General features: G+C 71.7%; 38 protein-coding genes and 2 pseudogenes (1 of these 40 running past the window's edge). 19 read left to right on the top strand and 21 right to left on the bottom strand.

Annotated elements, in window-relative coordinates; genetic code table 11:
- The 3 genes from ACIRPT_RS18605 to ACIRPT_RS18615 form a co-directional block, all read left to right on the top strand.
- Nucleotides 1–1,447 carry the 3' portion of a trypsin-like peptidase domain-containing protein gene (locus ACIRPT_RS18605; protein WP_403828246.1) on the top strand. It extends 848 nt beyond the left edge of the window, so 1,447 of the gene's 2,295 nt are visible here — the last part of the coding sequence; its start codon lies beyond the left edge, outside the window; it ends in the stop codon at nt 1,445–1,447.
- A gap of 429 nt (nt 1,448–1,876) precedes the next feature.
- Nucleotides 1,877–2,965, top strand: a complete 1,089-nt coding sequence (locus tag ACIRPT_RS18610) for an AAA family ATPase (protein WP_403828248.1) — start codon at nt 1,877–1,879, stop codon at nt 2,963–2,965.
- A gap of 5 nt (nt 2,966–2,970) precedes the next feature.
- Nucleotides 2,971–6,309: an SAV_2336 N-terminal domain-related protein gene (locus ACIRPT_RS18615; RefSeq protein ID WP_403828250.1), complete on the top strand. Its 3,339-nt coding sequence runs from the start codon at nt 2,971–2,973 to the stop codon at nt 6,307–6,309.
- A 156-nt stretch (nt 6,310–6,465) separates the two neighbouring features.
- On the opposite strand, the pseudogene ACIRPT_RS18620 reads toward ACIRPT_RS18615, so the two are convergent.
- A pseudogene (locus ACIRPT_RS18620) lies at nt 6,466–7,675 on the bottom strand (RNA-guided endonuclease InsQ/TnpB family protein); the annotation flags it as partial.
- A gap of 179 nt (nt 7,676–7,854) precedes the next feature.
- On the opposite strand from ACIRPT_RS18620, the gene ACIRPT_RS18625 reads away from it, so the two are divergent.
- The 3 genes from ACIRPT_RS18625 to fxsT all read left to right on the top strand — a co-directional run bounded on the left by ACIRPT_RS18625 (nt 7,855) and on the right by fxsT (nt 12,716).
- Entirely contained in the window at nt 7,855–8,082 is a 228-nt protein-coding gene (locus ACIRPT_RS18625) for a YxD-tail cyclophane-containing RiPP peptide (protein WP_403828252.1), read from the top strand.
- A 249-nt stretch (nt 8,083–8,331) separates the two neighbouring features.
- Nucleotides 8,332–9,567 carry an FxsB family cyclophane-forming radical SAM/SPASM peptide maturase gene (locus ACIRPT_RS18630; protein WP_403828254.1) on the top strand — a complete coding sequence of 412 codons (1,236 nt, stop codon included), beginning with the start codon at nt 8,332–8,334 and terminating at the stop codon, nt 9,565–9,567.
- Nucleotides 9,568–9,695: 128 nt separating this feature from the next.
- The gene (gene fxsT, locus ACIRPT_RS18635; RefSeq protein WP_403828256.1) at nt 9,696–12,716 is read left to right on the top strand and encodes an FxSxx-COOH system tetratricopeptide repeat protein; all 3,021 of its coding nucleotides are present in this window, start codon (nt 9,696–9,698) and stop codon (nt 12,714–12,716) included.
- Between the two features lie 115 nt (nt 12,717–12,831).
- On the opposite strand, the gene ACIRPT_RS18640 is transcribed toward fxsT, so the two are convergent.
- The 4 genes from ACIRPT_RS18640 to ACIRPT_RS18655 form a co-directional block, all read right to left on the bottom strand.
- Nucleotides 12,832–16,617: a multifunctional oxoglutarate decarboxylase/oxoglutarate dehydrogenase thiamine pyrophosphate-binding subunit/dihydrolipoyllysine-residue succinyltransferase subunit gene (locus ACIRPT_RS18640; RefSeq protein WP_403828258.1), complete on the bottom strand. Its 3,786-nt coding sequence runs from the start codon at nt 16,615–16,617 to the stop codon at nt 12,832–12,834.
- 282 nt (nt 16,618–16,899) lie between these two features.
- Entirely contained in the window at nt 16,900–18,030 is a 1,131-nt protein-coding gene (locus ACIRPT_RS18645; protein ID WP_403828260.1) for a sensor histidine kinase, read from the bottom strand.
- A complete protein-coding gene (locus ACIRPT_RS18650) occupies nt 18,027–18,767 on the bottom strand; it encodes a response regulator transcription factor (protein WP_403501473.1) in 741 nt (246 codons plus the stop codon). The genes ACIRPT_RS18645 and ACIRPT_RS18650 overlap by 4 nt, the downstream gene beginning before the upstream one ends.
- 74 nt (nt 18,768–18,841) lie before the next feature.
- Nucleotides 18,842–19,591: a spermidine synthase gene (locus ACIRPT_RS18655; protein WP_403828263.1), complete on the bottom strand. Its 750-nt coding sequence runs from the start codon at nt 19,589–19,591 to the stop codon at nt 18,842–18,844.
- Nucleotides 19,592–19,785: 194 nt separating this feature from the next.
- On the opposite strand from ACIRPT_RS18655, the gene ACIRPT_RS18660 reads away from it, so the two are divergent.
- Nucleotides 19,786–20,565 carry a rhomboid-like protein gene (locus tag ACIRPT_RS18660; RefSeq protein ID WP_403501479.1) on the top strand — a complete coding sequence of 260 codons (780 nt, stop codon included), beginning with the start codon at nt 19,786–19,788 and terminating at the stop codon, nt 20,563–20,565.
- A gap of 100 nt (nt 20,566–20,665) precedes the next feature.
- Here ACIRPT_RS18660 and ACIRPT_RS18665 read toward each other — a convergent pair whose 3' ends face one another.
- Complete coding sequence (locus ACIRPT_RS18665; protein WP_403828264.1) at nt 20,666–21,169, bottom strand: YfbM family protein; 504 nt, start codon at nt 21,167–21,169, stop codon at nt 20,666–20,668.
- Nucleotides 21,170–21,337: 168 nt separating this feature from the next.
- Between ACIRPT_RS18665 and ACIRPT_RS18670 the strand changes: the two genes are divergently transcribed.
- Together ACIRPT_RS18670 and lon are read left to right on the top strand one after the other, a co-directional pair.
- On the top strand, nt 21,338–22,213 hold the full coding sequence (locus ACIRPT_RS18670) for a pentapeptide repeat-containing protein (RefSeq protein ID WP_403828265.1): 876 nt from the start codon (nt 21,338–21,340) through the stop codon (nt 22,211–22,213).
- A 112-nt stretch (nt 22,214–22,325) separates the two neighbouring features.
- Nucleotides 22,326–24,743 (top strand): endopeptidase La, encoded by a 2,418-nt coding sequence (gene lon / locus ACIRPT_RS18675; RefSeq protein ID WP_403828267.1) that lies wholly within the window; start codon nt 22,326–22,328, stop codon nt 24,741–24,743.
- Between the two features lie 88 nt (nt 24,744–24,831).
- On the opposite strand, the gene ACIRPT_RS18680 is transcribed toward lon, so the two are convergent.
- The gene (locus tag ACIRPT_RS18680) at nt 24,832–25,716 is read right to left on the bottom strand and encodes a lysozyme (RefSeq protein ID WP_403828269.1); all 885 of its coding nucleotides are present in this window, start codon (nt 25,714–25,716) and stop codon (nt 24,832–24,834) included.
- A 349-nt stretch (nt 25,717–26,065) separates the two neighbouring features.
- On the opposite strand from ACIRPT_RS18680, the gene ACIRPT_RS18685 reads away from it, so the two are divergent.
- The gene (locus ACIRPT_RS18685) at nt 26,066–26,533 is read left to right on the top strand and encodes a MarR family winged helix-turn-helix transcriptional regulator (RefSeq protein ID WP_403828637.1); all 468 of its coding nucleotides are present in this window, start codon (nt 26,066–26,068) and stop codon (nt 26,531–26,533) included.
- A gap of 48 nt (nt 26,534–26,581) precedes the next feature.
- Here the strand turns inward: ACIRPT_RS18685 and ACIRPT_RS18690 are convergent, their stop codons facing one another.
- On the bottom strand, nt 26,582–27,427 hold the full coding sequence (locus ACIRPT_RS18690; protein WP_403828271.1) for a protein phosphatase 2C domain-containing protein: 846 nt from the start codon (nt 27,425–27,427) through the stop codon (nt 26,582–26,584).
- A gap of 480 nt (nt 27,428–27,907) precedes the next feature.
- On the opposite strand from ACIRPT_RS18690, the gene ACIRPT_RS18695 reads away from it, so the two are divergent.
- The 5 genes from ACIRPT_RS18695 (at nt 27,908) to ACIRPT_RS18715 (ending at nt 33,755) form a co-directional block, all read left to right on the top strand.
- On the top strand, nt 27,908–30,823 hold the full coding sequence (locus ACIRPT_RS18695) for a nitrate- and nitrite sensing domain-containing protein (protein ID WP_403828273.1): 2,916 nt from the start codon (nt 27,908–27,910) through the stop codon (nt 30,821–30,823).
- Entirely contained in the window at nt 30,820–31,308 is a 489-nt protein-coding gene (locus tag ACIRPT_RS18700) for a roadblock/LC7 domain-containing protein (RefSeq protein WP_403501500.1), read from the top strand. The genes ACIRPT_RS18695 and ACIRPT_RS18700 overlap by 4 nt, the downstream gene beginning before the upstream one ends.
- Nucleotides 31,309–31,381: 73 nt before the next feature.
- The gene (locus ACIRPT_RS18705) at nt 31,382–31,783 is read left to right on the top strand and encodes a DUF742 domain-containing protein (protein WP_403501502.1); all 402 of its coding nucleotides are present in this window, start codon (nt 31,382–31,384) and stop codon (nt 31,781–31,783) included.
- A gap of 34 nt (nt 31,784–31,817) precedes the next feature.
- The gene (locus ACIRPT_RS18710) at nt 31,818–32,441 is read left to right on the top strand and encodes a GTP-binding protein (protein WP_403502272.1); all 624 of its coding nucleotides are present in this window, start codon (nt 31,818–31,820) and stop codon (nt 32,439–32,441) included.
- 60 nt (nt 32,442–32,501) lie between these two features.
- Nucleotides 32,502–33,755 (top strand): styrene monooxygenase/indole monooxygenase family protein, encoded by a 1,254-nt coding sequence (locus ACIRPT_RS18715; protein WP_403828275.1) that lies wholly within the window; start codon nt 32,502–32,504, stop codon nt 33,753–33,755.
- A gap of 120 nt (nt 33,756–33,875) precedes the next feature.
- Here the strand turns inward: ACIRPT_RS18715 and ACIRPT_RS18720 are convergent, their stop codons facing one another.
- The 4 genes from ACIRPT_RS18720 to ACIRPT_RS18735 form a co-directional block, all read right to left on the bottom strand.
- Nucleotides 33,876–34,889 carry a coiled-coil domain-containing protein gene (locus ACIRPT_RS18720; RefSeq protein WP_403828277.1) on the bottom strand — a complete coding sequence of 338 codons (1,014 nt, stop codon included), beginning with the start codon at nt 34,887–34,889 and terminating at the stop codon, nt 33,876–33,878.
- Nucleotides 34,890–35,005: 116 nt separating this feature from the next.
- A complete protein-coding gene (locus ACIRPT_RS18725; protein ID WP_403828279.1) occupies nt 35,006–35,284 on the bottom strand; it encodes a hypothetical protein in 279 nt (92 codons plus the stop codon).
- Nucleotides 35,285–35,418: 134 nt separating this feature from the next.
- The gene (locus ACIRPT_RS18730; protein WP_403828281.1) at nt 35,419–36,159 is read right to left on the bottom strand and encodes a TetR/AcrR family transcriptional regulator; all 741 of its coding nucleotides are present in this window, start codon (nt 36,157–36,159) and stop codon (nt 35,419–35,421) included.
- Between the two features lie 73 nt (nt 36,160–36,232).
- Complete coding sequence (locus ACIRPT_RS18735; protein ID WP_403828283.1) at nt 36,233–37,180, bottom strand: diiron oxygenase; 948 nt, start codon at nt 37,178–37,180, stop codon at nt 36,233–36,235.
- 280 nt (nt 37,181–37,460) lie between these two features.
- Between ACIRPT_RS18735 and ACIRPT_RS18740 the strand changes: the two genes are divergently transcribed.
- The gene (locus ACIRPT_RS18740) at nt 37,461–38,570 is read left to right on the top strand and encodes a ferritin-like domain-containing protein (RefSeq protein WP_403828285.1); all 1,110 of its coding nucleotides are present in this window, start codon (nt 37,461–37,463) and stop codon (nt 38,568–38,570) included.
- A 61-nt stretch (nt 38,571–38,631) separates the two neighbouring features.
- Here the strand turns inward: ACIRPT_RS18740 and ACIRPT_RS18745 are convergent, their stop codons facing one another.
- From ACIRPT_RS18745 to ACIRPT_RS18755, 3 genes are read right to left on the bottom strand one after another with little or no spacing between them, the layout of a single operon-like run.
- Nucleotides 38,632–38,940 (bottom strand): hypothetical protein, encoded by a 309-nt coding sequence (locus tag ACIRPT_RS18745; RefSeq protein WP_403828287.1) that lies wholly within the window; start codon nt 38,938–38,940, stop codon nt 38,632–38,634.
- A 60-nt stretch (nt 38,941–39,000) separates the two neighbouring features.
- Entirely contained in the window at nt 39,001–40,128 is a 1,128-nt protein-coding gene (locus ACIRPT_RS18750; RefSeq protein ID WP_403828289.1) for a hypothetical protein, read from the bottom strand.
- 59 nt (nt 40,129–40,187) lie between these two features.
- Nucleotides 40,188–40,580, bottom strand: coding sequence for a hypothetical protein (locus ACIRPT_RS18755; RefSeq protein WP_403828291.1), 393 nt, complete (start codon nt 40,578–40,580; stop codon nt 40,188–40,190).
- Between the two features lie 230 nt (nt 40,581–40,810).
- Between ACIRPT_RS18755 and ACIRPT_RS18760 the strand changes: the two are divergent.
- Nucleotides 40,811–41,661, top strand: a pseudogene (locus ACIRPT_RS18760) (ADP-ribosylglycohydrolase family protein).
- Here ACIRPT_RS18760 and ACIRPT_RS18765 read toward each other — a convergent pair.
- The 4 genes from ACIRPT_RS18765 to ACIRPT_RS18780 are packed head-to-tail and all read right to left on the bottom strand — an operon-like array spanning nt 41,658 to nt 45,939.
- Nucleotides 41,658–42,479: an ABC transporter ATP-binding protein gene (locus ACIRPT_RS18765; RefSeq protein ID WP_403828293.1), complete on the bottom strand. Its 822-nt coding sequence runs from the start codon at nt 42,477–42,479 to the stop codon at nt 41,658–41,660. The pseudogene ACIRPT_RS18760 and the gene ACIRPT_RS18765 overlap by 4 nt on opposite strands.
- Before the next feature lie 34 nt (nt 42,480–42,513).
- Nucleotides 42,514–43,008 carry an HD domain-containing protein gene (locus tag ACIRPT_RS18770; RefSeq protein ID WP_403828295.1) on the bottom strand — a complete coding sequence of 165 codons (495 nt, stop codon included), beginning with the start codon at nt 43,006–43,008 and terminating at the stop codon, nt 42,514–42,516.
- Between the two features lie 4 nt (nt 43,009–43,012).
- Complete coding sequence (locus ACIRPT_RS18775; RefSeq protein WP_403828297.1) at nt 43,013–44,503, bottom strand: penicillin-binding transpeptidase domain-containing protein; 1,491 nt, start codon at nt 44,501–44,503, stop codon at nt 43,013–43,015.
- Nucleotides 44,500–45,939 carry an FtsW/RodA/SpoVE family cell cycle protein gene (locus ACIRPT_RS18780; protein ID WP_403828299.1) on the bottom strand — a complete coding sequence of 480 codons (1,440 nt, stop codon included), beginning with the start codon at nt 45,937–45,939 and terminating at the stop codon, nt 44,500–44,502. Before ACIRPT_RS18780 ends, ACIRPT_RS18775 begins: the two co-directional genes overlap by 4 nt.
- A 980-nt stretch (nt 45,940–46,919) precedes the next feature.
- On the opposite strand from ACIRPT_RS18780, the gene ACIRPT_RS18785 reads away from it, so the two are divergent.
- Nucleotides 46,920–48,206: a cytochrome P450 gene (locus ACIRPT_RS18785; protein ID WP_403501535.1), complete on the top strand. Its 1,287-nt coding sequence runs from the start codon at nt 46,920–46,922 to the stop codon at nt 48,204–48,206.
- A gap of 352 nt (nt 48,207–48,558) precedes the next feature.
- On the opposite strand, the gene ACIRPT_RS18790 is transcribed toward ACIRPT_RS18785, so the two are convergent.
- The gene (locus ACIRPT_RS18790) at nt 48,559–48,750 is read right to left on the bottom strand and encodes a hypothetical protein (protein WP_403501538.1); all 192 of its coding nucleotides are present in this window, start codon (nt 48,748–48,750) and stop codon (nt 48,559–48,561) included.
- A gap of 522 nt (nt 48,751–49,272) precedes the next feature.
- Between ACIRPT_RS18790 and ACIRPT_RS18795 the strand changes: the two genes are divergently transcribed.
- On the top strand, nt 49,273–49,884 hold the full coding sequence (locus ACIRPT_RS18795; RefSeq protein WP_403828301.1) for a LuxR C-terminal-related transcriptional regulator: 612 nt from the start codon (nt 49,273–49,275) through the stop codon (nt 49,882–49,884).
- Between the two features lie 384 nt (nt 49,885–50,268).
- Here the strand turns inward: ACIRPT_RS18795 and ACIRPT_RS18800 are convergent.
- Nucleotides 50,269–50,814: hypothetical protein (locus tag ACIRPT_RS18800; protein ID WP_403828303.1), on the bottom strand; the 546-nt coding region annotated here is incomplete at its 5' end.

A 50,814-nucleotide genomic window follows, 5' to 3' on the forward strand; every position in this document is an offset into this window, starting at 1 on the left:
CCACGCGCTGATGAGCGCCCACGACCGCTGGCACTGGAGCGGCCAGGACCTCGGCCGCGACGGCGGGCCCACCTGGTTCGACGCCCAGCACGCCGTCATGGCCGGACGCGGCCGCCTGTGGGGCGTCCAAGAACGCCTCCAGGCGCTCGACCTCCTCGCCCGGCTGCCCGCGCCCCGCGATCCGCTGGTCGTCGAGGAGGCGGTGGCCGACGCCCTGGACCGCGGCTGCCCCTACAACGGGTCCGGCGCCTGGACGCTGCGCACCTGGCGGGACGGCCACGGCGCGCTCTACCAGGGCAGCGATCCCTATGCCGAACTCCGCACCTTCGTGCACTATCTGCGGATCGCGGCGCAGCGGACCGCCGACCAGGCCCGCGGTCTCCCCGGCGACGAGGCCGCCGAGGTCACCGAAGAGGCGGCCAGGCTCGGGGAGTTCGTCCAGGCAAAGGCGGTGGTGCTGCGGCCCCAGGACCGCCGCCGGATCGGGCCGGTACGGCGCCCGCCGCGCTCCGTGCTCGTCGAGTTCGAGCCGCTCTTCTTCTACGACGAGGCCGGGCCCGAACTGTTCAACTGGTCGGTCAGCGAGGGCTACGGGCGCGGCCGGTGGCTGCGCGTCGACGTCCGGGAATCCGACGGCGGCGTGCCCTTCGAGCAGGCCCGGGACGAGGTGCTGCGCCGGCTCGGCGCCAGGCTGCTGCGCGCCGACGACGAAGCGGGACCGGGCGGCCGGGTCCCGCTGGAGGTCGCCGTCCCCGAGGGCCGCTGGCACACGCCGGTCGGCCAGTGGGAGGTCGCGGCCTCCACCCGGCGCACCGCCAGGGGCCGGCCGGTGGGCCCCCGGCGCCCCGTGGTGCTGCGCGATCAGGCGCGTCGCGACGAGGTCGACCCGGCCTGGCTGCGCCGCTGGCAGGGCATCGCCGCCGCCCGCGAACTGCGCGCGCTGCGCCTGCCGCCGGACCGGCCGCCCGGCGGCGGCTGGGGCTCCCCCTCGTACGAGCGGAGCCGAGAGCTTGGGGGAGGGGCCGAAGGCTGGGGGAACGGTCCGGACTCCGAGGAGGCGCTGCTGCGGTTCCTGGAGGGCGCGGACGACGGCACCCTGCCCGCGCTGTGCCACTCCGTCGCCGACGGCTTCGGGCGGACGGCCGTCGGCATCGCCCTGGACAGCGGCTTCCCGGCCGGACTGTGGGCGGCGGCCGGCCACGCCGCGCGGGAATGCGACGCCGCCTGCGAGGAGTTCCACCTCGGCGTACGCAAGCTCCTCCAGGGAGCGGGCGGGGTGGCGCGCCTGCCCGAGCTCGTCCGGGAGCTGCGCGCCGAGGCCGCCGAGCCCACGGAGACCGGCACCCACTGGGCGCGCGATCTGGTGCTCCTCTACGACGATCCCCAGAACCCGCTCCCGAAGCTGTCCGCGGACCGGCCGCAGGTGTCGCCGCCGTCAATGAGCTAGGGCGTGTCCGACGCTCCGTGGCCGGGCCCGCGGCGCGTCCGGCCCTGACCTTCGAGAGACCCGGCCCGGTGCCGGTTGCCGCCGGTGCGGCCCGCTCCGTGCGCTCCTGCGCGCGCCTCGCAGGCGCCCGCGTCCCCCCGCACGCGCCCGGCGCCTGTCTCCCCGGCAAACGCCCGCCACATGCAAGTCGCGCCCCCTGAACGGCACTTGGCGCCCGCCTGGCGAAAAACATCGGAGACCGGAAACCGCCCCGTGACCTTCCGTACGACTGGGTACTGTCATAGCGTCGTGGGAGACAAGCGAGACAAGTCTTTCGTGATGGCGTGGCGGACGTGGGGGAGCGCCGGGGGCGAATGCCGACGTCTCCCGGGTGGTCCTCCAGGACCGTCGCTCCTGCCCGATGCCTGGCCGGCGACGAGGAGTTCCGACGTGAGCGACTGGCTCATCTACCGTGGCGCGGGGGCACCGCACGACGGCATTGAGCACCTTCCGCCGCCCCCGCCCTGGCGCGATTTCGACGGCGGGCCGCCGGTGCCGCCGCCCGCCGCCCTCGACCCCGCCTCCGAACGCCGGCTCGGCGTACGGCCCGCCGAGGCCCGCCACCACCGGCCCGGCGAGACCGAGCGCGAGCTGGTCAACGCCGCCCTCTATCTGCGCAGGCCGCTGCTGGTGACCGGCGCCCCGGGCAGCGGCAAGAGCACCCTGGCGCATGCGGTCGCCTACGAACTGGGCCTGGGCCGGGTGCTCAGCTGGCCGGTCGTCAGCCGCAGCACGCTCCGCGACGGCCTGTACGCCTATGACGCGATCGGCCGCCTCCAGGACCTCCAGATCGCCCGCGCGGCACCGCACCGGTCGCAGCAGCCCTCGCCGGGCCAGGAGCCGGACCCGGGCCAGGTGCCGGACCCGGGCCAGGACCCCGCCGACGAGCCGGGCGGCGGCATCGGCCGCTACATCCGCCTCGGCCCGCTCGGCACGGCCCTGCTGCCCGCCGCCCGGCCCCGGGTGCTGCTCGTCGACGAGCTGGACAAGAGCGACATCGACCTGCCCAACGACCTCCTGAACGTCCTGGAGGAAGGGGAGTTCAGGATTCCGGAGCTGGAGCGGCTGGGCGGCTCCGCCCCCGAGGTTCCGGTGCTCAGCGACGACGGCACCCGGGTGACGGTGCGCGACGGCCGGGTGCGCTGCCGGGCCTTCCCGTTCATCGTCCTGACCAGCAACGGCGAACGGGACTTCCCGGCGCCCCTGCTGCGCCGCTGCATCCACCTCCACATCCCGCTCCCGGACAAGGAGCGGCTGGCGTCCATGGTGCGGGCCCACTTCGGCGAGGGCGCGGCCGAGCGCCACGAAGCGGTGATCGACCGCTTCCTGGAGCGCGAACCAGGCGATGTGCGCGCCGTCGACCAGCTGTTCAACGCCATCCACCTCACCCAGCAGGCCGGATGGACGGACGAGGACGAGGAGGAGACCCGACGGCGGCTGACGGCCGAGCTGATGCGACCTCTTGATCGGACGAGGTGAGCGCGGTGCCTCTCGGGGAGCCTGGCCCAGGTCCCCTCGACGGACTCGACGGACTCGGGGAACTCGTCGGGCGGCTGACGGCGGCCGGCGTGCCGGCCGACGCCCGGGGAATGGCCGACGCCCTCTGGCTCGCCCAGTGGATCACGCCGCAGGAGACGGACGCCGGCACGACCGCACCGCCCGTCCGTGACCGCAGGGATCCGGCCACTTTCTCCGTAGGGGAGGCCGGGACGCCAGAGGGCGCGCACGGGACGGCGGCGGCGGACGCCTCCGCGCCGGAGTCATCGGGCCCGCCCGAAGCGCGCCCGCGCCGCCGGGACGCCGAGCTGCTGCCCGCCCACGACGCCCGGGCCGCCGACCCCGACCACCACCGCCTCGGCGAGATCGCGGTCCCCATCGCCTCCGCCTTCCCCGGCCTGTTACCGCTCCAGCGCGCCCTGCGGCCCATCCAGCGCTACCACCCGCCGGCCGCCCCGGTCCGCCGGGAGCTGGACGCCGACGCCACCGCCGAACTCTCCGCACACGCCGAAATGGTCATCCCGGTGCTGCGCGGGGTGCACCGCCGCGCGGCCGCGCTGCGGCTCCTGATGGACGGCTCGTCCTCGATGGCCGTGTGGGAGCAGATGCTGCACGACCTGCGCCACGTCTGTGAACGCGTCGGCGCCTTCCGCGATGTCACCGTGCACTACCTCCACCCGCACGGCCCGGACGTCGGCGTCGCCGCCACCCCCGGCCCCGGAAGCCCGCTGCACCCCGCCGACCAGCTGCACGACCCCACCGGCCACCACCTCACCCTCGTCATCAGCGACTGCGCGGGACCCCTGTGGCGGGACGGCCGGATGCAGCGGCTGCTCTACCGCTGGGCCGCCGACGCCCCGCTCGCCGTCGTCCAGCCGCTGCCGCAGCGGATGTGGGCGCGCACCCTGCTGCCCGCCGTCGCCGGCACCCTCGTCCGCCGCCAGGGCCCCTACCAGGCCCTCGGCTTCCGGCCCGCCCGGCGCCGCCGCCGGCGCGCCGCGGCCGCCGCCCCGTCCGGCCGGGCCCGCGAACGCGTCGTACCGGTCCTGTCCCCGACCCCCGCCGCCCTGGGCACCTGGGCCCGGCTGGCCGCCGCGGACGCCGGTCTCTCGCTGCCCGGCGCGGCCACCGTCGTACGGTCCGATCACGGCGCCGAGCCCGCGCCCCCGCAGCCGCCCCCGCGCCCCGAACCCTCCCAAATGGTCCGGGAGTTCGACCAGCTGGCCTCGCCCGCCGCCCGGCTGCTCGCGGTCCATCTCTCCGCCGTACCGCTCGCCCTCCCGGTCATCCAGCTCGTGCAGCGCGCGATGCTCCCGCAGACCGGACCGGCGGAGCTGGCCGAGGTGCTGCTCAGCGGCCTGGTCACCCAGCTCCCGCCGGACACGGTGGCGCCTGCCGGCCCCTCGGCAGCCGGCGGGAAGGCCGCGGCCGGCGGCCCCTGGTACGACTTCGTGCCCGGTGTACGCGACGAGCTGCTGAGCCGGCTGAGCGCGGGCGAGGCGGCCCTGGTCCTCAAGCACTGCTCGCTCTACATCGAGCGCACCTTCGGCCGCAGCGCCCGTAACTTCCCGGCCGTCGCGGTCGCCATGCTCTCCGGCAGCGGCCGCGAGCCGGAGACCGGCCAGCGCGCCGTCCCCGAGCCGTTCGCGCGGGTCTCCGAGCGGGTCCTGCGCCGCTTCGAGCCGACGCTGCGGCCGCCCGACCGGCGGCCGTACGAGCCCGGCGGCCCGGCGGCCGAGGGCGCCGCCCTCCTGGAACGCTACGAACACGCCGGGACGGTACGCGACCTGGTCGAGGCCGTCCGGCTGCTGCGCGCCGCGGCCGGCCGCCAGCCGGTGGCGGGCACCGACCTCGCCCGCGCCCTGCTGCACGCCTGGGCGACCTGGCGCCAGCCCGACGCCCTGGAGGAGGCGGAGCGGGCGGCCGGGGCCGCGGCGGAGGACGGCGGCGCGGAGGCCGAGCGGACCCGGGCGCTGATCGTGCTCGGCCGGGTACGGCATGCCCGCGCCGGCGAGCGGCGCGCCGCGGGCGCCGCCGCCGAGGAGCGCGCCGCCCTGGAGGACGCCGCCCGCCATCTGCACACCGCCTGCGGGCTGATGAGCCTGCTGGACCCCCGCGTACTGGAGAGCATGGTGCTCCGCACCGAGGTGCTGCGCCGGCTGGCCGCCCTGCCCGCCGCGGACGCCGAGGACGGCCCGCCGGACGCGGGCCCCCTGGACGAGGCGGAACGGTCCCTCACCACGCTCCTCGACCAGTGGCCCAGCGGCCGCCAGGTCCCCGGTGAGGTCTATGCCGCCCGCGGCGGCGTGCTGCTCGACCGGGCCCTTCCGCAAGCTCTCCACTCTGTTCGAGCAGGGGAGACCCCGATCGCCGGGCCGGGACCGGCCGGCGCCCTCGCGGTGCGCGCCGCGGACGACCTCGACACCGCCATCGTCCTGCTGCGCCGCCGCGGCAGCGCCGCCGACCGGCTGGTCTGCGAAACGCTGCTGGACCTCGCCGCGGCCCGCTCGCTGTCCGGCGGCGCGGGCCTGCCGTCCGTGCTGTCCACCCTGGAGCGCGCCCGCGCCATCGCCCACGAGCTGGCCGACCCGGCCCTGGAGGCCGACAGCCTGCGCCGGATCGCCGCCGCGCAGAGCGCCGCCCACACCCGTACGGGCTCCCTGGCCGCCCTCGACGACGCCATCACCGCACTCGCCGCCGCGCTCCGCCTCACCGTCCCCGACTCGCCCGAACACAGCGCGCTGCTCGCCGAACGGGGCGCCGCGCTGCTCGCCCGCGCCCGGCTGGAGCCGGCCGCCGGTCCGGGCAGACGCCTGGCCAACGACGCCGTGCATGTGCTGCGCGAGGCGCTGGCCCGGGTCGCGCCGCAGGACCCGGCGCTCGCCGGCCACCGCCTGCTGTTCGGCCGCGCCCTGCGGCTGCGCCACGAACGCCAGCCCTCGCTCGCCGATCTGCACGAGGCCGACTGGATCCTGGAACTGGCCGCGCGCGGCACCGACATTCCGTACGTGGCGGCCGAGGCCTGGCTGGAAGTGGGCGACATCCAGCTGCTGCTGGACCGCCGCTTCGGTTCCCGGGAACGCCACGACCGGGCCGCCGCCTGCTACCGCCGCGCCGCCACCGCCGCCCTGGCGGCCGGCAGCGCCCTGCTGGCCGCCCGCGCCCACCACCGGCGCGGCGAGGTCCTGGAGGACACCGCCGGATCCCGGTCCGCCCTGATCGCCTACCGCGAGAGCTGGGAGCAGTGGCAGCGCGCGGCCGAGGACACCGGCCCCGAGGCGCAGCGCACCCGCGCCCGGATGCGCGCCCTCGAAAACACCGGCTGACCGCCCCGTACGCCCTGGCCGATGCCTGTCCCTCGTCCGGTGAACGTGTTTCTGTGGACGGGAGTTCGGGAACACCCCCGTCCAGCCGGCCCAAGAGGAGAGCAGTTTGAAACCTCCCCTGCCTGAGGAGGGGATTCCTGGCTCACGTTGCCTGCGGCCCGGCGGGCGCGCAGGTCCTACACGATCAGCGCCAGCCGGGACGGAGACCAGCCCGGACCAGCATCACGCGGGCGGAGTTCTTGTCCCGGGGCGAGACGGCTCCGCACGCGGTGCAGGCGTATGTTCGTTCGGAAAGAGGTAGTGCGTGCTTGGTTCTCGCTCCGCACTGCGCACAGTCCATCGTGGTGTGCGCGGGGTGTACCAGATGCACGGCACGGCCGTGCTTGCGGCCCATCTCGATCAACGCCCGCTTGGTGGCGCCGATCGCGGCGTCGGCGGCTTTGCGGGCCATGGTCGACTTCGCGAGGAACTTGGGACGGAAGTCCTCCACCGCCAGGGCGTCATGGTCACGGACCACGGCCTTGGCCCACTTGCGGCCGGTGTCCTGCCGCTGCCTGGCCACCTTCTTGTGCAGCTTCGCCGTCTGCCGCTTCGCCTCGCGGTAACCCTCCGACGCGGCCTGCCCCTTCTTCGGCTTACGTCGGGCCATCATGCGCTGGTAGCGGGCCAGCTTCTGCGTGGCGGTCTTGCCGTGCTGCGGGTGAGGAAGGTCGTGATCGCCGCTCGTGGTGGTTGCGGTCTCGCGTACTCCCCAGTCGATGCCGATCACACGGCCGGTTGTGGGAAGGTGCTCGGTTTTGGTGGTGACGACGAACGATGCCCACCAGTGCCCCACCGCGTCCCGGTACACACGCACCGAGCTGGGCGGCTTGGGCAGGTCCCGCGACCACACCGGCCGCACGACGATGCCGCCGGCGAGATGCAGGCACCCGTCCTTGAGGCGGAACCCGCGCTGGGTGTAGTTCAGCGTGGGCAGCGCCTCGCGCTTCTTCTTGTACCTCGGCATCCCGGCCCGCTGCCGCATCGGCAAGCTGGCCTTGATGTCCTTCAGCGCCTTGGCACGGGACTTCGCGAAGTCGCGTATGAGCTGCTGCTGAGGAACAGACGCCCCTTCGCGCAGCCACGACGTCCGGGCGCGGGCCTCGGTCAGCATCTTGTCGAGCTGCGCCGGGCCGCACGTCTCCTTCTGCCCGGTCGCCCGATTGTGCTGGTGGACGGCCTTCGACTTCGCGACCGATTCGTTCCAGACCCAGCGGCAGCGGTCCCACTCGGCTTCGAGCGCGTCCCTGGCCGACGACGACAAGCGCAGGCGATAGGTGTACCGGGCGTGCCCGGCCCCCTCCGCCGCCTGCGCTTGTGTCGTCATACATCCGAACCTACCTGGGAGGACTGACAGTTGAGAGCTCTTGATCATTGCGGGCTCGCGCACGCCCGTGCAGGGTGGAAGCCGGATCGCCCTGGCGGCGATCCGGCGGTCCCTGCCCTGCTTGGCAGGAGTCTGATCCCTCCCCGCCCTAAAGGACGACGCATCCTCGGAGGAAGCCGGTGACAGCGTCTTCCGGGAATGACCGCACCGCACCGGCTGCGGCCGCCCCGTGGGCCCCGTCGGCCGTGCCGCTGCCGGACTTCACGGGCGTGGAGGTGCGCGCACTGGCGGCGCGGGGAAGCCATCCGGTGCTGGGCGAGGTGGCGGCGCTGCTGCTGCGCGACTGGCCGTCCGAGGAGGATGCCGTCGCCTACTACGAGGACAGCGCCACGGCGCCCGGTCACTGACGGTGCGAGGCGGCGGCCGCAGGCGTGCGTTTTTGGGCAATCGGGCTAGGGAACCGGCCAGTTGTCGAACGAGTTCGATTCCTGGACCGATGGCGGAGCCATGTACCCATCAGGCAGGTGCCCTCAGGCATGTGCCGGGCCGGGGGTAGCTCCTGGGCGCAGCGCCCGGACGAAGTCCGGGGGAGATAGCCGGGAGGGCCGGAGCCGACGGGCCCGGCTCCCGGACGTCGGCGAGGGCAGGGGGCGGCCGTGAGCGGACAGAGCGGCCGGACCGCAGCCGTACCCTTCCGGCAGTTCGTCATCAAGATCCACAGCCGCTGCAACCTCGCCTGCACCTACTGCTACATCTACGCCGGGCCCGACCGCAGCTGGCGCGACCGCCCGCCGCTCGTCCCGGCCGCCACGATCCGCCGGACCGCGCTGCGCATCGCCGAACACGCCCGCACCCACCGGCTGCGCGAGATCCGTATCGATCTGCACGGCGGCGAACCGCTGCTGACCGGCCCCGGTCCGCTCCTCGACCAGGCCGCCGCCGTGCGCGCCGCGCTCCCCGCCCACTGCACCGCCACCTTCGGCGTCCAGACCAACGGCACCCTGCTCACCCCGTACGTCATCGACGACCTGGCCGCCGCCGGATTCCGGGTCGGCCTCAGCCTCGACGGCGGCACCCCCGCCCTCAACCGCCGCCGTCTCGACCACGCCGGCCGCCCCTCCTGGCCCGCGGCCGCCCGCGCCGCGGGCCTCCTGCGCGACCGTCCCGGCGTCTTCGCCGGCATCCTGTGCACCCTCGACATCACCGCCGACCCCGCCGAGGTCTACGGCTCGCTGCGCGCCCTGGACCCCCCGATGCTCGACTTCCTCCTCCCGCACGCCAACTGGTCCAGCCCTCCCCCGGCCGCCCCCCACGGCCCCGCGGGGGGCACCCCGTACGGCGACTGGCTGTGCACGGTCTTCGACCTGTGGTGGGACGGCGACCCCGGAAGGGAACCGCAGCCCCGGGTGCGCATGTTCACCGAAATCGTCGGCCTCCTCCTGGGCCGCCCCAGCTCCAGCGAGGCGATCGGCCTCTCGCCGGTCGTCGCCGCCGTGATCGACACCGACGGCGCCATCGAGCAGGTGGACTCCCTCCGGTCCGCCTACGAGGGCGCCGCCGCCACCGGCCTCGACGTCTTCCGGCACACCTTCGACGACGCCCTGGCGCACCCCGCCATCGCCGCCCGCCAGCGCGGCCGGGACGGGCTCGGCGCCCAGTGCCGCCGCTGCGCCCTGATGGCGGTGTGCGGCGGCGGCAATTACGCACACCGTTATCGGGCCGGCCCCACCCAGTTCGCCAATCCGTCCGTGTACTGCGCCGACCTCGAACGCCTCATCCGCCATATCGCGGCCCGCCTGGACGCGGCCGTCTCTCCCGCCCGCCGCCCACCACCCTTGCCGGACTCGCCGTGCGACGCCCCTCCCGGCCCAACTCACCTTCCCCCAACATGACCTGACGCACTGTCGTGGAATGCGGGGACACTTGGGCTATCGTGCAAATCAGCCAGGCATGTCCGCAGAAACCCCGCCTCAGCATCAGCCTCCGCACGCGCGCACCTCGCACTCAGGGAGACGGTCGCATGGTCGATCAGTCCGCTTCTGCCGGATCCTCCGGCCCCGCCGGCGCCACCGGGCACATCACCATCAGCTATGCGGGCTTCGCCCGGCCCTGGGCCGCGTGGATCTCCCACCAGCTGGAACAGCTCGGCCACGGCACGACCCTGCTGCGCTGGGACCCCCAGGCGGACGCCGCGCTGGCCGAGGAGCTGTCGGGGCTGCTGGAGGCCGAGGGCCGGCTGCTGATCGTGCTCGACGACTGGTACTTCCGCCTCGGCCCCAAGACCCAGGAGGAATGGACCGCCGCGCTACGGGAAGTCGTACCGCCGCACGCCGACCGCTTCGCCGCGGTGAGCGTGGCCACCCAGAGCCTGCCCGCCACCGCCGGCCTGCTCCGGCCCGCCGACCTGCGCGACCTGGATGCCCGCGAGGCACAGCGCCGGGTGCTGCACCGCCTCGGCATCAAGCGCGCCGGACACGGCCTGGACGAGAACGCCCCCGGCGCGCCCCGCTTCCCCAACAACCCGCCCGAGGTGTGGAACATCCCGCGCCGCAACAACCGCTTCACCGGCCGCGACGACGTCCTGGAGGAGCTGCACGACAAGCTGGCGGGATCCGGCGTGGGCGCGGCCCCGCCGCTGGAGACCCGTATCGCGCTCTACGGCACCTCCGGCGTCGGCAAGAGCCAGATCGCCCAGGAGTACGCGCACCGCTTCGGCAACGACTACGACGTGGTGTGGTGGGTCAGCGCCATCAACCGCGGCGCCGCCCGCGAACAACTCGCCGAGCTCGCCACCCGGCTCGGCCTCCCCGTGGGCCGGGAACTGGGCGACCGGATCCGCGCCGTCCACGAAGCGCTGCGCATCGGCCGCCCGTACCGCCGCTGGCTGCTGATCTTCGACAGCGCCGACGACATGGAGCAGATCGAGGACCTGGTCCCGGACGGCCGCGGCCACGTCCTGATCACCACCCTCACCCGCGACTGGTCGGGGTCCGGCAGCGCCCAGGAGATCGAGGTACCGCCCTTCACCCGGGTCGAGTCGGTCGCCTACGCCCGCCGCCGGGCCCGGCGGCTCACCCCGGTCGAGGCCGACCTGCTCGCCGAGGCCGTCCAGGACCTGCCGCTGCTGCTCGCCCAGACCGCCGCCTGGCTCGACGCCAACCCGATGGCGCCCAAGGAGTACATCGAGCTGATCCGCCGCGGCGAACCCAGCCTCGTCGGCATCCGGATCTCCTCCGACTACCCGATGGCCTTCCAGACCAGCTGGGCCATAACTCTCAACACGCTGCGCGAACGCAGCCCGGCCGCCGTCGAACTCCTCAAGCTGTTCGCGTTCTTCGCCCCCGACGCCATCCCCGTCCCGATGCTCGCCAAGGCCCGCCGCGGCGACCTGCCCGAGCACCTCGCCGACCTCGCCGCCGAGCCGATCAGCTGGAACACCGCGCTGCGCAGGCTGACCGAGTCCACCGCCGTACGCCTCGACTACCAGGTCTCGGAGGACGCCGACCCGGCCGTGGAGACCGCGCTGATGCACCGGCTCTACCACCGGTTCCTGCGCAGCGACATGACCGAGGACGAGCGCGACGCGAAGGCCGCCACGGCCTGCCGGGTGCTGGTCTCCGCCGACCCGCAGAACCCCGTCGACACCCGCAACTGGGACCGCTACGCCGCGCTGATCCCCCACCTGGAGCCCGCCTGCGTCCTGGACAGCCCCGAGCCCGCCGTCCACGAACTCCTCGTCAACTGCACCGAATACCTCCGGGTGCGCGGCGAGTACCGCATGGGCCTCAGGCTGTGCGAGCAGTTCATCGCCCGCTGGCGCACCCGGCTGGCGCCCACCCAGCGCACCATGCTCACCGTCACCCACCAGCACGCCAACATGCTGCGTCTGCTGGGCCGCTACCGCGAGGCCGAGGCCGTCGGCAGCGCGATCGTCGACCAGCTGCGCGCCGAGCGGGACGAGAACGACCCCGCCGTGCTGCGGGCCAAGGACGGCCTCGGCGGCACGTACATGGCCCTCGGCGCGTTCGAGGAGGCGTACGAGATCTTCGACGGCGTCTGGCGCGGCTTTTCCGCGCTGCTTGGCCCCGAGGCGCCCCGCACGCTCTCCGCCCGCAACAACCTCGGCGAGGTGCTGAGCCTGCTGGGGCGCTACGAAGAGGCGCTGGCCACGCACGGCGAGCTGCTGGCGGTCCGCGAGCGGGAGCTGCGGGCCCGCCACCACCTCACCCTCCGCTCGGGCATGGTCTACGCCCATATGCTGCGCCTGCTGGGCCGCTACCGCGAGGCCACCTCCCGACAGGAGCTCAACGCCCGCCTCCACCACCAGGTCATGGGCCGGCACACCCCGCAGACGCTGCGGGCCGACCACAACCTCGCACTGTGCCTGCGCCGCTCGGGCCGGCCGAACGAGGCCAACGAGCTGATGAAGGACGTGGTGGAGCGCTCCCGCCGGATCGCGGGACCACGGCACCCCGAGACCCTCATGGTGCAGGCGGACCACGCCACGTTCCTGCGCGAGCACGGCGACCTCACCGAGGCCGCGGAGCTCGCCGACGAGGTGGCCGAACGCTACCGCTCCCTGGTCGGCGAGACCCATCCGTACGCCGTCGGCACCCTCGGCAACACCGGCCTGGTCCGCGCCGAGTTCGGCGAGCACGCGGAGGCGCTGGCCATCGCCGAGCGGGCGCTGCACGGCATGACCGCGGCGATGGGCCCCGACCACCCCTGGACGCTGGGCTGCGCGCTCAACGCCGGCGCGGCCCGCAGCCGGGTCGACGATGCGGAGGGCGCGCTGGAGCTGAGCCGCGACACCCTGGAGCGGACCAAGGTGACGCTCGGGGAGTCGCACCCGATGACCTTCTCCGCCAAGACCGCCCTCGCCGAGGACCTGCGCACCCTGCGCCGCAGCCAGGAGGCGGCGAAGCTGGAGCAGGAGGCCATCGGGCAGCTGAGCGAGACGCTGGGCGCCGAGCATCCGCACACCCTCTCCGCCCGGCGCCGCCGCCGCCCCTACTGGGACTTCGAACCGCAGCCCGTGTAGACGCGGCCCGCCCGTCGGCGCACCCCGTGCGCGGGTCGCGCCCCGGACAGCCCGAAGGGCCCGCCCCCACTTCCGTGGGAACGGGCCCTTCGTGCGCTACGGGCGGACTCGACGGTTACGCGTCGAAGACCTCCGCCACCAGCTGTGCCTGCTCGGCCTGGTGCCGCTTGGCGGAGCCGACCGCGGGCGAGGAGCCGTGCGGCCGCGAGATGCGGCGCAGGCGCTCACCGTGCGGGACATCCGCGCCGACGGCCAGGTCCAGGGCGTCGATCAGGTTGAGGCCGAGGAACGGCCAGGCACCCTGGTTCGCCGGCTCCTCCTGGGCCCACAGGTACTTCTCGGCGTTCGGGAACTTGGCGATCTCCGCCTGGAGCTCCTTGCCGGGCAGCGGGTAGAGCCGCTCGAGACGCACGATCGCGGTGTCGTGCGCGCCGCGCTTCTCCCGCTCCGCCTCCAGGTCGTAGTAGAGCTTGCCGGAGCAGAAGACGATCTTGCGGACGTCCTCGGGCTTGACCGACGAGTCGCCGATGACGGGACGGAAGCCGCCCGTGGTGAACTCTTCCGTCTTCGACGCCGCCGCCTTCAGACGCAGCATCGACTTCGGGGTGAAGACGACCAGCGGCTTGTGGTGCGGGTTGTGGACCTGCCAGCGCAGCAGGTGGAAGTAGTTCGACGGGAGCGTCGGCATGGCGACCGTCATGTTGTTCTGCGCGCACAGCTGGAGGAAGCGCTCGATCCGGGCCGAGGAGTGGTCCGGGCCCTGGCCCTCGTAGCCGTGCGGCAGCAGCAGGGTGACGCCGGAGGTCTGGCCCCACTTCTGCTCCGCCGAGGAGATGAACTCGTCGACGATGGTCTGCGCGCCGTTGACGAAGTCACCGAACTGCGCCTCCCACATGACCAGCGCCTCGGGGCGGGCCAGCGAGTAGCCGTACTCGAAGCCCATCGCCGCGTACTCGCTGAGCAGCGAGTCGTAGATGTTGTAGCGGGCCTGGTCCTCGGAGAGGTAGAGCAGCGGCGTGTAGTCCTCGCCGGTCTCGCGGTCGATGAGGACCGCGTGGCGCTGGCCGAACGTGCCGCGGCGGGAGTCCTGGCCGGCGAGCCGGACCGGGGTGCCCTCCATCAGCAGCGAACCGACGGCGAGGGTCTCGCCCATGCCCCAGTCGATCGTGTCGTCCTCGACCTGGCCCGCACGGCGCTGCAGCTGCGGCAGCAGGCGCGGGTGCACGGTGATGTGCTCGGGGATGTTGACCTGCGACTCGGCGATCCGCTTGACGACCTCCTGGGAGATCGCGGTGTCCACGGAGACCGGGAACTCGGCCTTGGGCTGCGGCACCTCGGGCACGGCCGGGGCCGTGGTGGCGTCGCGGACCTCGGTGAAGACCTTCTCCAGCTGGCCCTGGAAGTCCTGGAGCGCCTGCTCCGCCTCTTCGAGGGTGATGTCGCCGCGACCGATGAGGGACTCGGTGTAGAGCTTGCGCACCGAGCGCTTCTTGTCGATCAGGTCGTACATCAGCGGCTGGGTGAACGCCGGGTTGTCCGACTCGTTGTGACCGCGGCGGCGGTAGCAGATCAGGTCGATGACGACGTCCTTGTTGAACGCCTGGCGGAACTCGAAGGCCAGACGGGCAACGCGGACGACGGCCTCGGGGTCGTCGCCGTTGACGTGGAAGATCGGCGCCTCGATCATGCGGGCCACGTCGGTGGCGTACATGGACGAGCGCGACGACTCCGGGGCGGCGGTGAAGCCGACCTGGTTGTTGATGACGACGTGCACCGTGCCGCCGGTGCGGTAGCCGCGCAGCTGCGACATGTTCAGCGTCTCGGCGACCACGCCCTGGCCGGCGAACGCCGCGTCACCGTGCAGCTGGATCGGCAGGACCGTGAAGTCCGTGCCGCCCTTGCCGATGATGTCCTGCTTGGCGCGCGCGACACCCTCGACGACCGGGTCCACGGCCTCCAGGTGGGAGGGGTTGGCGGTGAGCGAGACCTTGATCTGCTCGCCGTCCAGGCCGGTGAACGTGCCCTCGGCGCCCAGGTGGTACTTCACGTCGCCGGAGCCGTGCATCGACTTCGGGTCGAGGTTGCCCTCGAACTCGCGGAAGATCTGCGCGTAGGACTTGCCGACGATGTTCGCCAGGACGTTGAGGCGGCCGCGGTGGGCCATGCCGATGACGCACTCGTCCAGCCGCGATTCGGCGGCGGAGTCGATGACCGCGTCCAGCAGCGGGATGACGGACTCGCCGCCCTCCAGCGAGAAGCGCTTCTGGCCGACGTACTTGGTCTGCAGGAACGTCTCGAACGCCTCGGCGGAGTTCAGCCGGCGCAGGATGCGCAGCTGCTCGTCGCGCTCGGGCGACTTGTGGGTGCGCTCGACGCGGTCCTGGATCCACTTGCGCTGCTTGGGGTCCTGGATGTGCATGAACTCGATGCCGGTGGTGCGGCAGTACGAGTCCCGCAGCACGCCCAGGATGTCGCGCAGCTTCATCATGGACTTGCCGGCGAAGCCACCGACCGCGAACTCGCGCTCCAGGTCCCACAGGGTGAGGCCGTGCTCGATGATGTCGAGGTCGGGGTGCTTGCGCTGGTGGTACTCCAGCGGGTCGGTGTCGGCCATGACGTGGCCGCGGACCCGGTAGGAGTGGATCAGGTCGAAGACCCGCGCGGCCTTGGTGACGTCGTCGTCGTGCGAGACGTCGATGTCGCGCAGCCAGCGGACCGGCTCGTAGGGAATCCGCAGCGACTTGAAGATCTCGTCGAAGAATTCGTTCCCGCCGAGCAGCAGCTGGCTCATGACGCGCAGGAACTCGCCGGAGGCGGCGCCCTGGATCACCCGGTGGTCATAGGTGCTGGTCAGCGTCATGACCTTGGAGATGCCCATCTTGTTCAGGGCGTCCTGCGAGGTGCCCTGGAACTCGGCGGGGTAGTCCATCGCGCCGACGCCCATGATCATGGACTGGCCGGGCATCAGGCGGGGCACGGAGTGCACGGTGCCGATGCCGCCCGGGTTCGTCAGCGACGCGGTGACTCCGGTGAAGTCGTCCATCGTCAGCTTGTTGTCGCGGGCCCGGCGGACGATGTCCTCGTAGGCCTGCCAGAACTCGAAGAAGGAGAGCGTCTCGGCTTTCTTGATCGCCGCGACGACCAGCTGGCGCTCGCCGCCCGGCTTCACCAGGTCGATGGCCAGGCCGAGGTTGATGTGCGGCGGCTTGACCAGCGTCGGCTTGCCGTCCTTCACCGCGAAGGAGTTGTTCATCGACGGCATGGCCTTGAGGGCCTGCACCATCGCGTACCCGATCAGGTGCGTGAAGGAGACCTTCCCGCCGCGGGCGCGCTTGAGGTGGTTGTTGATGACGATGCGGTTGTCGAACAGCAGCTTCACCGGGACGGCGCGGACGGACGTGGCCGTCGGCAGCTCCAGGGAGGCGTTCATGTTCTTCGCAACGGCGGCGGACGGGCCGCGCAGGGTGACGAACTCGGGACCGCCGGGGGCCAGGACCTCCTCGGTGGCCGGCTTCGCGGCCGCGGGCTTCGCGGCGGGCTTCTCCGCCGGCTTGGCCGGTGCGGCGGGGGCCTTGGCTGCCGGCTTCGCGGCGGCCGGAGCGGCCGGGGTCACCGGCTTCGCGGCCGGGGCCGCAGGCGGCGCGGCCGGAGCGGACGGCGCCGGGGCGGCCGGAGCGGGGGCCGAGCCCTCCGCCGGCTGGCTCGGCGCGGTGGCGCCGCCCGGCTTGTAATCGGCAAAGAAGTCCCACCAGGCTCGGTCTACCGAGTTCGGGTCCTGGAGGTACTGCTGGTAGATCTCGTCGACGAGCCACTCATTCGGACCGAAAGCGGCAGCAGGGTTCTTGCCCTGCCCCTCTTGGTCACTCGAGACACTCGCACTGTTGGGGGACTGTAGCGACACGGCGGCAACCGCCCTCTTCCGCTTCCTAAAGGTGGTGGACAGCGGGAATAAAGGCTACGCCTCTTGTGACCATTGGTGCAGTCCGGGAGGGCTACTCGTCGTACACGTCACATTCCTCGACGGGTTTCAGCGCACGACTTGGCGGGAAACACACGAAGTTTGCCCGCGTGCGGGTATGGCTCACAGCGGTCGCACCCCTTGCGGGAGCCCGAGATGAGCCCGGAATGAGCCCGGAATGGGTACGTCCGCCTTCGACCCTACGTCAGCGGCCGCCGCGAGCCGTCAGCTCCGAGCCGACTCCAGCCCCGGAAGGGTGACCCGGATCCGGCAGCCACGAGGAGATTCGGCCACCCCGATCCGTCCGCCGTGCAGATCCACCGCCCAGCGGGCAATGGCCAGGCCCAGGCCCGTGCCGCCGTCGCTGCCCGGGCCGGACGCCGCCGGTCCGCCGCGGTTGAACCGCTCGAAGACCCGGTAGCGCTCGGACGCGGGAATCCCGGGGCCCTCGTCCTGCACCTCCAGCTCCAGGCTCTCCGGCCCCTCGCCGCGCCGCGCATGCACCGTGACCCGGCCGTGCCGGGGGCTGTGCTTGATCGCGTTGTCGATGAGATTCGCCACGACCTGGTGCAGCCGCTCGGCGTCCGCGTGCGCGGTCAGCTCCGGCGGCGAGACATCGAGGTGCAGATGGACGTCCGTACGGGTGTGGGTGCCCGTTCCGGCGACCCCGGCCAGGGTCGAGGCGCCCCGGCTCATATTGGCCTCCTTGAGCACCCCCGACAGGTACGGCCAGACCTCGAAGCGCCGGGCGTGCAGCGGCACCACGCCGTTGTCCAGCCGGGACAGGTCCAGGAGGTGCTCGACCAGGCGGCCCAGCCGCTCGGTCTGCTTCAGCGCCGTGCGCATCGTCTCCGGATCCGGCTCGCAGACCCCGTCGACGACGTTCTCCAGCACCGCCCGCAGCGCGGCGATGGGCGTGCGCAGCTCGTGCGAGACATTGGCGACCAGCTCCTTGCGGTGGGTGTCCACCGCCTCCAGGTCGGCCGCCATGCGGTTGAAGGCCTCCGCCAGGTCCCCGAACTCGTCCCGCCGGTCGGAGCGCACCCGCCGCGAGTAGTCACCGTGTGCCATCGACCGGGTGACGTCCGTCATCTCGCCGAGCGGCGCCGTCAGGTTGTTCGCCACGAACTGGGTGATCAGCAACGACGCGATGATCGAGAAGACCGTGATCACCCGCAGCTCGGTCGCGGAGGCGATCGCCACGAACACGAGCAGCGTGGTGATGATCACCGAGACGATGACCAGCGCACCGAGCGCCGCCTTGACGGAGCGGTAGGGATCCAGCGGCCGCAGCCCCTCCCAGATCCGCTCCCACAGGCCCCGCGTGGGGACCCGCCACTGCCGGCGCCGCATCATGCGGCCGGGGTCTCCAGGGCGTAGCCGACGCCGTGGACCGTACGGATGCGCTCGGCACCGATCTTGCGGCGCAGCGCCTTGATGTGGCTGTCGACCGTACGGGTGCCGGAGGCGTCCGCCCAGTCCCACACCTCGGCCAGCAGCTGCTCACGGGAGAGCACCGCGCGCGGGGTGTTCGCCAGGCAGACCAGCAGATCGAACTCGGTCGGCGTCAGATGGACGTCCGCGCCGCGCACCCGCACCCGGCGCTGCGCATGGTCGATCTCCAGCTCGCCCAGGCGCAGGATCCCGCTGCGCGGCGTATGCGCGGCCAGCGCGGCCCGCTCCACCCGGCGCAGCAGGACATGCACCCGCGCCGCCAGCTCCCGCATGGAGAACGGCTTGGTCATGTAGTCGTCGGCGCCGACACCGAGGCCGACCAGCATGTCGGTCTCGTCGTCCCGCGCCGTGAGCATCATCACCGGCACCGGCCGCTGGGCCTGGACCCGGCGGCACACCTCCAGGCCGTCGAAGCCCGGCAGCATCACATCGAGAACCAGCAGATCGGGCTGCCAGGCCTCGGCGGTGTCCACCGCGGCCGGGCCGTCCGTGGCCGTCTGCACCTGGAAGCCCTCGGCGCGCAGCCGGGCCGCGATGGCGTCGACGATCGTCGGGTCGTCCTCCACGACCAGCACCCGGCGCTGGGCGCCCGGCGTGGCCGCGGCGGCGCCGCCCTGGCTTGTCTGAGTCTGGTCCATCGCCCGCCCCTGCATTGCCCCTGCGTGGTCGCGTCTTACTGGGCAGCAGCGTAAAGCCATGCCGTCACTGTCGGCTACGCGCCCTTGCGCGCAAGATGCACCGCGTCGGGGACACCTCGGGCAACGGCGATCTCTTCCGTGCGTACCCCAACGAATCCGGCATTCCGTAGCGCCTGCTCGAAGGCGGACGACGGCTGGGCGGACCATACGGCGAGCACCCCGCCCGGCGTCAGCCGCTCGTGACAGGCGGCGAGACCGGAGGGGGAGTAGAGGCCGGTGTTGTCGTCGGTGACGGTCCAGTCGGGGCCGTTGTCGATGTCCAGGCACAAAGCGTCGAACGGGGCCCCGCCGGCGTGGAGATACGCGACGAGGTCGGTGTTCAGGATCTCGGTACGGGGGTCGCTCAGCGAGTCCGCCGAGACCGCCGACAAGGGGCCCGTACGGTGCCAGTCGATCACTGCTTCCTCCCGCTCGACGACGGCGATCCGGCCCCAGCGCGGCTCGGCCGCCGCCCGGGCCAGCGAGAACCCGACGCCCAGGCCGCCGATCAAAACCGCGGGCCGCGGCCGGCCGGCGGGGAGGGCGTCCAGCGCGGCATCCATCAGCAGCCGCTCGGAGCGGCCGTCGGAGGTGTCCATCAGGAAGCAGCCGTTGGCGATGATCTCGTAGACCGCGGGCTCCCCGGCGATTCCGCAGGGCCCGGGTCCGCCGCCCCGCTGCCGCAACACCACCTCGCCGTAAGGGCCTTCGCGGCGGTCGAGGGTGCGCGGTGCCTGCTGATCGAACGGGGCGCCGGCCGTCTGGTGCGGAGGAACGGGAGCCATGCGGGCCATCTTGGGCGACGGCGGCGGCGACGGTCCAACCGATTGCGCCAGGCGCCGTCCGGCCCTTTCGCCCCGGACGTGAGACATCTCATGAAGGTTGAGCGGAGTGACGGATCTCACCTCCACAGCTCACTCATGGGTTGAGCGTGCAGGGTGGTCGCCAACGTACTCCGGGACGGAAGGAGGCTCGCCGTATGAGCTGGGTGGACACCGTCGACAGCACGCCGGCCGACACCGCTGCCGCGCGGCCGGGCGTCCTCGCGGGGATTCCGCGGCAGCGCGGCGGGGCTCCGTCGGCGTCCCGCCACGGAACCGGACCGTCCGGCCGCCGCCCGCGCCCGCGGCCCTGGCGGCTGCTGCCCACCCCCACCGGCACCCCCTTCACCTTCGGCTACGCCGCCGTCCTCACCGCCACCTCGCTCTTCGCCGCACACGCCGACCCCACCCTGGTCTCCGAGCTGCTCCGCGGCTCCAGCACCGACATCGTCCACCTGGCGCAGGCCCCGCTCCTGGTGCTCGTCGCCTCCGCCCTGTGGGTCGCGGGCGGTCTGACCTCCGGCTACGCCCTCGCCCTCCTCTTCGCCCTCACCGCCCTGGAGCGGCGGATCGGCGGCCTGCGCGCCGCCGCCGTCTTCTTCGGCGGCCATGCGCTGGCCACCCTCGCCACCGAACTCCCGGTCGGCTTCTCGGTCGCCGCCGGCCAGCTGCCCGACAGCTCCCTCTCCCGCCTCGACTACGGCATCAGCTTCGGCGTGATGACCTGCATCGGCGCTCTCGCCGGACTGCTCCCGGCCTGGTGCCGCTGGCCGCTGCTGGCGGGCGCCGGCTATCTGGTGATCACCGGACTGCTCGCCTACGCCGACCCGATGACCGACTGGGGCCATCTGCTCTCGCTCACCCTGGGCGCCGCGAGCTGGCCCCTGCTGCGCCGGTGGCGGGACCGGCCCGCCCGGCTGCGGCCGCAACACGCCTGAGGGGAGGCACGCGGGGAAGCGGGCCTCGGGCCCGACCAGGCTCACCCCGGCGGCAGTTGTGGCGCCTGGCCCCTCGCCCCGCGTCGCCCCGGCCGACGGCTCAGCCGAGCCAGATCAGCATCCCCTCCCCGTCGTCCGCCGCCGCACGGAAGAACAGCCGCAGCCGCTCGTAGTGCTCGCTCACATAGTCCAGGGACTCGCCGCGCTGCCAGACGATGACCGGGTAGACCTCCGCCTCGGCGAGCTCGGCCGGGGCGACGCCTGACACCAGGCTCGCGCCGGACAGCTCGGCCATGGCGTCGGCGGCCACCCGCACCCGGGCGGGGGCGAGGTAGCGGGGCGGTCCGTACCCCCAGTCCTCGGCGTCCGCTATGGCCTCCTCCCCGTGGACGACATCCACCGGGAAGCCCGCGCGGCGCAGCAGGAAGCCCAGCGCGTCCCAGGCCTTGTCGATGTCGAGGCAGCGCGCCTCGTCCGGCTCCTGCGCCTCTTCTCCGGCGGTCTCCCACCACCCGCTGACCAGCTTCAACGCCCACTCGGGATCGCCGGTCGCCCGGTCGAGTTCGGCGGCCGTGACCCGTGCGTACTCTCCGATCATGCTCATGTTCCGGATGCTAGGACCGGGCACTGACATCGCCGGGCGCCCGACGCGCCGGACCGCGCGGGAGGGGATTAATTCCGGCCAGGAAGCCGCCTGCGCCTGGGAGAATGGCCCTCCCGTCCCCGCACGGTGCGACCCCTTTACCCACCCCGCAACAGGAGTTCACCCACCTTGTCCCGCGCCCAGGAACACCCCGCTCCCGACCCCGTCGCGCTTGGCCTGAAATCCGACTGCGGCAGCTGCTTCGGGCTGTGCTGCGTTGCGCTGCCGTTCGCGGCCTCGGCGGACTTCGCGGTCGACAAGGAGGCCGGCCGGCCCTGCCGGAACCTGCAGACGGACTTCCGTTGCGGGATCCACGCCGATCTGCGGCAGCGCGGCTTCTCCGGGTGCACCGTCTTCGACTGTTTCGGGGCCGGCCAGAAGGTCTCGCAGGTCACCTTCGGCGGCCAGGACTGGCGACGGGCGCCGGGTACGGCGCGCGAGATGTTCGAGGCGTTCCCCGTCATGCGGCAGCTGCACGAGCTGCTGTGGTACCTCGCCGAGGCGCTGGCCCTGCCCACCGGTGCAAGCACCGGCTCCACCGGAGCGGCCGGCGCCGCGCTGCCTGCCGCGCTCCACGCAGACCTGCGCGGCGCGCTCGACGCCACCGAGCGCCTCACCCGCGGCACCGCCCAGGAGCTGGCCGCGCTGGACATGCCCGCGCACCGGGGCGAGGTCAATGCGCTGCTGCTGCGCACGAGCGAGCTCGTACGGGCCAAGGTGCCGGGGAAGAAGAAGGACCGGCGCGGGGCGGATCTCATCGGGGCCCGGCTGAAGGGTGCCGCTCTGCGGGGCGCCAACCTCCGCGGGGCGTGTCTGATCGCCGCCGACCTCCAGGGCGCCGATCTGCGGTCCGCCGACCTGATCGGTGCCGACCTGCGGGACGCCGACCTGCGCGGCGCGGACCTCACCGGCAGCATCTTCCTGACGCAGTCCCAGCTCAACGCGGCCAAGGGCGACGCCGCCACCAGGCTGCCGGCCGCCCTGAGCCGTCCCGCGCACTGGTAGCAGGGCGCGGCCGCGGCGGCTGATCGCTGACAGCGAACGGACGGCGGGGAACATCTCCGGGACCCCTGGCATTGAGTGAGTAAAGCTCAACTTGTTTGCCGAAGGGGAGATCATGGCATCGACGTCCACACCGCTCACTCTGCCCGTGCTGCCCCTCGATGACGAGGTCGTACTGCCGGGCATGGTGGTGCCTCTGGACCTTTCCGACGCGGAGGTACGGGCGGCGGTGGAGGCCGCGCAGGCCGCCGCCGACTCGGGCTCTTCGGGTAACAAGCCGAAGGTGCTGCTTGTGCCCCGGATCGACGGGAACTACGCGGGGATCGGCACGCTGGGCCGGATCGAGCAGGTCGGGCGGCTGTCCGACGGCGACCCCGGCGCGCTGATCCGGGGGCTCGGCCGGGTGCGGATCGGTTCCGGCACGACCGGGCCCGGTGCCGCGCTGTGGGTGGAGGGGACCACCGTCGCGGAGGAGGTGCCCTCCCCGCTGCCCGGCGCGGTCGGCGAACTCGTCACCGAATACAAGGCGCTGGCCACCAGCTGGCTGAAGAAGCGCAGTGCCTGGCAGGTCGTGGACCGTGTGCAGGGCATCGACGATGTCTCCACGCTCGCCGACAACGCCGGCTACCTGCCGTTCCTGACCACCGATCAGAAGGTCCGGCTGCTGGAGACCGTCGACCCGGTCGCCCGGCTGAAGGCCGCCACCGACATCCTGCGCGGGCATCTCGCCGAGCAGGACGTCGCCGAGTCCATCGCCAAGGACGTCCAGGAGGGCGTCGACAAGCAGCAGCGGGAGTTCCTGCTGCGGCGCCAGCTGGAGGCGGTGCGCAAGGAACTGGCCGAGTTGAACGGCGATCCCGAGGACGAGGGCGACGACTACCGCGCCCGGGTCGAGGCCGCCGATCTGCCCGAGGACGTCCGCAAGGCCGCCCTCAAGGAGGTCGACAAGCTGGAGCGGGCCAGCGACCAGAGCCCCGAGGGCTCCTGGATCCGCACCTGGCTGGACACCGTCCTCGAACTGCCCTGGAACGAGCGGACCGAGGACGCCTACGACATCGCCGGCGCCAAGGACGTACTGGACGCCGACCACGCCGGTCTGGAGGACGTCAAGGAGCGGATCACCGAGTATCTGGCGGTCCGCAAGCGGCGGTCCGAGCGCGGGCTCGGCCTGGTGGGGGGCCGCCGCGGCGGAGCCGTACTGGCGCTCGTGGGGCCGCCCGGGGTCGGCAAGACCTCGCTCGGGGAGTCCGTCGCCCGTGCCATGGGCCGCAAGTTCGTCCGCGTGGCGCTCGGCGGCGTACGGGACGAAGCGGAGATCCGCGGGCACCGCCGTACCTACGTCGGCGCGCTGCCCGGCCGGATCGTCCGCGCCATCAAGGAGGCCGGTTCCATGAACCCGGTCGTCCTCCTCGACGAGATCGACAAGGTGGGCTCGGACTTCCGGGGCGACCCGGCCGCCGCCCTCCTGGAGGTCCTGGACCCGGCGCAGAACCACACCTTCCGCGACCACTACCTGGAGGTCGAACTCGACCTCAGCGACGTCGTCTTCCTGGCCACGGCCAATGTCCTGGAAGCCATCCCCGAGCCGCTGCTCGACCGGATGGAGCTGGTCCGGCTGGACGGCTACACCGAGGACGAGAAGGTCGTCATCGCCCGGGACCACCTGCTGCCGCGTCAGCTGGAGCGGGCGGGCCTGGAGTCCGGCGAGGTGACCCTCGAGGACGATGCGCTGCGCAAGCTGGCGGGCGAGTACACCCGGGAGGCCGGCGTACGCAATCTCGAACGGGCGGTCTCCAGGCTGCTGCGCAAGGTCGCGGCCCAGCACGAACTGGGCGAACGGGAGCTGCCGTTCACCGTCGGCGTGGACCAGCTGCGCCCGCTGATCGGACGGCCGCACCACACCCCGGAGGCCGCCCAGGACCCGGCCGAGCGGCGTACGGCCGTGCCCGGCGTGGTCACCGGCCTCGCGGTCACCGGCGCGGGCGGCGATGTGCTCTATGTCGAGGCGTCGCTCGCCGATCCCGAGACCGGTGCGTCCGGCCTCCAGCTGACCGGCCAGCTCGGCGACGTCATGAAGGAGTCCGCGCACATCGCGCTCTCCTTCCTCCGCTCGCACGGCGCGGAACTGGAGCTTCCGGTCGGCGATCTGAAGGAGCGCGGGGTGCATCTGCACGTACCGGCCGGTGCCGTGCCCAAGGACGGGCCGAGCGCGGGCGTGACGATGACGACCGCACTGGCCTCGCTGCTGTCGGGCCGCCAGGTCCGACCGGATGTGGCGATGACGGGTGAGGTCTCGCTGACCGGCCGGGTCCTGCCGATCGGCGGCGTCAAGCAGAAGCTGCTCGCCGCGCACCGCGCGGGGATCACCACGGTGGTCATTCCCAAGCGCAACGAGCCGGACCTGGACGACGTGCCGGCCGAGATCCTCGAGGACCTCGAGGTGCACCCGGTCTCGGACGTCCGCCAGGTCCTGGAGCTGGCGCTGGTACCGGCGTCCAACGGTGCCGCGCCGGAGGTGCCGGTCGCGGCGTGAGGCGGCGGTGGCCGGTCGGCCACCAACCGGCCCGTCCCTCCCACCAGGGACGGGCCGGCCGCCAGGGGGCGCCGTCAGGCGTCAGGCGTCAGCCGTTGGCCAAGGCCTGGAGGCGGTCCAGGGCGCCGTTGAAGCGGTTGTGGTCACCGACCGTCGCACCGCTGGAGGTGTACTGCCAGATGGTGTGGAAGCCCCAGCCGGCCGGGAGTTCGCCGACCGAGGAGCCATAGCGCGGGACCCACAGCGGATTGATGCTGCCGAAGGCCGTGGAGTTGCCGGTGCACTGCTTCCACCAGCTGGTGGAGGTGTAGATGACGGCGTCCCGGCCGGTGCGCGCCTTGTAGGTGGCGAACCAGTCCTTCATCCAGTTCACCAGCCCGGCCGCGCTCAGCCCGTAGCAGGTCGAGCCGTAGGGGTTGTACTCCATGTCGAGCGCCCCGGGCAGTGTCTTGCCGTCCTTGGACCAGCCGCCGCCGTGGTCGACGAAGTAGTTGGCCTGGGCGGCGCCGCTGGAGGTGTTGGGGGTGGCGAAGTGGTACGCGCCACGGATCATCCCCGCGTTGTAGGAGCCGTTGTACTGCTGCGCGAAGTACGGGTTGGTGTAGCTGGTGGACTCGGTCGCCTTGACGTACGCGAACCGTGACCCGCTGTTCCAGAGCGTCGACCAGGCGACATTGCCGTTGTGGCTGCTGACGTCCACGCCCTCGACGGACGCCGCCAGCGAGGACGGCGACGCGGCGATACCGGCCGCGTGCCCCTCGTGCTTGGCGATCTGGGAGCCGGCCCAGTCCTGTTCGGGGTGGCTGGGTTCGGTCGCGCGCCCGGGGGCCGCGGCACCCGCGGTGCCGGACGCGCCGAGCAGGAGGGAGAGGGCCGCCATCAGGGCCCCGGCGGCGGTCGCCAGGGAACGGGCCGGGCGGTGGGGGCGGGGGGAGTAGGGGTGGTGCGGGGCTCCGGATCTGAGCACGGGCATACGTGCCTCCATAGATCTCGAGGATCTAGGTGAGTGACCTGAGGGGGGAAGGTCGAGTGACCTGAGGGGGGTGGTCCGAAGAGGGGGGATCGACCGGCATGACACTGGTACGTACCTGCGTGCTTACCTGCGTACCTACTTGCTACCCACTTGCTACCCACTTGGTGTGGCCATGCCACAAAGGACGGTACGCGCGTAGACCAGCGTGACAAAAGAGGGGGCGGGGGCTGCCGTTGGTCTAATCCTGCGAAATACTGGCCGAGCTGCGGCTTCGGCCGCCGGCGAAAGAAACTTTCAGGCAGGGAAAGCGGGAAAGGGCGCTGACGTGCACAACACCGGAGCCGACGGAATGACGGCGGACGGCGAACAAACTGGTGTGGACCACGTATTCCTGTCCCTGGAGCGCGAATTGGCGGTATTCCTCCGCCGGGCCCGTGCCTCGTCCGGAGAGCTGGCGCGCGAGGTCCACCCCGACCTTGAGCCGGCCGCCTATGGCCTGCTCGTCCGGCTGGCCGATGCCGGAGCCCAGCGCGCCACCGAACTCGCCGCCTTCTTCGGCGTCGGCAAGGCCACCATGAGCCGCCAGCTGCACGCCCTGGAAAAGCTCGGACTCGTCGCCCGCGAACCGGACCCCGCCGACGGCCGGGCGGTCCTGGTACGCATCACCGACGAGGGCCGCGAGCGCTTCACCCGCGTCCGCACCGCCCGCCGCGCCCGCTACGCCCGCCGCCTCGCCGCCTGGGACCCCGCCGAGGTCGCCGAACTGGCCCGCCTCCTGCACCGCCTCAACGCGGAACAGGAAGGGGAAGAGGGCTGACCGGGCGCCGCCGGGGCCCGTGTGGTCCCGGCGGCACGGAAATCTTTGTCACGGCGCCACAAAAATCACCGAGGCGTCGTCCCGCGCCTTCCCCCGCGGATACGACCTGGCCTCCGGATCCGCCGCCTCCGCCGCCCGCACCCGGTCGATCAGCGCCTGCGGCCCCTCCCGGGCGACCAGCGCCGCGCACCGGTCCCAGGAGCCCTCGCGGAAGACCTCGACCCAGCGGCCCGCGCCGTCACTCAGCGCCGTCAGCGAGCGGACCTCGGAGCGCGGGGTGCTGCCCGTGACCGCGCGCCCGGCCACCGCCGGATCCGCGGCCGCGGTGAAGAAGCCGCCCTCGGCGTTGCGCAGCGCCTCGACCGCCCGGCCGTACTCCCGGCCCGCGGCGGCGCGTTCGGCGGAGCCGCGGGGCAGCGCCCGTACGGCGTCGCGCCGGGCGCGGACGGCCGGGGGCAGTTCGTCCAGCCGGGGGTCCAGCGCCGGATGTACCGATCCGTCCGGGTGCTCCAGAAGCAGTACGGAATCGGACAGCACCAGATGCTCCACGGTGCGGTCGGACCACCGCGCGGCGACGACAGTTGCCTGTGGAGTGCGGACGTGAGAAAGGTCACACGAGGTCCGATGGGTGTCGGCCGTCCGGGAGATGGCCTCGGCGAGCGCCTCAGTGAGCGTCATATCCCGGTGTGAACCCGACAGTTCGAGCATTGCGCCCCCGAGCCGCGCGGTGAACCACGGAACCGAATGGCGGCAGCCGTAGTCCCCCTCCGGCGGGGTCACCCCGTCCAGCAGAACCAGGACTCCGCCCTGCCCACCGGCGGGCAGGGCAACCGATGCGTAGTCCTCGTTTGGGCGTTGGGGATCGCCGGGCTCGGTGGCGAGTTCGATGCGCATACGGAAAAGTCTGCCGGAGGAGGCGGATCCGGCGCGTTTGCCGGGCGGTTCCGGGGGAGACGGCGTACGGGCAGGTCGGCGCCGTACCGACGGTAAGCGCCGGGGGCCCGGGCGGATGCGGGCGCGCATCTTTCCAGGACCGCGGCGCATCTCCAAACCTGTCTCGGGATTGGCCCAGGTTGCAGCCGCAACCGCCGAGGCAGGCGGGTTGATGGTCAAACTCCGATTGATGTTCACTCCTTCAGGTGGCCGGGCAGGTGTTGCCGAGCCACTGCGCGGTGCCGGTGGAATGGTCGATGCCCGGATCAGGGGCGGGGCCATTACGTTCGTCGCGACGCGTAGAGCCGGGCTGTTTTTCCCTTCGCGGAAGTGTGCGCTGCTGCGGTTTCGCAGGGGCCTCCTCCGCGGGCGGAGAGTGAGCCGGGTCGGCGCCGCCACACGGCGTGCGCAGGCGAGACAAGAATGCGAGCAGCGGTGCGGATGAAGCGGCTTCGGGGCGGCGCAGGGAAGCCGGGTTCACCGGCCGGTTCGGGACCGGGCACGGGCCCGGGCGCGACGGGCGACGGTGCGGGCGCCACGGGACGGCGTCCCGCGCGGGTGCGCAACCGGCTCGTCGGGGCCGTGGCGGTGGTGGCCGCGGCCGTCCTCGGGGCCGGCGCACCCGCCGTTGGCACCGCGGCCGACAACGCCCAGACCTCCCAGCAGCTGGTCGACCTGGCCCAGTTGAACGCGCGCGCCATCGCGCTCGCGCACTCCCTGGCCGACGAGCGCGACGCGATGACCGCGTATGTGGCGGCCGGGCGCGGCACCCACACCCCCCAGGCCACGCCGGGCGCCACCGGCGCCCCCCGCGCCTCCGGCTCCCCCGCCGGCGCCGAGAGCCCGGAATCCGCCTCCCAGCGCGACCGGGTGGACCGGCAGATCAAGGAACTGCGCCAGGAGGCCAACGACGCCTCCGGGGACACCAAGGTCTTCGCCGCCGCCGACAAGCTCCTGGCCGGGCTCCCGGGGACCCGTCACCAGGCGCTGACCGGGCCCGGCACGCCCGAGGAGATCCACGCCGCATACACCGAGGTCGTCCAGGCGCTCGGCGCGATCAGCGACGACATCGCCCGCGGACTGCCCGCCCGCGCGGACGCGGCGGACGCCGACACCCGCGCGCTGCCCGCCCTCGGCCGCGCCGCCGACCAGGCCGCCGGCACCCGCGGACTGCTGCTCGCCGCACTGGGCGCGGGCGGCCCGCAGCCCCGGCTCACCGCCGCCGCCCAGGTGGCCCATCTGCGCGAACAGGGCGCCCTGGGCGACTTCGCGCAGGCCGCGAGCGACGGTGCCCGGGAGCGCTACGACCGCACCGTGAACGGCGGCGATGTCACCACCGCCGAGCGCTATCTGACCCGCCTCACCGACCAGCCCCGGCTGGACGCCACCGATCTGCGGCTCAACCGTCGGCGGGTGCAGTCCTCGCTCACCGCCCGGATCGGGCTGATGCGCGGCGTCGAGTCCGGGATGGCCACCGCCGACATCGAGCGCCTGGGCACCCTGCGCGACGACGATGTGACGGCGCTGGAGATCCGTATCGGACTCGAAGGCCTCTGCCTGCTGCTGGCCGTCGGCGCCGGCATCTGGGCCGCCCGCACCATGACCCAGCCACTGGCCGCGCTGCGGATCGGCGCCAGGCGGCTCGCCGAGGACCCCGCCCACGAGGAGCCCCTCGCCTACAAGGGCCGCGACGACGAATTCGCCGCCGCCGTACGGTCCGTCAACGCCCTGCACGCCCAGGTCAGCGAGCTGGCGAAGAAGAACGAGGAGCTGGCCGGCGAGCGCAAGCGGCTGATCGGCGGCCGGCAGCGGCTGGTCGCCGAGCGCGAGGTGCTCCAGGACCAGGCCGGCGAGCTCAAGCAGGAGATCGCCGATCTCACCGAGCGGCTGGCGGCGCTGCGCTCCGGCGTGCACGGGCGGTTCGTCAGCCTCTCGCTGCGCACCCTCGGCCTGGTGGAGCGCCAGCTCGGCGTCATCGAGTCGCTGGAGGAGAGCGAGCAGGACCCGGAGCGCCTGGACACCCTCTTCAAGCTGGACCACTTCGCCGCGCGGATGCGCCGCAACAGCGAGAACCTCCTGGTCCTGGCGGGCGCCGAACAGCACGGCAACAGCCACCCGGGCCCGGTACCGCTGCTGGATGTGCTGCGCGCCGCCATCAGCGAGATCGAGCGGTACGAGCGGGTGCGCATCGAGTCGCTGCCCCCGCACTCCCAGGTCGCCGGCTTCGCCGCGGACGACCTCAGCCACCTGGTCGCCGAACTCCTGGAGAACGCCACGGCGTTCTCGCCGCCCAACGCCCATGTCGAACTGTCCGGCTGGCTGCTGGAGAGCGGCGAGGTCATGCTCTCCGTCCAGGACCAGGGCATAGGGATGACCGCCGACCGGCTGGCCGAGCTCAACGAGCGGCTCTCCGACGTCGACGCGGCCTCGTCCTCCGAGACCATCGACGAGGCGCTGGGCCTCGGCCTCTACGTCGTGGTGCGGCTGGCCGCCCGGCACGGCGTACGGGTCCAGCTGCGCGACCAGAAGCAGGGCGGCGTCACCGCCGTCGTCGTGCTGCCCAAGTCGATCCTGCCCACCCGCCCCTCGCCGGCCGGTGCCGCGCCGTCGACCGTGCCGCAGGACCTGGCGCACACCCCGAGCCTGCCCGGCTCGGTCGCCGAGGCGAACTCCAACGCCCTGCCGACGCGGGTGGCGCGCACCGAACCCGCCGCCGCGCCCGCAGCGGACACGGAGAGCGGCGAGACCGGAACCGATGCGCTGGTGGCCGCCGCGGAGCGGGCCATCGACGCGGCCGGCGCCGACGCGGAACCCGACGGCGAGCACACCCGGCCCGCCGACGAGACGCCGGACGGACGCACGGAGGCGACGGCCGGGCCCGCCGCCGGCGCCGACCCGTACGCCATCGGCCCGGACGCCCACGCGCGCCTTGACGGCGCCCCGGCCGCCGCGCCCGAGGCCGATGCACCCGAGGCCGACGAGCCGACCGCCACCGATGAGGCGCTCACCGAACCGGCGCCCGCCGAGGAAGGCGGCGACGAAGCGCCCGCACCGGACGCCGAAGACCCCGCCGCCGCATCCCCGCAGAAGCGGCGCACCGCCACCGGCCTGCCCAAGCGCACGCCCAAGGTCGTGGCGCAGCAGCAGGCACCCGCCGCACCGCGCAAGAGCGGCGCGTCCACGGCCGATGCGCTGCGGCGCCGGCTCGGCGGGTTCCAGCAAGGGGCGCGAGACGGCCGCCGCGACATCGAGGCCGAGATCGCGGAACGTACAGCGGAGCAGACCATCCCACAGACGGACACCGACGGAGCGGGGGCCCCGGGAGAGAGCCACGTTGTCGAGGAGGCACGCGATTGAACGCGAAAGCGCCCGCCGGTTACGGACGCGGACTGAGCAGTCAGGCGAGAAACCTGCACTGGCTGCTGACCAATCTGGTCGATGAGGTCCCGGGCATCCGCTCGGTGGCGGTGGTCTCCTCCGACGGACTTCTGCTGCTGGCCTCCGACCCGGGACTCGCCGACGAGGCACAGCCGGGAACCGACGGTCCCAAGGGATCCAGCGCCGACCTGGCCACGATCGTGTCCGGGCTCGGCAGCCTCACCGGCGGTGCGGCGAAGCTGATGGACGGCGGCGAGGTCAAGCAGACGATGGTCGCGATGGACGACGGCAGCCTGTTCGTCATGTCCGTCAGCGACGGCTCGCTGCTCGGCGTGCACGCCACCCCCGACTGCGACATGAGCGTCATCGCCTACCACATGGCGCTCTTCGTGGGCCGGGCCGGACATGTCCTGACCCCCGAACTCCGCACCGAACTGCGTCAGTCGATGGAGAACGCCCAGTGAACGAACGTAGCGAGCGAGCCGTTGAGCGGCGCATACCGAGCCGGTGCGAGGCCGGGCGAAGCGAGGTTCCGGCATGAGCGGCAACCCCAAACTCCCGATACGCGGCGCGGACAGAAAACCCGCGCGCGTGCGGCCGTACTCGCTCACCGGCGGCCGGACGCGCTTCGGCCATGTGCTGCTCGTCGAGACGTTCGTGGCCGCGCTGGAGGCCCCCGAGGAGCGTCGCGAGCTCACCGCCGGCAACTGGGGCGAGCGGGTGATGCCCGAGATGCGGGCGATCGTCGAGCTGTGCCGCCGGATGCGCTCCGTCGCGGAGATCTCCGCGCTGCTCAAGATGCCGCTGGGAGTGGTCCGCGTGCTGCTCAGCGATCTCGCCGACCAGGGAAAGATCCGCGTCTACGGCACCGGGCACGGCACCGGCCGTCCGAACCGCGCGCTGCTCGAAAGGGTGCTCGGTGGACTTCACAAGCTCTGACACGACAGCGGCCGGGCCGACGGCGAGCGGCGGCGTGGTGGGAGGGACCGGCGGGGTCGGGGGACAGACCGCCGACGCGGGGCTGCAGAGCTGGCAGACGGACCGTTCGCGGGCACCGATCGCCACCAAGATCGTGGTGGCGGGCGGCTTCGGCGTCGGCAAGACCACCTTCGTGGGCTCGGTCTCGGAGATCACCCCGTTGCAGACCGAGGCGGTGATGACGCAGGCCAGCGAGGACACCGACGATCTGACCGCCACCCCGGAGAAGACCACGACCACGGTCGCGATGGACTTCGGGCGGATCACCCTCGACCAGGACCTGGTGCTCTACCTGTTCGGCACGCCCGGACAGCAGCGCTTCTGGTTCATGTGGGACGACCTGGTGCGCGGCGCGATCGGCGCGATCGTGATGGCCGACACCCGGCGGCTGGAGGACTGCTTCCCGGCGCTGGACTACTTCGAGAGCTGCGGCCTGCCGTACGTGGTGGCCGTCAACCACTTCGAAGGCACCCGGTCCTACGCCGTGGACGACGTCCGCGAGGCGCTGACCGTGCCCGAGCACATACCCGTCGTGATCATGGACGCGCGGGACCGGACCACCGTGGTGACGTCGCTGCTGGCGCTGGTCGGCCACGCGCTGGAGTCCGCCCCCCAGTAGGCCGCCGCGCCCCGCCCCGACACACCTCCCTCAACAGCAGTAGCAGAGAAGAGCACCGCCATGCGGAAGATACTCATCGTCGGAGCCGGCCAGTCCGGTCTCCAGCTCGCCCTTGGCCTCCAGGACAAGGGCTACGAGGTCACCCTCATGTCCAACCGCACCGCCGACGAGATCCGCTCCGGCCGGGTCATGTCGACGCAGTGCATGTTCGACACCGCCCTCCAGCACGAGCGCGACCTCCAGATCAACTTCTGGGAGAACCAGGCCCCGCGCATCGAGGGCCTCGGCGTCTCGGTCGCCGCCCCCGGCAGCCACGAGGGACCCGAGGGCTCGCAGCGCGCCATCGACTGGGTGGGCATGCTCGACGGCTACGCCCAGTCCGTCGACCAGCGGGTCAAGATGGCCGGCTGGATGGAGACCTTCGCGCAGCGCGGCGGCCAGCTCGTCATCCACGGCGCCGCCGTCTCCGACCTGGACTTCTTCGCGAGCCGCTACGACCTGACGCTGGTCTCCGCCGGCAAGGGCGAGCTGGTGTCCATGTTCGGCCGGGACGCCTCCCGTTCCCCCTACGACGCCCCGCAGCGCGCGCTGGCCGTCGCGTACGTCCAGGGCATGGGCCCGCGCCCCGAGCACCCCGAGTTCGACGCGGTCCGCTGCAACGTCGTGCCCGGTGTCGGCGAGCTCTTCGTCATGCCGACCCTGACCACCTCCGGCCGCGCCGACATCCTCTTCTGGGAGGGCATCCCCGGCGGCCCGCTGGACGCCTTCCAGTCCGTCAAGGACCCGGAGGAGCACCTGGCCACCACGCTGGAACTGATGAAGACGTTCCTGCCCTGGGAGTACGCGCGCTGCACCGAGGTGGAGCTGACCGACGCCAACGGCACGCTGGCCGGCCGCTACGCCCCGACCGTACGCAACCCGATCGGCAAGCTGCCGTCCGGCGGCCTGGTCCTCGGCGTCGCGGACGTGGTCGTCGCCAACGACCCGATCACCGGCCAGGGCTCCAACTCGGCCGCCAAGTGCGCCGCTTCCTACCTCTCCTCCATCGTCGAGCGCGGCGAGGAGCCCTTCGACGGCGACTGGATGCAGGCGACCTTCGACCGTTACTGGAACACCGCCCGGCACGTCACCAAGTGGACCAACGCGATGCTGGCCCCGCCGCCGGAGCACGTCCTGAACATCCTCGGTGCGGGCGGCCAGATCCAGCCCGTCGCCGACCGCTTCGCCAACGGCTTCGATGACCCGTCCGACTTCGAGAACTTCTTCTACGACCCGGACAAGGCGAACGCCTACCTCGCCTCGTTCAGCGGCTGAACGGGCTCGGCGGCTGAACGGGCCGGCTGAGCCGGGCCACCGGCCGCGCCGGCCCCCCGGCCCCTGCCACTCCCGGCCGGCGGACTCCTCCAGACGGTCCGCCGGCCGGGCTCCTTGCCATCAGGCTTCCGCCGGCCGGTCGTCACGCCGCATGCCGTCGGTCGCCTGAGCCTCCAGCCGCCCCAGTTCCGCGAGCTGTTCCGGGGAGAGCGTGGCGAGCAGCGCCTCGACCTCCTTGAGCTTCCCCGCCGCCGTCTCCCGCTGATAGCGGGCCCGGTCGGTGAGCGCCTGCTGCTTGTCCAGCGCCGCGTGGGCCTTGGCCGCCAGCGCGTCGGCCTTGCGCTCGCCGCTGGTGAACCGCGCCACCGCGGCGCGCTGGTCCCGCGCCGCCTCCCTGATCAGATGCCGGGTGTCCATGGCCTGCTGGGGATTCCTGGCCAGCAGTACCCGCAGATACGACGAGACCGGCGACCCCGATGCCTGGTACTGGAGCCGCGCCAGCCGCCCCGCGTCCGCCCGCCCGCCCTCCAGCTGGGCACGGGCCCGCGCCAGTTGGGCGGTGAGGGTGTCGGACTGCTGCCGCACCGCCCGGAGGTCGTTCTCCGTCTGCCGGTAGGCCTTGGCGGAGTCCTCCGACTGGTGGTAGAGGGTCTGGAGTTTCTGGAGGAGGGCGACCGGGCTGCGTTCGGCGGGGGCGGGGGAGGGGCTGCCGGCGGGGCCGGTGTCCGACGGCTCATCGGCGCCGCCGCCCGTACCGTCCGGCATCCCGTCCGGGCCGTCCGGATCGCCCCCGTCGACTCCCTCGGTGACCCGTCCCAGCTCGCCCTCGCCGGTGTCCGGGATCCAGGTGTCGGCCGTCCCGGTGTCCGTCGTCCCGCTGTCCGTGGTCCCGGGGGTCGGCCTGTCGTAAGGGGGCTTGCTGTCCCGGTGCCTGGTGTCCGGGGAGTGGGTGGGCCGGGGCGTCCGGTCCGGGGGTTTGGTGTCCTCCCACCCCGCGGACCTCGACCCGCCGGGCGTCAGCTCCGCGGGCACCGCGTCCGTCCCGGGATCGGCCAGGACTGACGAGGGCAGCGTCAGCGCCACCACCCCGATGAGCCCCAGGGTGCAGACCCAGGGCAGAACACGTCGGGACACCGATTCACCTCCGCCGGAAGCTCCGCTTCACCCGCATGTGCGGGCGACTCGGATGCTGTCACGACAGTCGTACATTTCGGATGAACGGGCGTCGGTGGGGCGCCCGGACCACCCGATCAGTCGCGGGCGCGGCCGCGCCGGAAGAAGCGTCGCAGCGTACTGCCGCTGTGCGCCGCCCCCTCCGGGTCGTACACGTACTTCCACCCGCTCGGCAGCCCCAGCCGTCCCACCCGCCCCGGGGTCCGCCGGTAGACATGGACCGTCGGCGGCCGCCCGTCGTCGTTCGGCACCGGGATCTCATAGCTCTTCGGCGGCTGGCCGGTCGCGCCGACCAGCACCGGCAGGACCCGGCCGTCCAGCGGACCGCCGACGAAGGGGGTGTTCTCGCTTCTCACCGTTCAAATGTAAGTGAGCGGGCGCGCGCCCTTGATCACTGCGCCTCGCCGGAACGGCACGCGCCCCCGGGTACGCCGCCGCGGGTGCGCCCACGCCTCCGCAACGGCCCGGCATCCCGCCGCATCGTGGCAGGTCACAGCAGGTGCGCGGCGTCGCCGGCGACGGGCAGGACGCGGCGGGCCAGATCGCCGACCGGCCCGTCGGCGGTCTCCAGAGCCAGCGCCGCCCGGGTCACCCGCGCGGTCTGCTCGTCCCGGGCCGCGGTCGCGGTCAGCAGCGCGACGAAGTGGTCGACGAGCCAGTCGCGCAGCTCGTCCAGGCCCGGCTGCTTGTCCTCGTCCAGCCAGATCAGCGAGGCGGCCTCGACGGCGGTGATCCACATCCGGACCGTCATCCGCAGCCGCAGTCCCGGCTCCGGCTCGCCCAGATGCCGCAGGATCTGGTCGGCGGCGGCGCGCCGCACCTCGTCCACGATCGCGGTCGTCCGGGAGGTCTCCACGACGCTGCCGCCCTGGAGCAGCGCGCTGAACCCGGCGTCGTGCTCGTCGACGAACGCCAGATACCGGTCCAGCGCGCGCGACAGCCGCTGGGTGAGCGGGCCGGTCTCCGGTTCGGCGAAGCAGCGCTCCAGGATGTCGGCGGCGCTGCGCAGCGCGGCCTCGTACAACTGCTGTTTGCCGCCCGGGAAGTAGCGGTAGACGAGCGGCCGCGAGACCTCGGCGGCGGTCGCCACGTCGTCCAGCGAGACGTCCTCGGGCGCGCGCTGTGCGAACAGGCCCAGGGCGGCGGCGAGCAGTTGACTGCGGCGCTGCTCGACGCTCAGCCTGCGGTAGGCGGGTCGGGGTACTGCTGGGGCGGTGCCGCTGCCGTTCATGAACAGCAGCGTAACCGCCCCGGATTCCGTGTCGTACACATGCTCGTACGGGATGTGTCCCACGCGGGCGGCTTCAGGCCAGCAGTCCCGAACTGCGCCACAACCGGCGCCCCAGGCCCCGCATGACGCCGATCTCGTCGAGGAAATCGGTCAGCCGCTGGGCGCCGGACTGCATCACCTCGCGACGGTGGCCGCTCGCCTTGACCTGGGCGACGGCCGCGCGCCGGTCCAGGCCGACGTTGGTGTAGACCTCGGGGTTGACGAAGGCGAGGGAGAAGACCCGGGCCGCCTCGCCGCAGCTGATCCGGGTCAACTCCCGTTCCCAGCGCGGCGCGGTGACCATCTGGCGGCGCAGCTCCTCGCGGGCGTAGCGGACGTGCCGGGCCTCCTCGACGACATGGATGCGGGTCACCCCGCGCACGATGGTCTGCACCCGCTCGTCCGGGAAGGTCAGCCGCTGCATCCAGTCCAGGATCTCCTCGCCGAGCAGGGTGCAGGCGAAGGAGCCGGGGGTGGTGGAGACCGTCTTGAGGATCCGGGCGAGGTTGTGGTTGAGGCGGGAGACCGGGTACGCGGGCGCCCCGCCCCGCTCGATCATCCGCGCGAACATCTTGGAGTGTCGGCACTCATCGGCGATCTCGGTGAGCGCGTAGCGGACGTGCGCGCTGGTCACCGGCTTGTCGTAGATGTGCCGTACGAGCAGCTGCATCAGGATGATCTCGAACCAGATGCCCAGCGAGGCGAGCGAGGCGGCCTCGTGCCGGGAGAGGTCCTGCTGCTGCTCCAGCGACATCTTCCGCCACATCGGGGTGTCGTAGAGCGAGACCAGCTCAGGCGGCCAGAACCATTTGCCGTCCTCGAGGGGCGCGTCCCAGTCGAGTTCGGTGTCGGGGTCGAAGGAGTGCCTGGCGGAGGAGTCGAGCAGGCGCTCGGCGACCTGTTCCCGGTCCTTGAGCAGCCCGAGGGCGTCCCGCAGGACTTCGGTATCCGTCACGGTCATTGCGGTTGGCGCGCTCGTCATGCGTGGCTACCTCATTCACGGGGTTACCGGTGGTCACGTGGGATCGCCTCTTATGAGACTGCGCGTCAGCAAGCTCGTCAATCCCCCGCGCGCGACTTATTGACCCACCGGTAAGAAACGTGTGAGCCTGCCAACGGCTGCCCGCCGTGAGGCGTTTGACAGGCGTGTGGCGAGCGCTTCGGTGAGCGTTTCCGCCGGCGCCGCGGTGAGTGCGGTGACGATTTCCGTGACGAGTGCTGTGGTGCGTGTGCGGTGAATTCGGTGAACTGAGGAGGCGTCGGTGTCGAGCCGCGATCTTTACGTACAGGACCCGGGCGACCCCCTGTGGAAGGTGCCCGCCACCGGCGCGGCCCGCTTCAGCTGGGAGTACGACGACGGCCGCGACCGGCTGCTGGCCCTCTACCAGAAGGGCAAGGACAAGCAGTGGGACGCCAATCTGCGCATCGACTGGGACCTGGAGGTCGACCCCAAGGACCCGCTCGGCACCCCCGATGAATCCATGTCCCTCTACGGCACCAAGTACTGGGACAAGATGACGGAAAAGGACCGCGGCGACCTCCGCCAGCATTACACCTCCTGGCAGTTCAGCCAGTTCCTGCACGGCGAGCAGGGCGCGATGGTGTGCGCCGCCCGGATCGTCGAGTCCGTCCCGGACCTCGACGCGAAGTTCTACTCCGCCACCCAGACCATGGACGAGGCCCGGCACGCGGAGATCTACGCCCGCTTCCTGAAGGAAAAGATCGGGATGCTCTACCCGGTCAACGACAACCTCCAGTCGCTGCTCTCCGACACCCTCGAGGACTCCCGCTGGGACATGCCCTATCTGGGCATGCAGGTGCTGATCGAGGGCCTGGCGCTGGCCGCCTTCGGCATGATCCGCGACACCACCACCAAGCCGCTGCCCAAGCAGATCCTCGCCTACGTCATGCAGGACGAGGCGCGCCATGTCGCCTTCGGCCGGATGGCGCTGCGCGACTACTACAAGCAGCTGACCGACGCCGAACTGCGCGAGCGCGAGGACTTCGTCATCGAGGGCTGCTACCTGATGCGCGACCGGCTGCGCGGCCTGGAGGTGCTGGAGAACTTCGGCATACCCCCGCAGGAGGCCGCCGAGTTCACCGAGCGCTCCGAATTCCTGCACCTCTTCCGCAAACTGCTCTTCAGCCGCATCGTGCCCTGTGTGAAGGACATCGGCCTGTGGGGCGAACGCCTCCAGCGCGCCTACCTGGACATGGGCGTCTTCGAGATGGGCGACTCCAACCTCGACCTGCTGATGGCCCAGGACGAGGAACTGGCCGAGAAGCTGGACGCGGAACGCTTCGCCGCGGAGGAGGACGCCCGTACGGCCGAGGTGGCCGACGCGATCGCGCAGGGCGCGGCGGAGGACTGAGCGGACGGAACGCAACGGCGCCGGGGACTGACGGGCGGCAGGTGCTCCCCGGCGCCCGGGCTCATTTCAGGACCCGGAGCAGCTCGATGCAGATGACCCAGCTTGCCGCCACACCCGCAATGGCCGGATACAGGCGACGAGTACGGCCCCGCCAGCGCCGGATCATCAGATAGATCCCCGCGTACGTAACGATCAGATTCAGCACCGGAATCCAGAGCAGCCCCGGACTGTCCCGCCATGCCACACGGATGAATATCCATGGAACCAGCGCGCCCACGACGGGCAACGCGCGTTCGTAGAATCGGAATTTCCAGGCCGGAAGCCCTAGCGCCCTGGTGTCTCTCGTATCGGGGAGCTCTGGTTGGGGCACGTCAGGCCCTCCCTCTCGGTGTGGCAGGTTTCTTCTGCTGTGGCCAGGAGTGGCCTGCTGCTATGCGGCCCGGTTGTCGTAGCCCTTGCCCGGTACCGGAAAATCGTTGACCGATTTGACCGTACCGGCAAGCGTGCCCTCAATTGCGCCCGCCCCGGCGCTGACCACCTTCATGACCTTGTCGAGCATTTCCATTGCATCCCCCCATTTTTTCGTTATCCGCAGGATGTCGGCGGCGACCATCGCGTAGAGGGGTGCGGCCACCGTGGCGCCGAGGGGGCCCGCGGCCAGTGCCGCATCGCCGGCAATTTTCTTGAGCAGCGCATTGAGCCCCAGATCAAGAACATCCACCATCAAGCCCTTGAAGAATTCCGCGAAGGCGTATACGGCGCCGGAGATCCTGGAGTAGTTGTCTTTGAGTGAGGTAAAGGTTTCCTGGAGCTCCAGGAGCTTGCCGCCGGTCTCGTCGAAGTAGACGTACGCGGCATCTGCGGAATTACCCTGCCAGGTCGCGTCCAGCTCGGTATTGCCCGCCTTGACGTTCTGCGAGATTGCGCCACATAGATCGGCCACGCAACCCCAGACTTCGGCGCATTCGAGATATGATTCCCAGTCCCCCGCGATCCAGCTGACGAAGTCCCCGAGTGGATCCCACCCGGTCATGATCTTGATGAATTCCAGCACCATGGCGGAGGGGCTGGCAAGGTCGAGCAGCGTCCCGGCGACTTTCTCTCCGGGGTGCTGACCGAACTCTGCCAGCCAGTCAGCCACATAGCTGTCCTCGCCGCCGGGGGCCTTCAGCCGTGAGTTGGCGTCTGCCTTGTCCGCGAAGCTGGACGAAGGCCCCTTCGTCGCCTTGGCGTCCCCGCTTCGATGGGGTTTGCTCTGCGGGTACGTGGCATCGACCTTGCGGGCCTGCTCCTCATCGGTCGACAGATAGTATTTGGCCGATTTCTTCAGCTCGTCCGAAGAAGCGTCAAGGATGCGCTGGAACCCTTCGAGGCACTTCTTCGCATCGTGCATATGCTCACTGTGTGGCGTGAAAACGGACTGCCAGAGATCCCCGACCGCATCCTCGAGTTTGCAGTTCTTCTGAATGTAGTCGATGCCCGCACCGGCGTCCTCGCTTGCACGGAAAAGCAGCTTGGCATAGCCGTCCAGATCGGCTGGCTCTACGGTGAAACTCACGATGCTTTGTCCCCCTCGGACCTACGGATGAATGGTGACGTTGCGTGGGCCGCCGCGTCCTAGAACGCCGACCATCCTTTACCGCTGTGCCGGCCCTCAGTGGATGAGCTCCGGCCCTGCGCCGCACGCTCTTCCGCCATTTCGCGGCGCTCGGCGTCGAGCGCCTTTTCGCCTTCGACGGCACGGGCGTGGCGTTCGGCGTCGGACATCTCGTTCCATTCCGCCCACTGCCCCTTCTCCAGCAGGGCATCGCCGTAGCCGCTGGTCTGCGTGGCCTGACGCAGACCGATCCGGCCGCTGAGGACCTCCTGGGCCATTTCCTTCAGGGTGTCTCCCGCCCCGCCGCGGGCAATCAACTCCAGGGATCTACGTAGGACCCGCGCCTCTGCCGGATCTTTGGCGATGTCCATGAATTCCGACTCGTCAACCTGTTTCTGCGGTTCGTCGGGCATAACTCCCCCTAGGCACATGCAATTCTTGGTAACGGTACAGCAAAGAGATGGTATGCGGCCAGCGCCCGCGGGAATTGCCGCGTAAATTAGGAATGTTGAGAAGTGAAGAAGCCGTAAAGTTTGATAAATGTGCCGCTCGGGAGGGTCATACGCATACGCCGCTCAGCTCTGGTGGAATTTCCGCGCCGGCGCCGGGCACCGACCGGTGCCCGCATGGCAGGATCCGTGCCATGCATGACCGACGACGGGCCGCCGCCCGCGCGAGCCTCGACGGACTGGCGTTCGGTGACGCCTTCGGGGAGCGCTTCTTCGGGCTGTTCCGCCCGGCGGACGAGGCCCGCCGGCTGATCGGCGAGCGCACCGCGCCGCCCGATCCGCACTGGCACTGGACGGACGACACCGCCATGGCGCTCGGCCTGTTCGCCGTCCTGGAGGCGCACGGCGAGGTGCCGGCGCAGCCGCTGGCCGAGCGGTTCGCCGCCGACTACGAGACCGACCCCGGCCGCGGCTACGGCCCCGGCATGCACGCCCTGCTGCCCCGCGTCGCCACCCGGCCCGGCGAGTGGGAGACGCTGGCGACCGCCCTCTTCGGCGGCGAGGGCAGCCTGGGCAACGGCGCGGCCGTGGGGGTCCGCCCTGCTCGTTAAGAGCTTGGGGGAGGGTTGCCCCGCTCGGCGCCTGGTTCCACGACGACCTCGACCGTGCCGCCGAACAGGCCGCCGCGTCCGCCCGCGTCACCCACGCCCACCCCGAAGGCATCGCGGGCGCGGTGGCGGTGGCCCGGGCGGCCGCCCTCTCGGCCCGCGGCGAGACACCGGCGCCGCCGCGGTCGCCGCCCTCCCCCAAGCTCTTGAAGAGCAGGGGGGACCCCCATCGACGACACCGTCCCCTTTGCCCTGTGGTGCGCCGCCCGGCACCCCGACGACCTGGAGTCCGCCCTCTGGACCACCGCCGCCGGCCTCGGTGATGTGGACACCGCCTGCGCCATCGTGGCGGGGTGGTGGCGGCCCGTACGGGAACGGGCGCGCTGCCCGAGGAGTGGAAGCGGCGCCGGGAACCGCTGCCGCCCCCGGTCGGTTAGCGCCTGCCCGACCGGGCCAGCCAGCGTCCCTCGTGCCGGGACACCTCGATCGGCCGGCCGAAGCACGCCGTCATCCGCTCACCGGTCAGCACCTCGGCCACCGGGCCGCGCGCCTGCACCCGCCCGTCGCGCAGCAGCAGGGCGTGGCCGATGGCCGGGGAGAGCTCCTCCAGGTGATGCGTCACCGTCACGGTCGCCAACTCCGGCCGCCCCAGGGCGAGCCGGTGCAGCGCATCGATCAGATCCTCGCGCGAGGGCAGGTCGAGCGCGTTGAACGGCTCGTCGAGCAGCAGCAGCGCGGGATCGGACATCAGCGCGCGGGCGATCAGGATCCGGGCCCGCTGGCCGCCCGAACACACCCCGTACGGACGGTCGGTGAGCTCCTTGCAGTCCAGCTCGGCGAGCAGCTCATGGGCGCGCTCGCGGGTGGCCGTGTCGTACTTGCGCCACAGCGGCTGCACGGTACCCGTCGCGCCGGTCAGCACGACGGTGTGCCCGGTGGCGTCCTGCGGAACCTTCTGCGCGCCGGAGACCAGTCCGATGACGGCACGCAGCTCGCGCACGTCCACCGTGCCGAGCCGGTGCCCGAGCACCTCGACGGTCCCGACGGTGGGGAACATCAGCGCCCCGATCAGCCGCAGGACGGTCGTCTTGCCCGCGCCGTTCGCGCCGAGCAGCGCCCAGTGCTCACCGGAACGTAGGGTCCAGTCGACGGCGTCGAGGATGACCTGGTCGGTGACGTAGCGGCGGACACCGACGCCGTCCAGCGCGGCGATCACGCGGACGGCGCGCGGGTCCGAAGGCTGCGGGAGAGTCATCGCGGCAGGGTAGCTGTGGGAGGCACCTTTCTGCTCAGGTGTCCGATGTCTGGACCTCCGGCGGTTCCCGCGTCAGCCCCAACAGGCCGCGCACCGCGGCGTACTTGGCCGTCAGCCGCTCCCGCGTCGGCCCGTCCAGCACGGCCAGCCGGGCCGGGTCGGCGTTGTGCGCGAGGTCGGACTCCTTGACCAGCAGCGCGCCGGGCGTGGCCAGGATGCGGGCGGTGTACTCCTCGACCGGCTCGCCCGCCCGCTTGGTGACGGCCAGGACCATCGCCTTGGTCGCCTCGCTCAGCGCCGCGCCCGCCAGCCACTCCCGGCTCAGCGCGGCGTCCTCGACGGCGTCGTGCAGCCAGGCCGCCGCGATCTGCTCGTCGCTGCCGCCCCGCGCCGCCACCCCCGCCGCGACCGCGGCCAGATGCTCGGTGTAGGGACGGCCCGCCTTGTCGGTCTGTCCGGCATGGGCCCGCCGGGCCAGCTCCTCGACCTCGGTGAGCGAGAGCGGCGGGGGCGGTGTCGTATCGGCCATGCGGTCATTGTGACCCGGCGCCGGCACGGGCGCGGGCGTCGTGCCGCAATGCGGCCGCCATCACCTCGTGGGCGATCGGCGCCGCGACGCTGCCGCCGCTGATGTCCGACCGGTCCGCCGCGGCGTCCTCGACCACCACGGCCACCGCCACCGCCGGCTCGCTGCTGTCCTTGGCCCTCGCCCAGGAGATGAACCAGGCGTAGGGCACCCCTTCGTTGCGCGGCCCGTGTTGCGCCGTACCGGTCTTCCCGCCCACCGTGGCGCCCTTGATGGCGGCCTGTTTCCCGCTCCCGTGCTCGACGACGTCGACCATCATTTCCTGGAGCTGCGCGGCGACGGACGGCCCCATCGCCTGGCGGGCGGGGCGCTGCGGCCCGGCGTCCAGGGTGGTTCCCCGGGCGTTGGCCACCTCGTCGACCAGATACGGCGGCGTCAGGATCCCGCCGTTGGCGACCGCCGCCGCGACCATCGCCATCTGGAGCGGGGTGGCGGTGGTGTCGAACTGCCCGATCGCCGACAGCGCGACCTGCGACGCATCCATCTGCGTGCCGAAGGTGCTCGGTGCCACGGGGGAGGGGATGCGCAGCCGGCGGTCGTTGAACCCGAACCGCTCCGCGGCCTCGGCCATCCCGTACAGCCCGACCCGGGCGCCCAGCCGCGCGAAAACGGTGTTGCAGGAGAGGCGGAAGGCGTCCTTGAGGCTGGCGTTGTGGCAGCCCTTCGCCGAGTTGCCCAGGCGGGTGACGGTGCCGGGCAGGGTGTAGGGGTCGGGGGTGTCCGTAGGCGCGTCGATATCGGTGACCCGGCGGTTCTCCAGCGCCGCCGCCGCGGTGACGACCTTGAAGACGGAGCCGGGCGGATAGGCCTTGCGGATCGCCCGGTTGAGCATCGGCCGGCGCACCGCGCCGCTCAGCCGCCGCCATGCGTCGCTGACCGAAGTCCCGTTTCCCGAAAGGGAGTTGGGATCGTACGAGGGAGTGCTCGCCAGTGCCAGGATCCGCCCGGTGCGCGGCTCGATCGCGGCCACCGCGCCCTTCTTGCCGGCCAGCCCCCGGAACGCGGCGCGCTGCATCGCGGGGTCGATGCTGGTGGCGACGCTGCCGCCGGGCCGGTGGCCGTGGGCCGGCCGGTCGCCCCAGGGGAAGGTGGCGAGCCGGTCGTCGGTGCCGGCCAGGATGCCGTCCTCGGCGCGCTCCAGCAGCGAGGTGCCGTAGAGCTGCGAGGAGTAGCCGGTGACCGGCGCGTACAGCGGGCCGTCGGTGTACGTCCGTTCGTAGCGCAGCCGGCCGCCGCTGTCCCGGGAGCCGGTGACGGGCCTGCCCGCGACCAGCACGGCGCCGCGCGGCTGGGCGTAACGGGCCAGTGCGGCACGGCGGTTGGCCGGATTGGCGCTATAGGCGCCGGCCTCCCACACCTGCACCCGGGCGGCGTTGACCAGCAGTGCGAGCAGCAGAAGGGCGCAGATCGCGGCGATCTGCCGGATGCAGCGCGTCACGGCCGGACCCCCGGCTCGGGGCGGGGCTCCGGCGCGCGGTGGGCGTGCCCTACGGCCGGGTCCTCGGCCCTCCGCTGCCGCGGCGGCCGCTCGGGCCCCCGCGCCCGGTCACTGATCCGCGCCAGCAGCGCCACGATGATCCAGTTCGTCACCACCGAGGACCCGCCCTGTGCCAGGAACGGCAACGCCATCCCCGTCAGCGGGATCAGCCCCATCACCCCGCCCGCGATGACGAACACCTGGACGGCGGGCAGCGCGGCCAGGCCCACGGCCAGCAGGGCGCCGAACGGTTCGCGGATGCCGAGCGCGGCCCGGAATCCGCACGCCACCAGCAGCGCGTACAGCACGAACAGCGCGCAGAGCCCGGCCAGCCCCAGCTCCTCGCCGTAGGTCGCCAGCACGAAGTCGGACTTCATGGCGAACCCGATCAGCTGTGAATCGCCCTGCCCCAGCCCCGTCCCCAGCAGCCCGCCCGCCGCGAAGGCGAACAGCGACTGGGCGAGCTGGCCCGGCCCCTTGCCCGCCGCGATGCCCGCGAACGGATGCAGCCAGTCCTCCACCCGCCCGTGCACATGCGGCTCCAGCGTCGCGACCGTCACCGCGCCGGCCGCCGCCAGCAGCAGCCCCACCGCCAGCCACCCGATCCGTCCGGTGGCCACATACAGCAGGACCACGAAGATCCCGAAGAACAGCAGCGAGGTCCCCAGATCCCGCTCCAGGACCAGTACGCCCACGCTCACCAGCCAGATCGCCACCACCGGCCCGAGCACCCGGCCGGTGGGCAGCCGCAGGCTCCACCGCGTGCCTCCGGTGACATCCAGCGCACCGCGGTGCGCCGCGAGATACGCCGAGAAGAAGACCGTGATCAGCACCTTGGCGAATTCGCCGGGCTGGAGCGAGAGTCCCGCCACCCGGATCCAGATCTTGGCGCCGTTGACGGCCGGGAACGCGATCGGCGCGATCATCAGCAGCAGCGCGAGGGCGGCGCAGGGGGCGGCGAGCCGCTGGAGCGTCCGGTGGTCGCGCAGCAGCCCCACCACGCCGATGAAGAGGCCGACGCCGACCGTGGACCACACCAGCTGGGCGGGAGCGGCATGGCTGCCGGGCGTCTCCAGGTCGAGCCGGAAGATGAGGACCAGGCCCAGACCGTTGAGCAGGACGGCGATGGGCAGCAGCAGCGGATCGGCGTACGGGGCGCGCAGGCGCACGGCGAGATGGGCGAGCAGTGCCAGCGCGCCGAGGCCGGCACCGTATTTCGCCGCGCCGACCGGAATGGCATGCCCCGTGGCGATCCCCACGGTCACATAGCCGCAGACGCTGATGAACACCGCGCCCGCCAGGAGGCCCAGTTCGATGCCCCGCCGCCGGGGTGGCAGCGGCACGGGTGGGGGAGTGTCCGCGGGACGCGCGGGAGCCGCCGGTGCCGTTGCCGTCATGGCAGGCAACGTAGCAAGTGCCGGGCCATATATCCGTTATGTCGCACACGGTGTTCGGGGAGGGGCCCGGGCCCGGACCGTGCGGCCGGACGCCCGCACTTCCAGGCGCGTGCGTCCGGCACGGCCACCGCCCGCCCGCGCTCCCGAAGCGACACCCCCGCCGTCCCCACCGGCGAAGCCGCGACGGCCTGTCGCACCTGGCAGCGCCGGAGGCGTCAACTCGTCCTCATGCGCACCCATTTCGGGACACCCTCCACGATGTCGTCCAGGCGTCCCGCCGCGCCCGGAACGCGCCGGGACCGCTCGCCGGCCGCTCGTACCGACTCGGCCGGACCCCGCGAGCCGCGTACCGAGAACCAGACCAGTGCCGGTGACTGTCCGGCTCGCCCTGTAAGACGTCTGCCGGGTGAGGGGCGGCCCGCCGTCCGACAACCGCACCATCAACCGCACCGTCAGCACCACCGCCCCCGGCCGCTCCTGCGCGGTCACCGGGACGGCGCCACCCCGCGGCCTGCACATCATCCGACTCGGTCGGCTGCGGGTCACCGATCGCACCGCCGCGCACCAGCTCCCCGATGGCGCGCACGCCAAGCAACTTCGCCGCCCGCCGCCGGCCATCCCCCCGCGCCCCGCCGGAGTCCCGGAGCCCACGGGGTGCCGCCGATATCCCCCTCGTTCCGTGAACGCTTCCAATGACACTTTGTAAACTCGTCCAGACCGACCTGAACGACCTGAAGAAGCCCCGCAACCCGACCGAAAAGTCCGAACAGACCGAAAAGCACTAGGCCGAGCTCGTCACGCCGATGCGGCCGACCGATGACATCGGTCGACGGCATGGACCCGCGCCATGACCACCGCGGGCGAGGGGCTGTGGCGTACGTCTCATCCGTGCACGCCGAGTGGAGGTCCCGTGCCCTCTCGGCCCCATGGGCCGCGAAGCGCGGTGACCGACCCCCTCGACGAAAGGCAGTATTAGCGTCATGACGACTCTCCGTTCCCGGATCATCGCCTGGGCCGGCCGTATGTATCTGGCGAGAACACGCAAGAAGGGGTTCGACCTGTCTCGGATGTCTTTCTTGCCCGAGTCCGTCCTGATGCCCCTGCGGCGCGAGGGGCTCAACCCGGTGGGCGAATTGGGGGCCGTCCGGGAGAAGGAACCGGTCACCAGACTTCCGGTGCCGATAGCCGCCAACGTCTGGCTGGTCACCGGCTACGACGAAGTCAAGCAGGTGCTCGGAAAGGCCGATGCCTTCAGCTCGGACTTCACCAACCTCGTCGGCAAGGCCGGCGCGGGCGCCGAACAGAACCCCGGCGGCCTGGGCTTCGCCGACCCGCCCGTACACACCCGGCTGCGCCGCCTGCTGACCCCCGAATTCACCATGCGCCGCCTCGGCCGGCTCACCCCGCGTATCCACGAGATCGTCGAAGAACGCCTCGACGCCATGGAAGCGGCGGGCAAAAACGGCGACCCGGTCGACATCGTCCATTCCTTCGCCCTGCCCATCCCCTCCCTGGTCATCTGCGAACTCCTCGGCGTCCCTTACGAGGACCGCGAGGACTTCGAACGGCTCAGCGCCGCCCGATTCGATCTCTTCAGCGGGGCAAACGCCTCCTTCGGCGCCATATCCGAATCCCTCTCCTATTTCCGGGACATCGTCAAGAAGCAGCGCGAGAATCCGGGTGACGGTCTGCTCGGCATGATCGTCAAGGAACACGGCGACACGGTCAGCGACGAAGAACTGGCCGGCCTGGCCGACGGCGTCCTCACCGGCGGCTTCGAGACCACCGCCAGCATGCTCGCCCTCGGCGCCCTGGTCCTCCTCCAGGACCCGGAGCACTTCGCGGCCGTCAAGGACGGCGACGAAGCGGTGGAGCGCTATGTCGAGGAACTGCTGCGCTATCTCACCGTCGTACAGGTCGCATTCCCCCGCTTCGCCCGCGAGGACATCGAAATCGGCGGCGTAGGGATCACCTCCGGTGACGTCGTCCTGTGCTCCCTCAGCGGCGCCGACCGCGACGGCAAACTCGGCCCGGAAATGGAGCAGTTCGATCCGTCCCGCAACGTTCCCTCCCACCTCGCCTTCGGGTACGGAATACACCGCTGCGTTGGCGCCGAACTCGCCCGGATGGAACTCCGCGCCGCCTATCCCGCCCTGGTCCGCCGCTTCCCGAACATGCGCCTGGCCGCCAAGCCCGAGGACCTCGAATTCCGCAAGCTGTCCATCGTTTACGGAATCGAGTCGCTCCCGGTCCACCTCGACGGCTGACCCAGCGCTTTCCCGGCGCCCCTATGCGACCGGGCACCCGGCCCGATCGCCGAGTGCCCGGTCGTCGCACGCCGCGGGGCTCACCCCTCGGCCGCCGCTTTCCACACCTGTGGCATCGACTCCGGCCGGCGCTCGACCACGCGTCGCGCCGAGGCCCGCGGCGACTTCCCGTTCCGTCCGGGTTCCTGCCGCTTCCGCCCGAATTTCTGTGGGGCCCTGACCTCACGGGCGCCCTCGTCGTGAGCCTCAGCAGCCACCTGGCGCACCAAGCGGATCCGCCTGCGATGAAGAAGCCCCGCCGCGCGCCCAAGGTCTCCCATGGCGCGCGGCGGGGCTGAGGTAGTCAGACGGATTACTCGCCGACGAGTCCGAGGTCGCGGAGGATGTCGGGCAGGAAACCCTTGTCCTGCTCGCCGTCCGATTTTGAGGACAGGAGGCTCTTGCCGTGCGAGCCTCCATGGTCGTCCGCTGTGGCCAGGCTCGCGCCACCCAGTACGGCAGCTCCGGCCAGTGCTACTGCCGCGAGGATGGTGGGGATACGCATGCTGTGCTCCTGTTCGTTGGGAATGCGTAACTCCACGATCGGCGCGGGCGCACACGGGCGCGCGCCGGGCTACTCCATCACGGGCCGGAGCACGCCCGTTGGAGTGGCCGGGCCACCGAGCGGGCCGTGCCGCGAGGCCGCCGCGCCGCTCGCCGCACCGCCGGACGGTCCGGAGGAAACGCCCTTGCGCTCATCCGGCTCCGGCCGGGGCGCCCTCCCGTGCGTACTGCCTACCCGAGAAATCCGGCGGCGGCCACGCAAGGGCCGCGCCCGGTGACACGCACAAGCCGCCGGCGCCACCCCGACGGCGCGACCGCCGACCGCGCCCGGACGCCCGCCACCTGACCGACGGCCGACCGCGGGTCCCCTGGGACCGAGGCGGCGGGCCGGATGAGCCGCCTGGCCTACTGGGCATGCCGACGGTCGTCAATGGGTCCATTCTGTGTGCAGACGGTAGGGCCGCCGGCCGTCGGCTGCGGAGTCTGTCGTGTGGCGGGTGGCCCCATCTCCCCTGGAACTTAGATGACCACACCGCTGACGCCCATTACTGTCATCTGCGACTGCCCGCTATTTCTCCACGGCCTCGCGCATGTGATCAACCCCGAGCCGGATCTGCAGATTGTGACCGCGGTCAGCCGGGTTGGCGATCATTACAGTGACAGGAATGGCGGAGAGGTCGTCCTGCTGAATCTCCAGATGCCCACCTGGGAGACCTCCAGCGTCGTCTCCCAATTGCATCTGCAAGGGCATGCGGTCATCGTTCTGTCGGTCTCCGAAACACAATCCGACGTAGTCTTGTGCATTAAGGCAGGCGCGCGTGGATACCTGGGCCAGAGAATCAGCGAAGCGGAATTGCTCACGGCCATCCGTGCCGTAGCTACGGGACACAGCTACTTCTCCACGCACGTCAATGGCAGGGTCCTGCCCGCGCCGCCTCTCCACATCACCGACCGCGAGAGGCAGATCCTGCAGCTCGTTGCCAACGGCGCCACGGACCGGGAGATCGCCGCCAAGCTGAACATCACCGAGAATACGGTGCATTCGCACCTGGACCGGCTGCGCAGCAAGAGCGGCTCGCACCGAAGGGCGGATCTGACCCGGCTGGCGCTGCGCTACGGCCTGACAGGTGATTGACCTTCGAACCGGATTGGGTAGTTCTACCCCGGCGGGAGTCGACGGTCCTGCCCACATACCAACCGGCAATTCTGCCCCTTGACCTTCCGGGTGAATTAGACAACCGTGATGTATTGAGAACGCTAATGAAGCAGCGCCATTCGTATGTCGCCGTAGTGCGGCGCGCACGACGGCGCTCGCGTGAAGCCACGGGATTTCGTATTCACACCCTCGAATTCTCGGGTGAAGTTCACGAAATTTACCTGACTTCCTTTATTGAGTTTACTCATTTTTTCACGGGGCTGAACCATGAAAAAGATGCTCGGTGTCGCGGCAGCCGTTTGCATGGCAGCAGGCGGGTATGGCGTCACAGCCGCCGAAGCCAGTAGTGCACCTCAGGCAGGCTCAGTAGCCGCAGCAGCACAGGGAAATGTCCACACTGTAAAAAACCACACGAAAGTAAAGGCTCCGGATCGCGTGGTCTGCGTCCGGCGGCAGGGGCGCCTGAGGTGCTTCAACAGGCCTAATGTGGTGGGCGGTGGACTCGGCAACGCCATCGGCAATGCCACGAACAACGCCGCCGGAGCCGGTGGCGGCGGCCTCGGTAACGCAATTGGTAACGCTACGGGCAATGCTCGTGGCGGTGCTGGTGGCCTTGGTAACGCGATCGGCAACGCTACGGGCAACGCTGGTGGCGGCGGTGCCGGTGGTCTCGGCAACGCAATTGGTAACGCTACGGGTAATGCCGGTGGCGGCGGTGCTGGTGGCCTCGGCAACGCGATCGGCAACGCTACGGGTAATGCTGGTGGAGCCGGTGCCGGTGGTCTCGGCAACGCCATTGGCAATGCTCAGAACAATGCTGGTGGAGCCGGTGCCGGTGGTCTCGGCAACGCCATTGGCAATGCTCAGAACAATGCTGGTGGAGCCGGTGCCGGTGGTCTCGGCAACGCG

The organism is Streptomyces sp. NPDC101227, assembly GCF_044767545.1.
Lineage (GTDB): Bacteria > Actinomycetota > Actinomycetes > Streptomycetales > Streptomycetaceae > Streptomyces.

Excerpts from the sequence above, each read along its gene's own strand:
- ACIRPT_RS18780 (WP_403828299.1), bottom strand. The coding sequence starts at position 45,939 with ATGACGGCAACGGCACCGGCGGCTCCCGCGCGTCCCGCGGACACTCCC.
- ACIRPT_RS18795 (WP_403828301.1), top strand. The coding sequence starts at position 49,273 with ATGACCACACCGCTGACGCCCATTACTGTCATCTGCGACTGCCCGCTA.
- ACIRPT_RS18735 (WP_403828283.1), bottom strand. The coding sequence starts at position 37,180 with ATGACGAGCGCGCCAACCGCAATGACCGTGACGGATACCGAAGTCCTG.
- ACIRPT_RS18705 (WP_403501502.1), top strand. The coding sequence starts at position 31,382 with ATGAGCGGCAACCCCAAACTCCCGATACGCGGCGCGGACAGAAAACCC.
- ACIRPT_RS18715 (WP_403828275.1), top strand. The coding sequence starts at position 32,502 with ATGCGGAAGATACTCATCGTCGGAGCCGGCCAGTCCGGTCTCCAGCTC.
- ACIRPT_RS18690 (WP_403828271.1), bottom strand. The coding sequence starts at position 27,427 with ATGCGCATCGAACTCGCCACCGAGCCCGGCGATCCCCAACGCCCAAAC.
- ACIRPT_RS18645 (WP_403828260.1), bottom strand. The coding sequence starts at position 18,030 with ATGATGCGGCGCCGGCAGTGGCGGGTCCCCACGCGGGGCCTGTGGGAG.
- ACIRPT_RS18685 (WP_403828637.1), top strand. The coding sequence starts at position 26,066 with ATGACGGCGGACGGCGAACAAACTGGTGTGGACCACGTATTCCTGTCC.
- ACIRPT_RS18660 (WP_403501479.1), top strand. The coding sequence starts at position 19,786 with ATGAGCTGGGTGGACACCGTCGACAGCACGCCGGCCGACACCGCTGCC.
- ACIRPT_RS18765 (WP_403828293.1), bottom strand. The coding sequence starts at position 42,479 with ATGACTCTCCCGCAGCCTTCGGACCCGCGCGCCGTCCGCGTGATCGCC.
- ACIRPT_RS18655 (WP_403828263.1), bottom strand. The coding sequence starts at position 19,591 with ATGGCTCCCGTTCCTCCGCACCAGACGGCCGGCGCCCCGTTCGATCAG.
- lon (WP_403828267.1), top strand. The coding sequence starts at position 22,326 with ATGGCATCGACGTCCACACCGCTCACTCTGCCCGTGCTGCCCCTCGAT.
- ACIRPT_RS18665 (WP_403828264.1), bottom strand. The coding sequence starts at position 21,169 with ATGAGCATGATCGGAGAGTACGCACGGGTCACGGCCGCCGAACTCGAC.
- ACIRPT_RS18695 (WP_403828273.1), top strand. The coding sequence starts at position 27,908 with ATGAAGCGGCTTCGGGGCGGCGCAGGGAAGCCGGGTTCACCGGCCGGT.
- ACIRPT_RS18650 (WP_403501473.1), bottom strand. The coding sequence starts at position 18,767 with ATGGACCAGACTCAGACAAGCCAGGGCGGCGCCGCCGCGGCCACGCCG.
- ACIRPT_RS18755 (WP_403828291.1), bottom strand. The coding sequence starts at position 40,580 with ATGCCCGACGAACCGCAGAAACAGGTTGACGAGTCGGAATTCATGGAC.
- ACIRPT_RS18770 (WP_403828295.1), bottom strand. The coding sequence starts at position 43,008 with ATGGCCGATACGACACCGCCCCCGCCGCTCTCGCTCACCGAGGTCGAG.
- ACIRPT_RS18790 (WP_403501538.1), bottom strand. The coding sequence starts at position 48,750 with ATGCGTATCCCCACCATCCTCGCGGCAGTAGCACTGGCCGGAGCTGCC.
- ACIRPT_RS18680 (WP_403828269.1), bottom strand. The coding sequence starts at position 25,716 with ATGCCCGTGCTCAGATCCGGAGCCCCGCACCACCCCTACTCCCCCCGC.
- ACIRPT_RS18730 (WP_403828281.1), bottom strand. The coding sequence starts at position 36,159 with ATGAACGGCAGCGGCACCGCCCCAGCAGTACCCCGACCCGCCTACCGC.
- ACIRPT_RS18785 (WP_403501535.1), top strand. The coding sequence starts at position 46,920 with ATGACGACTCTCCGTTCCCGGATCATCGCCTGGGCCGGCCGTATGTAT.
- fxsT (WP_403828256.1), top strand. The coding sequence starts at position 9,696 with ATGGTCGATCAGTCCGCTTCTGCCGGATCCTCCGGCCCCGCCGGCGCC.